We start from the raw sequence: 42870 nt of genomic DNA on the forward strand, positions 1-42870 counted from the left end.
AGCCGTCAGGCATTTCCCATCTGCTTCATCCGCGCGGCTTGGGTGAAGTCCAGCATCCGCTGCAACGGCCTGACCGCATGAGGAATCACCGCCGGGTCGACGAAGATCTCGTTGGTCCCCTCTCGCAAACACTGCAAGGTACGCTCAAGGGTATTCATCGCCATCCACGGGCAATGCGCGCAACTGCGGCAGGCCGCACCATTACCGGCAGTTGGGGCTTCGATGAAAATCTTGTCCGGGCACAGCTGCTGCATCTTGTAGAAAATGCCGCGATCGGTGGCCACGATGAACATCTTATTTGGCAGCGTCTGTGCGGCCTTGATCATCTGGCTGGTCGAGCCGACCGCATCGGCCAGGTCGATCACTGACTCCGGCGACTCAGGGTGGACCAGAATCGCCGCCTCCGGATACAGCGCCTTCATGTCTTCGAGTTGCTTGGACTTGAACTCCTCGTGGACGATACAAGCGCCGTCCCAGAGCAGCATGTCCGCACCGGTTTCGCGCTGGATATAACGACCCAGATGCTTGTCAGGTGCCCAGATGATTTTCTCGCCGTTGTCCATCAGGCTTTCAACGACCTCCAGCGCACATCCGGACGTCACAACCCAGTCCGCACGGGCTTTGACCGCTGCCGAGGTATTGGCGTAAACCACCACCGTACGCTCCGGGTGCTGATCACAGAACGCCGTGAACTCATCCACCGGACACCCCAGATCCAGCGAGCAGGTCGCCTCAAGGGTCGGCATCAGCACGCGTTTTTCAGGATTGAGGATCTTGGCGGTTTCGCCCATGAAGCGCACGCCAGCGACAAGAACGGTCTTCGCCGAATGGTTATTGCTGAAACGAGCCATTTCCAGCGAGTCGGATACGCAGCCGCCGGTTTCTTCCGCCAGCGCCTGAATGACAGGATCGCAGTAATAATGCGCCACCAGCACAGCGTCCTGGGCCTTGAGTTCGGCCGCAATCGCAGCGCGGTAATGAGCCTGCTCTTCAATGCTCAGCTCTTTGGGCTGTTTGGCATCGAGATGGGCCTGGACCAACAGGCGTTCGGAAATTTGCGTCATGTTCGCTGGACCTGAAAGCGCTCTGATAGCGCACAAGGCGAGTTTACACCCGAAAAGCAGACACAAAAAAAGCTGGAGATCCTCATTTTCACGGGCCTTCCAGCTTTATAAGTATGTCGACCAGGGGTCGTGGTTCGGTCCTGAGGCCAATCGGTCACGTCCGATTGGCTCAAGCCGCAGAAGGCGCGCGGATTTTAGCCAGCCCCCTACAGATTTACCATCTGTTTCAGCGGCCTGCGGCGCCTGATCATTTCCTGGCAATTGACCACATGATTGCGTAGCGTTTATTCCGGTAATGCACAGCCTTTCTGTTTGAGGCTATTAATCACCCAACGCCTATCGCTATTACCTTCGGCGATATCCAGAAGTTGCTGAGTTTCAGCCGCATGTTTTGCGCTGGCTTTGTTCAGTACACTGTCAGCTTCATCAAAAGGAATACTTAACAGGCCGTCATCGTCGCCAATAATCATGTCGCCTGGTTCGATGACCATGCCGTTGATTGCAATCGGAACATTAATCTCGCCAGGACCATCTTTGTAAGGACCACGGTGAGTAATACCCGCGGCAAATACCGGGAAGTCACCTGCCGCAATACTGGCCGCATCACGAATAGCACCATTGATGACAATACCGCCCAAGCGCTTCTTGATGGCGTAAGCGACCATCAATTCGCCGATAATTGCATTGGTCAGGTCACCTCCGGCATCCACCACAATCACATCGCCCGGCTGAGCAATGTCCAGGGCGTAATGCACCATCAGGTTATCGCCGGGGCGGGTTTTCACCGTCAACGCGGGACCGGCAAGAACACCCGAACGGTGCATGGGCCGCAAGGTTGCGCCCCCGGCGGTCATGCGGTTCATGGAATCGCTGACATTGGCCACAGGCACCTGACGATAACCTTCAACCTGTTCAGCGCTGACCTGACGGGTACGCTTCAAGACTCTGAATCCACTGGACATAATGCAGCCTCGCAATAGCTGACGAGCAAAACCAACCGCCCTGCTCTGTCATGAGTTAAATAAACATTCAAAATCAAACAACAAAAAAACTGCATGAAGCTTTCTTCAGGGCGAACGAAACCGCACCCCGTATACCGGACATTCAAAAATTCCAACTAACAGCCTTCGCTGTTAACGTGCCGTAAACACTAATCAGCAATCGTCAAGTTATAGGTACTAGCGGCTGTCTGACTAAACAAAAAGCGCCTCTCTTCAGTCGTGAAGTTGGCCGTTATCTTTTTGAAGGCATTCCACATGACGCCATAGGAATACATTCCCTTATCAACCGGAAAGTTGCTTTCAAACATGCAACGCTCGACACCAAAAGCATCAATGCAATGCAGGATGTACGGCCGCCACAACGTCGCGAGCATGTCCGAATCAGGGGGCAATTCATAAGTGTGCAGATCAAAGCCACCGACGTTCATGCCCAACCCACCCAGCTTGATCCGTACGTTCGGGCAATTCGCCAGCTGGCAGATCAGCCGCGACCACTCAGCGAAAACTTCATCCCGACGGCCAGCATAAAGTCCCACGCCAATGGGCCCACCGACGTGATCCAGCACGATGATCTGATCAGGGAAGGACCTGGCCAGATCCAGCACCTCTTCAAGCTGGGTGTGATAACCCCAGACATCCAGGGTCAGCTCGTAGTCTTTGAGGCGGCTCACGCCCTCGCGGAAACGGGGGTCCATGAGGATGCCTGACGGTGGCGGTTTGGGATTGGAGGTCACCCGAGGATCAGCATGCCAGGCCGTTACATTACGAATCCCCTGCAACCTTGGGCCGGCCCGCTCAAGCATCTCTTCCAGTACTGGCACCACAGCCTGCCCCAGACGCAAATCCGCACCGGCCACAATAGCGCCACAAATCCGCGCCGGGCCGTAAAGCCCGCTGGCACTGAGTGCCGCGATACCGTTGGCGAATTCCACTTCGCCCACACACTGGAAAGGCTCGGGCCGATCCGTGTTGAACATCGAGCGACATTGCATATACACCGACGCCACGATCCGGTGTCCACTATCGATGTCGTCCAGATAGTCATCCAGCAGGTAATGGTTTTCCGGACGATCCCACAGATGGTGATGTGCATCGACAATCGCCAACTGCGGATCGATCGCCGGTTCATCCACCCGCGCCAGCCAGTCCTTGCGAACGGGCAGGTGCGGCGATGCAAGCGGTTTCATCAGTGGGCCCGAATATCAGAGATGAACTTGGCCGCACGCGGGTGTTTCGGTGCGGTAAAGAAGTCTTCCGGTGCAGCGCGCTCCAATACCTGGCCCGCGTCCATGAACCAGATACGGTCAGCCACTTCCCGGGCAAAGCCCATTTCATGGGTGACGCAAATCATGGTCATGCCTTCGGACGCGAGGTCTTTCATGACCTGCAGAACCTCACCGACCATTTCCGGGTCCAGCGCACTGGTCGGCTCATCGAACAACATGACTGGCGGCTCCATGGCCAAGGCCCGGGCAATTGCCACCCGTTGTTGCTGACCACCGGACAATTGCAGCGGCATGGCATCGGCCTTGTGCGCCAGACCAACCTTTGCCAGCAGATCGCGGGCGGTTTTCGCGGCGTCGGTCTTGTTACGGTTAAGCACCGTGATTGGTCCGATCATCACGTTATCCAGCACGCTCATGTGCGGGAACAGGTTGAAGTTCTGGAAGACGAAGCCCACCCGGCTGCGCAACGCATTGAGGTTCTTTTTCGACGCGTGCACATCTTCACCGGAAATCAGGATGCTGCCGTCCTGAATCTCTTCCAGACGGTTCACCGTACGAATCAACGTGGATTTACCCGACCCCGACGGCCCGCACACGACAACCACCTCACCGGCCGATACTTGCTCGGTGATATCGCTCAGTGCGCGATATTCGCCGTACCACTTGTTCACGTTCTTGAATTCGATCATTTCGGTTGCCCCACCAGAACTGGATTTTCTTCGACGCTTTCATCTTGGACGCGGGCAGAACCCAGGCGCTTGCGGTTGATGGTGTCTTCCAGCCATTTGGCGAGACGACTCAGCGTGAAGCACAACACAAAGTAGAAACCGGCCAGCAGCGCATAGACCTCGAACGGCTGGGTCAACAACTGGTTGTTGATCTGATAGGCCGCGAAGGTGACTTCCTGCGTACCGATCAGGTAAGCCAGCGAGGTGTTTTTGGTGATCATGATGAATTGGTTGAGGATGCTAGGCAGCATGTTGAACAGTGCCTGCGGCAGCACGATCTTGCGCATGCACTGACCGTAACTCATGCCAATCGCCCGGGCAGCTTCAACCTGGCCTTTAGGCACCGCGTTGATTCCCGCCCGCACCACTTCGCCCAGATACGCGCCTTCGTACACCACCAGCGCCACCAGCATGGTGACGAAGCCGGAGATGTTGATTCCGGTGATCAAAGGCACCGCGAAGTAGCACCAGAAGATCAGCAACAACAAAGGGATAGCCCGCACGACATAGGTGTACCCCATGGCCACGTTGCGAATCGGTGCAATGGATGACGTACGCGCCAGGCCCATCATGACCGCCAGCGGGAACGAAATAATCAGCGCAAGCAACGCGATGATGACAGTCAGCGCCAGACCGCCCAGCGGACCCTGTGGATACTGGCCGATCAGGAGCAGAATCCCGTAATCGTGAAGAATCTCGAGCATGGTTACCTCGCCATCCGCAGGTCGATGCGTCGCTGCCAGACGGCACCCAGAATCATGATCGTCCAAGAACCGATCAGGTAGAACAGACTCGCCACAGCAAAGGTCTGGAAGGTCATGTAGGTTTCACCTTCGATCTGCCGCGTGATGTACATCATTTCTGCGGTGCCAATGGCCATGGCCAGCGCGGTAGTCTTGAACAGCGAAAGTGCCTGATTGACCAACGACGGAGCCGATGCGCGCATGGCCTGTGGAATAAGAATCTTGCGCAGGGTCTGCACGTAATTGATGCCCAGTGCACGTGCGGCTTCGGTCTGGCCGTTGGGCAATGAACGGAAGCCACTGCGCAAGTCTTCGGACACATAAGCAGCGCTGTTCAGGGTCAGGGCGATGATGGCGAAAATCACTTCACCGCCGTGGCCGTTGATCCAGTCCTGAGCAGCCATCGGCAGCAGTTGCGGGATACCGAAGTACCACACAAACAACTGCACAAGGCTGGGCACGTTGCGGTGGTACTCAACGAAGACTGCCACCACGAAATCGCCGATCCGACCGGGGATCAACCGGATGCCCATCAACAGGCAAGCCAGCACGAACGCCAGCACCGCCGAAATGAAGAACAACTGCAGCGTTACCCCTGCACCGCCCAGAAACGCCTGCAGGTAATCCCCCTGGAGCAGGGAACCGAAGCCATTGAAAATTGACACAAGCACCTCGATCGGGCCGCGTGAAGCGGCCCGCTTTCAATCACTGGAAATCAGATAGCGCGGTGAGTTTCTTCTCACGTACCAGCTTGTATTCGGTCTGGTCGCCGTACCAGTGATCCCACAGTGCTTGCAGCTCGCCGCTGGCTTCCATGTCCACCAGTGCCTGATTGATGGCGTTGGTCAGTGCGGTTTCGCCTTTTTTGACACCTACGCAGTTAGGCTCGAAGTGCAGCGCCTGATCGAGAAAGCGCATGTTCTGGCTTCGGGTATGAAAGCGAATCGACGCAGGCTCGGTCATGGCCATGCCTTGCACCTTGCCTTGTTGCAGGGCGAGAAACGCTGATGGTGCGTCTTCAAAACCTACAACCTTGGCGTCGGTGATCTGCTGGCGCGCATACAGTTCAGGCGTGGAACTCTTGATAGCGCTGACGCGCTTGTCGGCCAGGTCAGCGAAGGTTTTGATCCCGCTGTCGCCTTTGACCAGCACCTTGATCGGCACCTGATAGTAAGCCGAGGAGAAATCGATCTGCTCGGCACGCTCTTTGGTGTAACCCAAGGCTGCCGCCACTACGTCGGCGCGACCGGAAATCAACGTTGGAATCCGCGCACTGACGGCAACGCCTTGCAGCTCGGCCTTTACGCCCAAATGCTTGGCCAGGGATTTACACAGGTCAACGTCCAGCCCGACGATCTCCCGGGTGGTCGGGTCCTGGTAGCCCAGAGGCACGCTGTCAGTCAGTGTCGCGCAACGTAGCGTGCCACGATCTTTGACGTCCTGTAAGCCGTCAGCCATTACCGTGGTCGCTGCCATCAACCCCATCAAAGTAAGCAAAACCTTTTTCATCATGGTCGGTATCTCTTCAAGAATGAGGGCAGAAATAAAAACGGATCTTTTTTAGTTTTATAGAAAGCAGTTGTTAGTCACGACCACAATTAATTCAATGCCTGACAGGCCTCTTTCATTCGCCGGCACCCTTCAGTAATGATTTCGGTGGACGTGGCGAACGACAGACGCAGATAAGGCGAAAGCCCATAAGCCGCGCCATCCAGAACCGCCACGTTGGCGCTTTCGAGCAAATAGTTGCGTACATCCAGATCCGATTGCAGCACCACGCCGTCTGGCGTGCGCTTGCCAATCAGGCCGCCGCAGTTAGGGTACGCATAAAACGCGCCTTCGATATCCAGGCACTTGAGGCCCGGCACATCATTCAAAAGCCCGATGATCAGATTGCGTCGCTCACCAAAGACTCGCGCCGCCTCTTCGACGAAACTACCACCCTCTTCCAGCGCTGCCACTGCGGCAGCCTGACTCACCGCCGACGCGCCGCCGATGCTTTGCGACATCAGCTTGTCCATGGCCTTGATCAGCGGCAGCGGACCGCCCGCATAACCAATGCGCCAGCCGGTCATGGCGTAGGCCTTGGACACGCCGTTAATAACCAGGGTGCGCTCTTTGAGCTCAGGAGCCTGTACAGCCGGAGCGGGCAACGCAGCACCGGCGTAATTGAAATACTCGTAAATTTCGTCGGTCATCAACCACACGTGGGGATGGCGCACCAGCACATCGGCGATGGCCTGCATTTCGGCTTCGCTGTAAATCGCGCCGCTGGGATTATTCGGTGAGTTGAGCACCAGCCATTTGGTCTTCGGCGTGATTGCCGCTTCAAGTTGCTCAGGCTTGAGCTTGAAGCCTTGGGAGTCCGGGCATTCGAGAATGACCGGCACGCCGCCATTGAGCTTGACGATGTCCGGGTAGCTGACCCAGTAAGGCGCAGGGATGATCACTTCGTCGCCGTCATCCACCGTGCACGTGAACGCGGTGTAGATCAGTTGTTTGGCGCCCGAACCTACGACGATTTCAGCCAGCGAATAATCCAGACCGTTGTCTTGCTTGAACTTGCGCTGCACGGCGGTCTTCAACTGCTGTGTGCCGGTGGTCGCGGTGTAGCGAGTCTGCCCTGCCAGAGCAGCCGTGCGTGCCGCCTCAATAATCGAGGTCGGAGTGACGAAGTCCGGCTCGCCGACGCAGAAATCAAGAATCTTCTTGCCAGCAGCTTCCAGCTCCATGACCCGCGCCTTCGCGGCAACACTGGCGGACGATGCAAAACGATTCAGTTTGTTCGAAAGCGGGTACGACATGGTGAATGACCTGTGGGTTTAGGCTCGGTTGCCTTGAAGACTACTGATTGCCAAAACGAACAAAAAGCGATTTTTTGTTGGCTTTATTCATCACTTAAAGGCATCTTTCGATCAACGAATCAGGACTTGAAGATGATCACCATCAAGCAGATTGAAGCGATTTTCTGGGTCGCCCGGCTGGGCAGTTTCGACTCGGCGGCCGATCACCTGAACACCACGCAGTCAGCCATTTCAAAGCGCATTCATGATCTTGAAACGCGCTACGGGCAACCGCTTTTCGACCGTTCCCGGCGCAGTGCGCAACTTACGCCCATGGGGGAAGAACTGGTGGCGCTGGCCTCAAGCCTGCTGAATCAGCGAGATGCCATGCTGCAGCGTCTGGAGAGCCCGGAGAACCTGCAACGCAAACTGCGGCTGGGCGTCACGGAACTGACCGCGCTGACCTGGTTGCCGGATCTGGTCAGCGGCATCCGCACTGCTTATCCACTGGTGGAAATCATTCCAGAAGTGGACCTGAGCCCCGTGCTTTACGAGCGTCTGGCGAGTAACTCCATCGACCTGATCATTGTTCCGGACATCTTTCAGGACAATCGCTTCTCCGCAGAGATTCTCGATTCAGTGGAAAACGCCTGGATGTGTACACCGGCTCTGGCGGGTGAGCAGACGAGCATGACGCTGGAAGAACTGGCATCGCGCACGTTGATCATTCAGGGCGCGCTGTCAGGGATGGGCATGGCGTATGGGCAGTGGTTCAAGATGAAAGGCATCGACATCGTCAAGTCCATTACCTGCAATAACCTGCTGGCGCAGATCGGCCTGGCGGTGTCCGGACTGGCAACCGCTTGCCTGCCACTACACTGTCTGGGTCACGTGCTGGATCGCAAACAGTTACAGCGGCTGGATGTCACGCCAGCGTTGCCGCAGATCACCTACAAAGCGATGCACCGCAGCACTGAAGATGACAGGTTCATGGCCGACATTCTGGGCATCACGCGCAACGCATGCGACTTCACCAAGTTCATTATTCACTGACATGCGTGCCCGAGCAGCAAGCCCCGCCATCTGGTAACTTGTCGCGGCTCCCAAAGGACTTTTATCAATGCTTGTAGATGCACCCACCACGCCAGACCTTCCGCTCAGTAAACGCCTTAAAGCAGGGAGCGCCCGCGACCACGATAGCGTCGACACGCTGGTCATGCAGTCCCGGCCATTCGCAGACAATCAGCGCTATGGTTGTTTTCTGCGCCTTCAGCATCGGTTTCATGGCGCGATCCATGAGCTGTATCACGATGCCGAGCTGAATCAGTTGCTGCCTGGCCTGAGTGAGTTGCCGCGTTTTGATGCCGTTCGTGCCGACATGAATGATATAGGCCTGCCAACACCGATCGCGCCCGCTGCGGTAAAACCGCACTCGATCCATGCCGCTCTGGGCTGGCTGTATTGCGCTGAGGGTTCAAATCTGGGGGCGGCCTTCCTCTTCAAGGAAACCCAGCAAATGGGCTTTGGCGCCCAACACGGCGCACGCCACCTTGCTGCCCACCCCGATGGTCGCGCCCTGCACTGGCGCGAGTTCGTGACGTTACTTGACGGGCTGAAACTGGATGAGGCGCAGAAAGCCGAGGCTATCCAGGGGGCAATTGACGCTTTCGATTTCTATCGAAGCGCTCTGCGAGAGTGCTTCCATAGCTAGACGTCGATAAGCCGATCAAGCTCATTCAGATCTACTTTCGGGATGACATCAGCAGGGATTCTCGATGCGTCAGAGAGGTTGAACACCTGAAAGCGTTCGCCGACGACCTTTTCGGAAACCACCGAGAACGACGGCAAAATCCTCGTATGAAAATGCTGATCCAATCCGCAAGGAGAGCGCTTGCAGCCTGCCGTCTCATAAAAACGCCGGGCTGACTGATTCAGGTCCACCCCTACCATCACCGCAGTCTTGAAACCGCAATGGTAAGCAATTTGCAGAGCAAGGTATGCGACGGTGCGCGCGTCGAAAAAACCTCGCTTGAGGTTTTTACTGAAACCGATTCGACGCTTACGGCGGCGGCTCAGCAAGCTTCCGCTTCGCACCAGCTCATCTTCCGCACCCACCAGCTCAGCCCATGAGAGCTTGGGCGCTTTGCGCAAGAGAAATGCTTTCCCTCCAGGCACTATGGAATGTCCCTCAAGGGTCTCTTCCCAAAGCGCAACCCGCTCGCTCAGCGCCATCGCCTGAGAAAATAATGCGGGTTGCTGACTGGCGAAATCTTTATCAGTGCATGCGTAAAAAAACGGTCTGACCCCGGCATCGATGAATTTGGAGATAGCACCGTTCATGGTGATCATCGGTATGTGCGCGAAGTCCTCAAGATGAAAATCCTTGGCAGACGGACCTGACGCAACAATAAAAACCGTGCCTTGACGAATATCTCGACATTCATCCCAGTCACGAACATCCGGACTAACATTCATTTCACGACATCCAACATCAAATTCTGAATCGCCCCCTAAAACCACACGTCACGCGAGGGTTCTGGAGGGACAGTACGCCCAATGTACCAAATCGCGCGCCCTAAGGTTTCAAAAGGTCTGATGATTGCCCCCCCTTCATGGCCGCTCCGACAAGGAGGATACCCTTTGGGGCCTGTCTTCATCATGACCTGATGCGAGCCTTACCAAGGCAGCACCTGAGTTTATCGTCCGTAGGAAGGCGTATTCAACAGTACTGGCTGCGGGTTGGCGATGACCCAGCATACGGCCAGTTCACAGAGGCGATCGGTGTGCCCGGCGGGATCGTTACCGTTTTTCAGTGCGGCAGCGAGCGTGCGGGCTTCGGCCAGTTCCAGACCACTTAAAGGCACGGCACTGCCTAAATGCCCCACGAGCGCATCAAGCATTTTTTTGAAGTCGGCGTCCCAGTTGGCCGAGCCATTGTCGTTGATCTCTATCGAGATACGACCACTGATGCGGATGGCCTCACCTTGCACGGTCGTTGCTGCTCCAGAGGATGGCACCAGCATTTCCCACAATTGCTGATGCCGGGCAGGCCAGTCATCGGCTGTCACGACTATCGCAGCCTGACCGTCATGGATGTTGCGCGCGGCAACTGGAGTGACATTGAAAAGACGATAGAGAGTGGCAAGGGCTGCATCGGTTGCCGCCAGGTAATCAGGGTTGAAGTCGGCCCGGTGAAATTCGAATTGACGACCGATACGCTCAACTTCGGATCGCATAGCGTCCTCGACTTGCGAACCTGCCTCCAACAGGATCTCAGCGATTTTGGCAGTAGCTCGAATGTCGCCATTGGACGTCGTGAGCAGTGCGAGGTGCAACAGGCTGTATCCCTGTCGCCGGGTCCTCACCTCCGTATTGGCGCCTCGACGAATCAGAGCAGCGATTGAGTCGGCCTTGTGACTCTCTACCGCCACCTGCAGCGGTGTATGGCCTTTAGAGTCCTGAGCCTCGATATCAGCCCCCAGGTCCAGCAGCAGATCGACACCTCCTGTCCGGCTCGAACTACGATGGTGCAAGGCCGTTTGCTGATACACATCACGGGCATCAACGTTTGCGCCCTGCTCCACTAACCACCGGACCAGATCATCCGGGCAATTATAAAAACCAAGCGCCGTGCTTTTACTGTAACCCCCAGTGGCTTCGAGCTCGCACACATCGAACACTGCGATCAACTCGGCAAGCGGAGCATCCTTCAGCAACTGATCGAAATCCTTCGGGAGTGTCTTCCTTTTACGCTTACCCATAGAGCTAGTCATCATCCTGATAAAGAGGTTTTTCATCATCGAACCACGAGTTTTTTGGTAGCAGTTACCTGGACTGGATGTCGGTCAAACAACGAGGTATATCAATCGCGGATAGACTCTTCCAAAGGATCATGCAGCGGCGCACGCTCGAACAATTGCTGAGCCAGCCCCTGAATATGCTCTGACCATGCGACGTTCCTGACCCACTCCTCCGGCATACCCGACACCCCATACAGAGCACCAGCGATTTGTCCGACGGTGGCGGCTACGCTGTCGGCATCATCAGCCAGATTGGCAGCCAACAGAATCGCATCTTTGAAGTTGTCGGTATTCCACACTGCCCACAGTGCTGCTTCCAGTGTGTCAATGACATAGCCTGATGAACGTATCTGGTCCCTGGTTTTTTCTTTGTATTCGCCCGCATTGATGATCAAGGCTCTTGGCCGCAAGGGCCGAATCATGGGAGACAGGGTTTCTTCTTTGTCTGCACCATTGAGGGCCAGGTGCAACTGTGCGCCGAGCAGATGACAACACGCGACGGCCTCCAGCGCCCTATGCGTACAGTAACTTTGGGCCGCACTGTCACGCCACGTAGCCGAGAGCGTATGTCGACGAAATATCGCAGTGGGGGCCAAGCGAATTATCGAGCCGTTACCCGCGGTGGATGGCGCATCATTTCCATGCCATAAGCCACCATTTTTCAGCCTTTCTTCGATCGCAGTTCGAGTGACATTGCCGATATCAAAACACTTACCGTTATGACTGTTTTCGCCGCTTAGATACCAGCGGCCTAGTCGGTCCGCGTAATCAATAAGGTCGAAACTGCCTTTCGCAAGATAAGTGTCTGCCAGGCAGAGAGCCATGCTGGTGTCATCGGTCCACTCTCCCGGATTAAGCCTGAAGGGACCGCCCCCCATCATGTCATGCACGTGGCTACGATCACGAGGCAAAAACTCCAGTGTTGTGCCCACAGCGTCGCCTATGGCCAGTCCAAGCAGGCAGCCTTTTGCACGATCCAGCGCCTCTGCTTCGGTCAAGGTGCACTTGCGCGAGGCAATCCATTCGGGCTTCACCACGGGCAACCTTGGGGCGTCAGACGTCAACAGGTAATCCATGCGCTGAAGCAACTGTGGAGAAGGCAGGGGAAGCAGGGAATCATAGCGCTCAGCGTATTCTTCAAGAACTTCGTCAGGGCTTCTTAAATCAATCACGGAATTTCCCTATAGCATTTCGACCCAAGGATGAGCCGAAAAGGGATATCTTTCCCCTTGGTTCCTCGGGCAGTCAAGCTGAAGCCATACGCACACGATTTTCATGCAGGGAATGGGTGTGATTTTTATTAGAGTTTCAAGGTAGTGAACGCTGTGTATGGCGCAGGCACTCCGCGATGCGAAATCAAGGTAATGCTTTCAAGCTACCTACCAGTTTGTCCCAAAACGCTAGCGCCTCTTCATCGGTTTTGAAGTCACTCCCGACCTCACGTGTGCCCAACCTCAAATCTATAAACGGACGAGTATTCGATTTTAGCTGGCCCTGGTATTCGAGTTGAAACGTGTAAAAACGCTTTCCATCGATTGACGTTGCAACAGCAACCTCCTCTGCTTCGATGTCGCCCACCCTGCGCGTTCTTTTTCTAAGCGTTTTTGTTCTGGTCAACAGGTCGCTCATACCTGAAACAACGCCGCCATTTTCTTCCTCGAAGCGCGTCATTAATGAGTCATCATGCTCAACTATTCGTTGAGTGAGCAGACTGACAAACGTGCCTGGGTGCGTTGAGATTTGTGCGCCCATGTAAATGCCTTCCAGAGATTGAGCGGTACCCAGGGTGGTATAGCCTTCTTCCAAAGCAAAAGCCCCTTGGGGTGGGGCGTCCTGAGGATTCCTGAAAAATATGGATTCACTTATTACACGTGTTTTATTTATGGCGCCCTCTATTCCTTTAGCCGAAATCGATTTCACCAGCATGCTGTACAGTGTGTTCTGTGATGTAAGAAGATAGGCATGAAAGGTATAGAGTTTGTCCAACCTGGAAAGCACCAATACGCTGCCATTACTTAAGGGGATCGTTTTCTCATACTTGCTTGATGTGCCGTATGCGATTCCCTTTTTTAACTCTTCAATTTTCTGATCGACAATAGCACTTAAGTCGGACTTTCCATTCCTGCTAACGAGTTCGACTTTTTCATTGTAGAGTTTGTAGTCGGCGGCATTTTCAGAACCCGCGGGAATATCCAGCTGAAACCTGCCAAAATAATGAGTGATCCATTGTTCATTAATGGCTTTATTTCCATCAGTAGGTAGCGCTAAAGAAAGCTGCGGATAAAAGGCAGAGAATATCATGAGACCCACTAATGCTTTTTTTAATATCAGAAAATTTTTCATGTTTGCCTTTGACATGTATTTTTTTCATAAATTTATTTTGAAACGACCTACGGGTGAGTTTCAGCCTCTAGATAACAACGATTTTATCCTTCGTAAACCCAACGGGCCAATGTCCCTTATAATAAATTTCTACGATTTCCTCCCAATGATCGCCATGACCGTAATAACACTCAGACACATACTGCCGAAAAGCAAAACAAACTCCATTTCTAGCAGCAGCACTAAAATCATGCGACCCACACAAGAACAAGTCTTTCCCCACGTTTCTTGTGGCTGCCATCACAGACTTATTGATGTCCATTCTAAGTCCAGTCAACTCTTTGGGCGGCTTAGGTAGCTTATAAAACGGATCATCTTGAGATGGAGAGGTAGGGAGCCACTCAACTTCCTCGTAGCACCCTTGAAATTCGAGCTCAGAGGGTTCAACAAATACCTTGCGCACGCTCTCGATACAGATAATACGTCCCTCTTCAGAGAGCGCAACGCCCATATTGGAAAAAAACCGACACTTTCCTATCCTTTCAAATTCCGCATCAATGTTCATCATTATAATTTCATATCAGTGATTATAGACTTCCTGAACCTCATACCGGGCTGTCCTACGCCCCCAATGCCGCATTTCAGCCAAGCAGCACGCCTCAACAACTGTAAAGACAAAACGCAGATTGTGCATCCTGTATACGCTGTAATGGACCGACCTATTGATGCTGCGCTCTCACCTGCCCGATGGTTCACGCGACGTAGACGCCATGCAAACCCATCTGCAGCAGTGACCAGGTCACAGGACAGCTTATTGAATTGGCTCAGCGGACAACCGAGCCATGAACTGGACAGATTTGGGTATGCTTGCCCGAGAGAACCATCAAGATGAGTATGTGCTGAAAAAAGCCAAATGTTGAGCCTAAACACTTATGAATTATTACCACGTAGAGCCCGAAGTCGCCGGTAGCCTGGGAGACCGAACGGTAATGGACACCGGAAGTTGGCCGCCAAAGGTCAGTCAACTGGAGTATCAATTTGAAGGCTGGCTGGGTGACGAGCTACTGGAGACGTTCCCGTGTTTTATTTGCACCTGCCCTTTAGCGGATGCCCTGTCAGTCGGCAAAGTTTCGGGCGTGTCATTTGAGTCTGTCGTCATTTCAAAATCAGAAAACTTTCTGGAGCTTTACCCCGATAAAACCTTACCTGATTTTTATTGGTTACAGGTAAATGGGGTCGCTGGAGTCGACGACTTTGGCATGACCGAAAAAAATGGATTAGTGGTTTCGGAGACTGCGATGACTATTCTGAAGAATTTCAACATCAACTATGCTGACATCGATGCTTTTCATAGCTCATGCTGAAGCCCGAGATCCTTGCGCATCGTTCAATACGGAATGCCGCCCACCCGACACAAGGCTCAAATGAAAAAAGAACACGAAGCGCTCATCACAGAACTCCTGACTGAAGTTGAAAATTCGCCCAAGGGTGAGCTAGCACGTCCGCGGCGAACTCGTCTCTGGTCGATAATCAAGGAAAACAGGAATACTCACGACCAAAAACGGTTACTGACAAAGCTGAATATCGCCTGCGTGCAACACGGTATTGAATTCTGGACAAAGAAGTTTGGCGATGCTCAACGCATCGAACACATTCTGGCCGTCGCGCTGCAAGCTGCCCTTGGCGCTTTTGATGAAGCAGACGCAATTGCCGTACGGGACGATTTTTATGTGTCTGTGGTCGAGAATGAAGAGTATGAACCCGATGAGTACCCTGCAATGTTTGTCGGGCACGCGGCTGCCAACACAATCGTAACGGCAGTCACTGACGTTCAATTCGACAATGACCACGACCTACGCGATCAAGATCTGGATCCTGAAGCGTTTGAGCCTGATTATTTAGTCGCATCGGCGTTTGCGGGAGGGTTGGGGTTGGCGAGCAGCCTGTCCGACGATGGCGACCCGGAATTGCGGCGTGCTTTTTGGAAGTGGTATCTGACTATAGCCGTGGCGCAGGTGATCTCTGACTTGCCCTAGGCTCTGTACACACAGTGGCTGCGCTCGGTGATGCTGCGCCGAAGCAAAGCCATGCTTCGCGTTAGGCAGCTGCTTGTATGAGCGCCTGGACACCTTGAAAAAGCTACACCCTCAGCAAGGCAAATCGTACAGGCAAAAAAAAACCTGAAAATCCTCACTTGCGTGGGCCTTCCAGGTTTTCAAACTGCTAAAAAATGGTGGGTCGTGTGGGATTCGAACCTACGACCAATTGGTTAAAAGCCAACTGCTCTACCAACTGAGCTAACGACCCTCTGTTGCGTGGCGCGTATATTACTGATTTATATGAGTAATTCAACACCTAATTTCAATTATTTTAAAAATATCGTGTCGGGTCGCTGATTCCGGCGGCTGCGAAGCCTTCTGCACGCAAACGACAGCTGTCACATTTGCGGCATGCACGGCCTTGATCGTCAGCCTGATAGCAGGAAACAGTCAGGCCATAATCAACGCCTAGACGCACGCCAGCCTTGACGATATCGGCCTTGCTCAGATTCTGCAGCGGCGCCTGAATGGTGAACCCCTGCCCTTCCACACCCGCCTTGGTGGCGAGGTTGGCCATGCGCTCGAACGACTCGATGAACTCAGGTCGGCAATCCGGGTAACCCGAGTAGTCCACGGCGTTGACGCCTATGAAGATGTCACGCGCGCCGAGCACTTCCGCCCAGCCCAGCGCCAATGACAGAAACACAGTGTTGCGGGCAGGGACATAAGTCACCGGAATGCCTTCGCCCGGCGTTTCAGGAACGGCGATGGAATCGTCGGTGAGTGCCGAGCCACCAATGCCATTGAGATTCAGGCCGATGACCTTGTGCTCGACCACGCCCAGATCGCGTGCAACACGCGCTGCCGCATCGAGTTCGGCGCGATGACGCTGACCGTAATCAAAACTCATGGTGTAGCAGATGTAGCCCTGCTCACGCGCCATCGCGACGACAGTGGCCGAGTCGAGGCCGCCAGACAGGAGGATTACCGCTCTTTTTTCAGTCATGGTTGATTCACTCATTTCAGCGCCCTGGCTCATCGTTCCAGAGAAATTTATGCAGCTGCATTTGCAGGCGTACAGGCAGGTTGTCGGCGACGATCCAGTCTGCGAGGTCGCGGGCGTTCAGTTGGTGATGGCTGGGCGAGAACAATACTTCGCCCGCTCGACGCTCCAGGCCGTACTGAATGAGCTTGGAGACGGCCCAGTCGTAGTCCTCACGAGAGCAAAGCACGAACTTGACCTGATCGTTGGGCGTCAACAGCTCGATGTTTTCGTAGCGGTTGCGAGTGACTTCCATGGAGCCTGGGGTTTTCAGGTCCACGACGCGGCTGACACGCGGGTCAACCTCGGAAATATCCAGCGCCCCGCTGGTCTCCAGAGAGACTTCGTAGCCAGCATCACAGAGACGCTTCAGCAAGGGGATAGCATTGGGCTGGGCAAGCGGCTCACCGCCGGTCACACAGACATAGCGGGGACGATAATCAGCCACCTGACCGAGGATGTCATCCAGCGTCTGAATGGTGCCGCCACTGAACGCATAGGCGCTGTCGCAGTATTGGCAACGAAGCGGGCAGCCTGTAAGCCGCACAAAAACAGTGGGCAAGCCGGCGGTACGAGTCTCACCCTGCAGAGAGTAAAAGACTTCGGTGATACGTAACGTTTCTTGCATATAGGCCACGGGCGTAACAGCTAAACAGGCCGTCCGCCTCCGTCAGGCACTTCAAAGCACCCTGCAATGGCAGAATCCAGAGAAGCGTATTTAAAAGTACCGAAAATTCGGGTGCCGAATTCTAACGAAAAAAGCCGCGACAAGCGCGGCTTTCTTGAATTACGGGTCAGAACCTTAAAGTCGCTGAAGATCCCGCTGTGCCAGCTGAGCGGCGGATGTACCCGGATACTGAGCTACAACCTGCTGCAAAATGCCTTTGACCTTATCGGTATTACCGAGACGACGCTCGACATCAGCAAGCTTGTACAGCGAATCAGGCACCTTGGCATGCTTCGGGTAAAGCTGGCTGACTTTGGCAAACGCCTGACCTGCACCTTGCAGATCACCTTTGGCCAGGTTCACTTCACCCAGCCAGTACTGAGCATTGCCAGCGTATGAGCTGTTTGGATATTTGCGAAGGAAAGCGCCGAAAGCCTGACTGGCCTTGTCGAAATCCTTGGCTTTGATCAGATCGAAGGCCGCTTCGTAATAAAGCTTTTCCTTCGCTGGATCAGGTGGTTCAGTGCCCGCCGACGGCGCTTGCGCAGCCGGAGCAGCAGGCGTACCGCTGGCGTTGATATCAGCGCCAGCCGGTTGAGAATTATTGGAAGCACCTGCGGCTGCGCCGCCTGCTCCTATGCGTGAATCCAGATCCTGATACCGCTCAAGCGCTTCTTGTTTCATGCGCTGGATATCGTTCTGCTGAACCTCGACCATACCGCGCAAGCGCGCGATTTCGTCCTGCATCTGTTGCAGCTGCATGAAAAGCTGACCTTGTGCCGAGGGCTGGGCCGTAACCCCTCCCCCGGCATAGGCGCCAGACGTGCCATAACCAGCTGGCGGATAACTGCTGCTGCCAGAGCCAGAATTGTTATCGACCACAGGAACCGCACCCCACGCAGCAAGTGGAAGGGTGAGGGCCAAAACGGTTAGAGCACGTCGGCACGTTCGCATGTCAAATTACTTACGCAGTTCGACGCGACGGTTTTGAGCCCAGGACTGCTCGTCGTTGCCGGTAGCAACTGGACGCTCTTCGCCGTAGGAAACCAGTTCCAGCTGAGCTGGGGAAACACCTTGCAGAACCAGGTAGCGTTGAACGGCTTTCGCACGACGCTCGCCCAGTGCCATGTTGTACTCGCGAGTACCACGTTCGTCGGTGTTGCCTTCCAGAACTACGCGAGCGCCATTGCCTTTCAGGTCTTTGGCGTGAACGTCCAGAGCGCGCATGGCTTCTGGCTTCAGGTCCGAACTGTCGTATTCGAAGTAGAAAGTGGTGATTGCGCGCAGAGCAGCTTCTTCGCTCAGGCTGCCATCAACGGCACCAGTGTTTGCGCCGTAACCAGCGTTAGGATCAACAGCAGCGCCTTCGCCAGCGTTGTCGCCGCCTTTGGAAGAGCAACCTACAGCTACAGCCATGGCCAGAGCCAGCGCAGCAAATTTACCAAACTTCAGCATTTCCATCGTGAAACTCCTAATGAACCCCAGTGTGTTAAGCAAATCTTTTTGTGTAGCGCCGCGTCAGTTCAGGTAAGGGGACCAGGAAGGTTCTCTGACTTCGCCTTGAGCGGTAGGAAGCGGGAGCCTTACGCGTCCATTAATGGACACGAGCATCAAGACTCCCCGGCCCTGCTGGCGGGTGGCGTAGATTACCATGGTGCCGTTGGGCGCAACAGTAGGCGACTCATCAAGGTTGCTATCTGTGAGGATTTTTACGCTTCCGCGGGCCAAATCCTGCACTGCTACCTTGAAATTAGTGAAGCCGTCCTGCCGGTGAATCATTACCAGCGTCTTCTCATCAGCTGACAATTTCGGGTTGGCGTTGTAGTTGCCGACGAAAGTGACTCGTTCAGCACCGCCACCATTAATATTTGTCTTGTAGATCTGCGGCTTGCCGCCACGGTCCGACGTGAAGTACAGCGTCGAGCCGTCTTTGCCGAAGAACGGTTCTGTGTCGATGGACGAATCGTTAGTCACGCGGCTCAGCTGACGCGAGGCCAGATTCATCACGTAAATTTCCGGGTTACCGTCCTTCGACAATACGAATGCCAGTTTCGTGCCATCAGGCGACCATGCAGGCGCGCCATTAAGGCCTTCGAAGTTGGTGATCTGCTCACGGCGACCGGTATCGATGTGTTGAACGAAGATGCGCGGACGCTTCTGTTCGAACGATACATAGGCGATGCGCTTGCCATCCGGAGCAAAGCGCGGCGACAGGATCGGCTCACGGGATTGCAGCAGGGTCACTGCGCGGGCACCGTCGTAATCCGAACGCTGCAAAGTGAAGCGCGTATTGTTTTCGGAGAAGCGTTCGGCAGTCACGTACAGCATGCGGGTAGAAAAAGCCCCCTTGATGCCGGTCAGTTTCTCGAACGACTGGTCCGCAATGTAGTGCGACATGTCGCGCAACTGGTCAGTCGTGCCGGACACATTACCGGTCAGCACCTGCTGCTCGGTTGCCACGTTGAACAGCGCATATTGCACCTGCAGACGACCGCCTGCTGGCACGATATTGCCAACCATCACGTACTGCGCACCTAGTGCTTTCCAGTCACGGAAAATGACTTCGCTGGCCTGGCTTGGCTGGCTGATCATGTTCTGACGCGGAATTGGCGCGTAGTAACCCGAATTGCGCAGGTCGTTGCCGATGATTTCCGACATGTCCTCTGGCAGTACGTTGCCGCCCTGCCAGCCAAAAGGCACAACCGCGATAGGCGTGGCACGGTCACTGCCGCTGGTGACCAGAATGTTCTTCTCTTCTGCGCCAACCATACCGGCCGCACAACAGAGAACGACTACTAGCAGTCCTCGAAAAAGCTTGATCACAAGGCTAGATCTCCAGGTGTAAATGTCATCTTGAATGAACGATAGGGAGCGAAGTCCGCGGCCTTCATACCCTGCATTTCTGTCAAACGGCCAATATTCTTGACTGCTGCGACTGCTGAACTGTCAAACGGCCCGTCTCCACTGGACTTGGCAACCGATACCGAGGCAATGGTGCCATCCGGCAACATACCAATCTGCAGTGTTACGGACATGTTGTTACGTGCTGACGGTGGTCGACTCCAGCCCTCGGACGCTCGAACACGAATCAGATCGTCGAAACTACCCGCGACCTCATCACCTTGCTCATCCGCCAATGCCTGTTGCCGTTCCGGTTTATCGGACAGCAAGTCAGCCAAGGCCTGAGCCTTTTTGTCTTCAGCAGATTTACGGGCTGCTTCCTGCGCCTTTTTGGCAGCATCGGCAGTGGCTTTTTTCTTAGCGTCGTCAGCTGCTTTCTTTTTAGCGTCTTCGGCAGCCTTTTTCTTGGCATCCTCAGCCGCTTTTTTCTTCGCATCGTCGGCGGCCTGTTTTTTGGCTTCCTCGGCTGCAGCTTTCTTGGCGTCTTCCTCGGCCTTTTTCTTGGCGTCGTCTTCAGCTTTTTTCTTGGCGATGTCGGCCAGCTGCTTTTCTTCAGCTTTTTTGGCATCAGCCTTCTTGGCTTCATCAGCTTTCTTCGCTTCGTCGGCTTTTTTCGCTTCCGCCGCTTTCTGCGCTGCTTCTTCAGCCTTCTGTTCTTCCGCTTTTTGAGCAGCCTCTTCTTTCTTTTGTTCCGCAGCTTTTACAGCTTCCTGCTTTTCCTGCTCGACTTTCTTCTGTTCCAGTTGCTCGACTTCAGTCTGTCGTGCAGCGGTCTTTTTCGCCTCGCCGGCAATTTTCTGGTTGGTCTGGGTCGTCGCCTGACTCTTGGACTTGAGCTGGTACAGGGTCGCCTGCACGATAGGCTTGGCTTCCGGCAATTCCGGAGTCATGGCAAAGCTGACAAACAGCAAGCCAAAAATCAGGACGTGCAACGCCACGGCCCAGACACTAGGCCAGAAATAATTCTCCGAGGCGGACGGCTCTCGAATTGGCTGCATCAGGGGGCCTCAGTAATCAAGCCGACATTCCCGACCCCTGCCTTCTGCAGCCCACCCATGGTGCCCATGACCGAACCGTAATCCACGGTTTTGTCGCCACGAATGAAAACCTGCGTCTGCTTGCCGGCATCACGCCCGGCGGCAACGATTTTGGTAACGGCCGACGTCAGCTGCGGCAAGGTCATCGCCTTGTCCATCTGCTTATCGGTGTCGACTTCGCTGCCAAGGTTCCAGTAATAGGTCTTGTCAGCCTTGATCGAAATGGTCAGGACCTGATTGTTGTTGTCTTGCGGCAAAGCCTCACTGGAGACTTTGGGCAAATCGACTTTCACGCCCTGATTGATCATGGGAGCGGTGACCATGAAGATGACCAGCAGCACTAACATCACGTCGATGTATGGCACTACGTTCATTTCGGCGACCGGCTTGCGTTTTCTGCGGCGATCTCGAGCGATTAAAGCCATTGGGAATTACCTGCTCACTCTTCGCTGGTGTGCACTTTACGGTGCAGGATGGCCTGGAATTCATCGGCGAAGGTGTAGTAACGACTAATCAAGGTTTCGCTGCGAGCGGCAAAACGGTTGTAGGCGATTACTGCAGGGATCGCCGCGAACAGGCCAATGGCTGTTGCGATCAGTGCTTCGGCAATGCCGGGTGCAACGGTGGCGAGTGTCGCCTGTTGCGCCGTGGCCAGACCGCGGAAGGAGTTCATGATCCCCCAGACGGTACCGAACAAGCCGATGTAAGGGCTGACGGAGCCAACGGTGGCCAGATAAGGCAGACCCGCTTCGAGTTTCTCTTCCTCACGCGAGATGGCAACACGCATGGCACGAGCCACGCCTTCCATCACGGCCTCTGGATCGACACCTGCCTGCTGACGCAGACGCGAGAACTCTTTGAAGCCGGCACGGAAGATCTGCTCCACACCCGAATCCGGGTCTGGATTGCTGCCCGCCTGACGGTACAGTTTGGACAGATCGATACCGGACCAGAAACGCTCCTCGAAGCTGTCCAATGCCCGACGCCCAGCACGCAGCATGTTGCTGCGCTGAAAAATCATGATCCATGAAGTGACTGAAGCAGCCACCAGGATCAGCATAACTAACTGAACGACAATGCTGGCATTACTGACCAAACTCCACATGGAGGAATGGTCGACGACGTTAGCTTCCACGCTTGCTCTCCTGCTCTGTATGTGTGCCCGCGCCGCCCTGGCCGGCAAAGGCCGTACGCAGAGCTTCGGGAATGGCCCGGGGTTTCAAACTATCGGCGTTTACACACGCCACCAAAAACTGCCCCTCACAGAGCAGCGTTGCATCCGCAGCCCGCCTGACTTCCTGTTTGAAGCGCAGACTGACACGGTTCAATTCGATTACTTCAGCGCTGACCAGCAATTCGTCATCCAATCGCGCCGGCTTGTGATACCGAGCCTCGCTGGAATGCACAACGAACAACAAGCCTTCCTTCGCCATTGAGGATTGGGCAAAACCCAACTCCCGCAGCCGTTCGGTACGAGCCCGTTCCATGAATTTCAGATAATTGACGTAATAGACAATGCCGCCAGCATCGGTGTCCTCGTAATAAACGCGACAGCGATGTGCGAACGACTGAACCCCGTTTTGCGCGCGCATACTCTAGTGCTTACTCCTCAGGTTGCCAATCCGCCACGGCAACTGTTTTTCAACGTTTCACCGGTTATTTCCTGTCAGCCTGACGCAGTTGCCAGTCTGACCGCGCAAACCCTGAATAAATCAGTGTTTTACGCTTTTTTAAATGTCTTCATCTGCAACAAATTGTTCAGCCCCCGGCATCTCCCCCATTCGGGACGGAATATTCAACCCGAAGTGCAGATACGCATGCCGGGTCACGACCCGCCCACGCGGTGTGCGCATGATATAGCCTTGCTGGATCAAATAGGGTTCCAACACATCTTCAATGGTATGGCGCTCTTCGCTGATGGCCGCAGCGAGGCTGTCGACACCCACCGGGCCGCCATCAAATTTTTCGATCATGGTCAGCAGCAAACGCCGGTCCTGATGATCGAAACCGCGTTCGTCGACGTCCAGCAGATTGAGAGCAAGGTCGGCGATAGGCTTGGTTATCTCGCCCTTGCCGCGCACTTCGGCGAAATCCCGCACCCGACGCAGTAGACGGTTGGCAATCCGCGGCGTGCCACGAGCCCGACGAGCGATCTCGAATGCGCCCTCCGGCTCAATCGGCAAACCGAGAATCCCCGCAGAACGCGAGACGATGGTTGCCAGATCCGCGATGCTGTAAAACTCCAGACGCTGCACGATACCAAAACGGTCACGCAACGGATTGGTCAGCATGCCCGCCCGGGTGGTAGCCCCTACCAACGTGAACGGTGGCAAGTCGAGCTTGATCGAGCGAGCCGCGGGCCCTTCACCGATCATGATGTCGAGCTGAAAGTCTTCCATCGCGGGGTACAGCACTTCCTCGACGATAGGCGAAAGCCGGTGAATCTCGTCGATAAACAGCACATCGTTGGGCTCAAGATTGGTCAGGATCGCGGCAAGGTCGCCCGGACGCTCCAGCACGGGACCGGACGTACTTTTGATCGACACCGACATTTCCTGGGCAATGATATTGGCCAGTGTGGTCTTGCCCAGACCGGGCGGACCGAAGATCAGGGTGTGATCCAGCGCTTCGTTACGTCCGCGAGCGGCCTGGATGAAAAGCTCCATCTGCTCGCGCACCGTTGGCTGACCAATATAGTCGGCAAGGCTCAGCGGCCGAATGGCGCGATCAATCTGTTCATCACGATCACGCCCGCCAGTGGCGGTTATCAGGCGGTCAGCATCAATCACTTAAGCCATTCCCTTCAAGGCACGTCGAATCAAATCAGCACTGCTCAAATCTTTTTCCTTGATTGCGGAAACAGCTTTGCTGGCTTCCTGAGGCTTGTAGCCCAGAGAAATAAGCGCACTGACCGCATCGTTTTCGGCGGTCGCCACCGGCTCCGGCGCATTCGGACCACTGGATACCAGCGTAAAGGTCCCAGGCAGGGTTTCCCATGCCTTGAAACGATCCTTGAGTTCAACCAGCAAACGTTCGGCGGTCTTTTTCCCAACGCCTGGAATGCGAGTCAGCGCTGAGGTGTCCTGAGCCTGAACGCAACGCACCAGTTCATCAACCTCCAGACCCGACATCAAGGCCAGCGCCAGTTTCGGGCCAACGCCATTAAGGCGTATCAATTCACGAAACAGCTCACGCTCGCGCTTTTCATAAAAGCCGTACAGCAGGTGCGCATCTTCACGGACGACCAGATGCGTATGCAGCGTCACCGGCTCGCCGACGTGCGGCAAGCGATAAAGCGTGGTCATCGGGACCTCGATCTCATAGCCAACGCCATTTACATCAAGCACCAGGTGCGGCGGCTGTTTCTCAGCCAAAAAGCCGCGTAAGCGTCCAATCACGTATCAGATCCTTTCGTATTGCCGGTCAGACCGCGTGACCGGCGCGAAATAATGGTCGCAATCATTGCAGGCGTGACAAGATCCGCCAGCAGAAATGTTCAAGCAGATGATGCTACCAGAGACACAGCACCACTATTGCACGCATTAGAGGCGCAGCCGACCGCCGCGGCTGCGCGCCGTATTCAAGCCATGAGGAATCAGGCTTGAACGCGTATGCGCGTGACACAGGGCGATGGCCAGCGCATCAGAGGCATCGATTTGCGGCTTTTGGGTCAACTTGAGCAAATGCATGACCATCATCATGACCTGCTCTTTATTTGCGCCCCCGGTTCCTGCAACCGCCTGCTTGACCTGAGTCGCCGAATATTCGGCAATCTCCAGCCCCTCCTCTGCCCCCGCAACAATCGCGGCACCCCGTGCCTGGCCCAACTTGAGAGCCGAGTCGGCATTGCGCGCCATAAAGACCTTTTCAATGCCCATGGTCACAGGGCCATAGGTTTGGATGACTTCCCGCACCCCACGAAACACGATCTGCAAACGTTCATGCAGCTCGCCACTGCCTGTTCGAATACAGCCTGACGCCACATAAACACAGCCACGCCCGGTATCTCGTACCACGCCGTAACCAGTGATTCGTGAACCGGGGTCAATACCAAGAATAAGAGTCATAACGCCTGCAGCTTGAGAAGTGTTGCCAGCAAAGGTCGCAGCATAAAGGCAGAAGCCGGGGGCTGATAGCAATGTTGGCAACATTGCTATCGGCCCCCGGCTTCGCGTTCAGGACCGGAAGCGCCCTGTCAGCCCAGCTGTTCCATGACCTCGTCCGGAATTTCCGCATTGGAATAAACGTTCTGCACGTCATCCAGGTCTTCGAGCATGTCGATCAGCTTGAGCACCTTTTCTGCTGTTTCCAGATCAAGTACCGCGCTGGTCGTCGGCAACATGACGATTTCAGCGTCCGTAGCGGTGAAACCTGCAGCCTCAAGGGCGTTGCGCACCGCGTAAAAACCCGCGAATGAAGTAAATACGTCAATGCTGCCGTCTTCATTGGTAACGACATCATCGGCGTCCGCCTCCATGGCAGCCTCGATCAAGGCATCTTCATCAACACCTGCAGCAAAGGATATCTGGCCTTTGCGATCAAACAGATAAGCGACGGAACCATCAGTGCCAAGGTTGCCCCCACACTTGGTGAAGGCATGGCGTACAGCCGCTGCCGTGCGATTACGGTTGTCAGTCATGGTTTCAACCATGATCGCCACGCCGCCCGGGCCGTAGCCTTCGTAGCCCAGCTCTTCAACGTCATCACCATCTGCTGCACCGGTGCCACGGGCCACTGCGCGATCGATGGTGTCACGGGTCATGTTCGCACCAAGCGCCTTGTCCAGCGCCAGGCGCAGACGAGGGTTGGAGCCGGGATCACCACCACCCTGACGGGCAGCGACGGTCAGCTCACGGATCCACTTGGTGAAAATCTTGCCTTTCTTGGCATCCTGACGCTCTTTGCGGTGCTTGATGTTCGCCCACTTAGAATGACCTGCCATATCTCGCTCCAGATTCTTTTTTCAAACACCTTCGCCTTTCGCCCAACGATAAACAGGCAAAAGGGTTTACTTGACCGGGGGTGTAACCATGCAAGGGCGCGCTCACGTCAAACGACGGAACGCGCCTCAGCGGGCGTTACTCAGCCTTTGGCTGTTCACGCAAACGGATGTGCAGCTCACGCAGTGCCTTGGCATCTACAACACCTGGAGCCTGGGTCATGACGTCAGCAGCGCTCTGGGTTTTCGGGAACGCGATCACTTCACGGATCGACTGCGCGCCGGTCATGAGCATGACCAGACGATCCAGACCGAATGCCAGACCACCGTGTGGTGGTGCGCCGTACTTCAGGGCGTCGAGCAGGAAGCCGAACTTCTCCTGCTGCTCGTCTTCGGCGATGCCCAGCAAGCGGAAGACCGCCTGTTGCATTTCCTTGCGATGGATACGGATCGAACCGCCACCCAGCTCGGTGCCGTTGAGTACCATGTCGTAGGCACGGGACAGAGCGGTTGCCGGGTTGGCTTCCAGTTCTTCCGGGGTGCACTTGGGCGCGGTGAACGGGTGGTGCAATGCAGTGAAGCTACCGTCTTCGTTCTCTTCGAACATCGGGAAGTCCACGACCCACATAGGAGCCCACTCACAGGTGTGCAGCTTGAAGTCGTTACCCACCTTGATCCGCAACGCGCCAAGGGCTTCGCTGACGATCTTGGCCTTGTCAGCGCCGAAGAACACGATATCGCCATCGACCGCGCCCACACGATCAAGGATCACGTTGAGGTTGGCTTCCGGGATGTTCTTGACGATTGGCGACTGCAGACCTTCAACACCGGCAGCACGCTCATTGACCTTGATGTACGCCAGGCCCTTGGCACCGTAGATGCTGACGAACTTGGTGTAGTCGTCGATCTGCTTGCGCGGAATGCTCGCCCCGCCTGGAACGCGCAGCGCGGCAATACGGCATTTCGGATCATTGGCCGGGCCGCTGAACACCTTGAAATCAACGTCCTTGAGCTGATCGGCAACGTCGACCAGTTCCAGCGGGTTACGCAGGTCCGGTTTGTCGGAGCCATAACGGCGCATGGCTTCTTCGAAAGTCATGTGCGGGAAATCACCGAACTCCAGGTCCAGTACTTCCTTGAACAGCTGACGAATCATCTTCTCGGTCAAACCGATGATGTCTTCTTCATTGAGGAAACTGGTCTCGATGTCGATCTGGGTGAATTCCGGCTGGCGGTCAGCACGCAGGTCTTCATCGCGGAAGCACTTGGCGATCTGGTAGTAGCGGTCAAAGCCGGCAACCATCAGCAACTGTTTGAACAGCTGAGGGGATTGCGGCAAGGCAAAGAAGCTGCCCGGATGTGTGCGGCTAGGCACCAGATAGTCACGAGCCCCTTCCGGAGTAGCGCGAGTCAGGATCGGCGTTTCGACATCCAGGAAGCCGTTGTCATCCAGATAGCGACGGATGCTGGTAGTAATGCGCGAACGCAGACGCAGCTTCTCGGCCATTTCCGGGCGACGCAGGTCGATAAAGCGATAGCGCAGACGGGTCTCTTCGCCGACATCGGAGTATTCGTTGAGCGGGAACGGCGGGGTTTCCGACTCGTTCAGCACTTCCAGCTCATAACCGAGCACCTCGATGGCGCCAGACGCCATGTTGGCATTGACGGCACCGGCCGGGCGAGCACGCACCTTGCCGGTAAGCTTGACGACATACTCGCTGCGAACACGGTCGGCGGCGGCAAAGGTGTCTGCACGGTCAGGGTCAAACACCACCTGAGCCATACCTTCACGATCGCGGATGTCGAGGAAAATCACACCCCCGTGGTCACGACGGCGGTGGACCCATCCGCAAAGGGTAATTTCCTGACCTTCCAGGCTCTCGTTCAATTGGCCGCAATAATGGCTGCGCATCATGATGGTCTGTTCACTTCTCGTAATTCGAAATTCGGTGGAGCTTTCGCTCTTGGCTTGCGCTCAATAGTGCAAGAGCCCAGGCACGCGTTCAAGCAATCAGCCCGTCGCTGCGCACTACAGGCGCAGACGTGCCCGTTTTTGGCAAGGCCGGGGATTATATAGCGTTAATCAAGAGCGTGCAGCCGCGCGAAGCGAACCGATCAAGATAACTTGCTGCGGATTGCCGCTCAGGTCAGCGCAGCCGCCACAGGCAAGCACTACAAACGCAGGCCCGCCAGGAAAGCGAGCCCGCAAAAATAGGGGGTACGTCAACTGCGTTACGCTTGTGTCAGATCCAGGCTGTCACCCTTCAAAAGATGAGCGACACATACGACTCTGATAAGGCCGCTGAAATTCTTTACGCCGCCATAGCGCAGATGTACTTCTCTGTCGATATAAGAAAGTACCGCATTGACAGAGCAATTATTTGATCTCGCAATCGTGGAGAGAATATTCCAGTACACATTCTCCAGACGCAGACAGGTTGCCAGACCATTCAGCCGCACCGACTTCGAATGCGGTTGAGCCAGCGCCATATTGAAATCTTCGACAAACGGATCATTGCAAATCTTCGCGTGACGTTTCAGGTCTTTTACGTCGCTTTCGACCTCTTGAACCATAGCGGCTTCCTCTAAACAATAAAATCGGGTCCCATGAGAAACATTTAAATATAAATAAATGCCCGTCTATCAGGCCCGATTTACGTTTTGATAACCAGCCGCATTAAGACTTAGAGTGTGTAGGACATGACCACAAAGTACTGAGGAATAAAGACTAAGTAGCGATCACTAAACACTGATCACACCTAGAGGTAATGAATAGTTATGGAGTTACAAGAAAAGTGTCTCAGTTGAGCCGCAATGACACATGAGCCCTGAGCCAAGGGCGAAAGGATTAGCAGCCCGCGGGATTCAAGCAGGCGAGTGCCAGGCACCACTCGCCTGACACTCGCCTGAATGGTTACTTGGTTTCCAGCATCGAGCGAAGCATCCACGCGGTTTTTTCGTGGACCTGCATTCTCTGCGTCAGCAAATCTGCAGTCGGCTCGTCGCTAACCTTATCCAGAAGAGGAAAGAGACTACGCGCAGTGCGCACTACAGCCTCTTGTCCCTGAACCAGACTTCTGATCATATCTTCGGCACCCGGCACACCCTCTTCTTCTTTGATAGAAGAAAGACGCGCGTACGTTGTATAAGTGCCCGGAGCCGGGAAGCCCAGTGCACGAATACGTTCAGCAATGGAATCAACCGCCAGAGCCAGTTCGTTGTACTGCTCTTCAAACATCAGATGCAGGGTACGAAACATCGGGCCACTGACGTTCCAGTGGAAGTTATGAGTCTTCAAGTAAAGCACGTAGGTATCTGCGAGCAAATGAGAAAGACCATCGACGATTGACTTGCGATTCTCTTCGCTGATACCGATATCGATTGCCATGTATTTCCCCTTTCAATTGATGGTTTTAATCCAGCAGGTACAGGGGTCACTGTATCAAGACGCAGAGCAGGACGCAGCCCTGCATTGCAAATACCTGCCCCTTGCGACAGCCAGAACGCAGAATCCCTGATCGTGGACAGCGGACACCGCCCGTCGCTTTGTCACGTCCGGGGCTGCAACTGTGCGATGTAACGCAAGCTGTTGATTTGAGTAGCTCTGAGCTTTGCTGTTAAATACACCGCGTGTCGCGACAGCTGATTGATCAGGCTACCGCGCATAGGCTGAAAGATCACGCGTGCCTCACGCCTCAACTTTTCAAGAAGCGTACCGGGTGCCTTCAGCTATTTCCTTGCGATCCATCTTAATGTGAGTCATCAACATGTTGAAAATAGTCCACCTGCTAACGGGAGCCGCAGCCCTGCTGCTTTCCTTTATCCCCAGCCTGCGCAGTGAAGCCTTGTCTTCGTTGCTGCAACCCGATGCGCTTTATCTGGCATTCTTCGGTCTGCTCAATCTTGTATTGGCACCCGTGATCCCCTACTGGAACAGAGGCCCACGTCACCATCTGCAAAATCTGGTCAGTGCATTACTCGTTCTCGCTGTTGTTCTTCAAATCCTGACCTTGCTTGTCCCCCTCGAAACCATCGCTGGTCAACCGGCAATCATCGCAGCGCTGACCGCAGCACTGATCGCAGTCGCCTTGCATCTGGCCGTCAGCTTTTATCGGTCATCTCCTTCACCTGTTGCACAAAGCCACGACATGACCAACCGCGATACGGGCACCGTGAAGTGGTTCAACACGTCCAAGGGCTTCGGCTTCATTTCCCGCGACTCCGGCGACGATATTTTCGTGCACTTCCGGGCCATTCGCGGTGAAGGTCACCGGGTACTGGTTGAAGGTCAACGCGTAGAGTTTTCGGTGATGAATCGCGACAAGGGCTTGCAGGCAGAGGATGTGATTGCCGCTTTGCCACGCCGCTGATTATTTCTGCAGCAATACAAAAACGGCCCTCTATATATAGAAGGCCGTTTTTTTGTGTTGAGCAAAAGCTCAATAATGAGGCGGCGGCTCATCCTCGCCGAAAATCTCGAACTGACTTCCCATTTCCTCCTGGCGCTTGAGCATTGCCGCGAATTGCTGCTGCAGGCGATCCAGGGCTCGCTGCTGAGCAACCAGTACGTCGTTCAACGCCTGAATCGTATCGTCCTGAAAAGCCAGTCGGCTCTCCAGATCGGTCACGCGCGCTTCAAGACTCATACCGACTCCTGCACAAAGATGAAGTCCTTGACCAGAATCGTTCGTAGCTGATCCTTGATCAGCGAGAACTCCTGCGCCGTGTAAGGCTTGGCCGGATGCTTGCCCCAGACAGGCGCTGGCCAGGCGATGTCGCTTCTCCGCCGCACGATCACATGCATGTGCAACTGACTGACGACGTTACCCAAAGCTGCCACATTAAGTTTGTCAGCGTTGAACAAGCCCTTCAGTTGCTCTGAAAGCACAGTCGTTTCCTGCCACAACTGCAATTGATCGCGCGCATCCAGCTGGAACACTTCGGAGATATCCGGACGCCGAGGCACCAGAATGAACCAGGGATAATTCGAATCATTGGACAGCAGCAGTCGGCACAGAGGGAAATCGCCGATCAGTAAAGTATCTTCTTGCAAACGTGAATCCAGAGCGAACACGAGTAACTCCTGATTTACAGGTTAGATTTGCGCCGATCTGTAGTTTAGATATCGCCGCACAGTAACCGGGAGGATACGCGGGAAAAACCTCAACTTCACCGCTTACCTGATTCCCGGCCAGCTTTTGCCCCATGCCTGGATTCCGGGTCTGGCCCGATCTGCTCGACAGCCCGTGGCTATACGCACCAGCAAACGCCCTGCCACGCAACAAATGCCCCTTTTTGGCACACGCGTGTGAACGCGCTCGTTACAACAGCTGTTACGTATCGCTACAGCTCTAGTGGTCGAAACCGTGGCGACCGAAGCTGAAAAACGGATTGCGTCAGGAAAATGAAACGCGTTGGGCCAATTCAGGAATGACGCGCGAGAGCAGGGACCCACATTAATGCATCAAACGCAGTCACCGCACCAAAACAACCCACCTTCTATCCACGGATTGCCTGATCATGAGGAATCCCCCCGTTCCAGGAGCATCAAGGTAACGCTGCCGACGGCCAGACCTGCTATTCCAGCGATGAAACTCAATACCCCATCAAAAAAAATGAGATATTTTTTCTTTTTATTTCATAGCCTTAACGAGAAAAACGAAAGTAAATACTAGTTTTTTCACGTTTTTTTCTCATTCTGCTTAGCTTTGTGCACGGTTGTTGCTATGTTACTGGACAAGGTTGAACGATCCTCTGGCGGAAAACAGAGAGCGATCAATCACGAAAGGTGGAGAAAATCATCCACCATTGGATACGCAGGCAGGGCGCAGGCTCGATGTTTCGATAGCCAGATCATTGAAGTCAGGCACCATCGAAGGCTTTGTGTTTGCGACATGGACCGTAATTATTTGCGACAGCGCTGTAAAGATTCTGCAAGGTTAGGTCTGTAACTATAGCCACCATTGTCAGCGAGATATAAGTTTCGCCGACACAAAAAAAGAAAGAGCCGTCCAGATAAAAAAACAGGTGGGCGGCAGTACTCTTCTCTTAAAAACCAAAGGAGCAAGTCACAATGAGAGTGATGAAGTGGAGCGCAATCGCACTGGCCGTTACTGCTGCCAGCACCCAATTGGCAACGGCTGCACCGTTTGTCAGCGACCAGGCTGATGCCAAGGGTTTCATTGACGGCAGCACACTGGACGTCAAGGCTCGCAACTACTATTTCAACCGTGATGGCAAAAATGGTGGCGGTGATCAGCGTGACTGGACTCAAGGTTTCTGGGGCAACTTCAGCACTGGCTACACTCAGGGCACTGTCGGCGTCGGCCTTGAAGCATTCGGCTACTGGGGTCTGAAGCTGGATGGTCAGAACCAATATGCCGGCTCGGGCAACCTGAGCCTCGATGGCAATGGCGATAACCGCGATGAACAGGGCAAGGCCGGCGGCGCTGTTAAATTCCGCGTTTCGAAGACTGAACTGAAAATCGGCGACATGCAGCCTACCAGCCCTGTATTCGCAGTGGGCGGCTCCCGCCTCTTGCCTCAGACCGCCAGCGGTCTCAGCCTGCAAAGCAGCGAGATCGCAGGTCTGGATGTTGAAGCAGGTCACTTCTACTCCGGCACCAGCCAGAACGACAACAGCCACGATGGCAATATCTTCGCCACCTACGCGTCAGTGGGCACGCCCATTACAGCAAGTAGCGCAGACTTCGCAGGCGGCAAATACGCCATCACCGACGGCCTTGGCGTTGCTTTCTACGCCGCGAAACTGGAAGACATCTGGAACCAGTACTACGCCAACGTGAACTACGCGCTGCCATTGACTGACGATCAGTCCCTTGCTTTCGATGCCAACATCTATCGCACCACCGATACTGGCAGCTCGAAAGCAGGTGACATCAGCAACACCGCCTTCTCCGGCTCGGTTGCTTACTCGTTCGCCGCAGCACACACCGTGACTCTGGCCTTCCAGAAAATCAACGGTGACACCCCATTCGACTACATCGGTATCGGTGACAACAACAAGGGTGGCGACTCGATTTTCCTGAATAACTCCATTCAGTACTCTGACTTCAACGGCCCTGGCGAAAAATCCTGGCAGGCTCGCTACGACCTGAACATGACACCGTATGGCGTGCCCGGTCTGAGCTTCATGACCCGTTACGTGACCGGTGATGACATCGACGGCACTAAAATGGCAGCCGATAGCCCCTACAGAGCTTATGGCTACCTCGCTGACGGCAAGCACCACGAAACCAACCTTGAAGCCAAGTATGTGGTTCAGAATGGCCCCGTCAAAGACATGTCGTTCCGCATCCGTCAGGCATGGCACCGTGGCAACACTGACCAGGCTGAAGGCGACGTTAACGAGTTCCGTCTGATCGTCGACTACCCGATCTCGATCCTGTAATCGCAACTCAGCTTCTCGTTTAAAGAAAAGCCCGGCTCATGCCGGGCTTTTTCATACATGGGCGAATCTGATTTCACTGCAATCCTGAAGCGGTCGCGGCCTGTACGAGACTAGACACTGCCCGTACAATGCCCAGTCATTTCCAGTCTCAGCAACCGACAACGGCCAACCATGCGCACCAGTCAATTTTTGCTCGCCACACAGAAAGAAACCCCTTCCGATGCGGTCGTGATCAGCCACCAGCTCATGCTGCGTGCGGGCATGATTCGCAAACTTGCTTCCGGCCTGTACACCTGGCTGCCCATGGGCTTGCGTGTGTTGCGCAAGGTCGAAGCCATCGTTCGTGAAGAAATGGACGCTGCTGGCGCACTGGAAGTACTGATGCCTGGTATTCAGCCCGCCGAGCTGTGGCAAGAGTCCGGCCGCTGGGAACAGTACGGCCCTGAACTGATGCGCCTTACTGACCGGCACAACCGTGAATTCTGCCTGGGTCCGACCCACGAAGAAGTCATCACCGATCTGGCCCGCAACGAGCTTAATAGCTATAAGCAGCTGCCAATCAATCTGTACCAGATCCAGACTAAATTCCGTGACGAGATCCGCCCACGCTTCGGTTTGATGCGTGGCCGCGAGTTCGTCATGAAAGACGCCTACTCGTTCCATGCTGATCATGCTTCCCTGCAGGTCACCTACGATCGCATGCACCTGGCGTACTGCAACGTGTTCTCGCGTCTGGGCCTGAAATTCCGCCCGGTTGAAGCCGATAACGGCTCGATCGGTGGCGCAGGCTCGCACGAGTTCCACGTACTGGCCGAATCTGGCGAAGACGATATCGTGTTCAGCGATGCTTCCGATTACGCGGCGAACATTGAAAAAGCCGAAGCCGTACCTCGGGAAACCAGCCGTGGCGCTGCAACTGAAGAACTGCGCCTGATCGACACCCCTGATGCCAAGACCATTGCGCAACTGGTGGAAGGCTTCAATCTGCCGATCGAAAAGACCATCAAGACTCTGGTGGTGCACGCTGCAGAAGAAGGCAAGCTGATTGCCCTGATCATTCGTGGCGACCACGAGCTCAACGAAATCAAAGCCGCCAAACTTGAGCAGGTTGCCAGCCCGCTGGTCATGGCATCCGAAGCCGAACTGCGCGCTGCAATCGGTGCCGGTGCAGGCTCGCTGGGCCCACTCAATCTGCCACTGCCTTGCATTATTGACCGATCGGTTGAGCTGATGAGCGACTTCGCTATTGGTGCGAACATCGATGACAAGCACTATTTCGGCGTCAACTGGGAACGTGATCTGCCTGTACCGGCCGTTGCCGATCTGCGCAACGTAGTCGCAGGTGATCCGAGCCCGGACGGCAAAGGCACACTCGAGATCAAACGCGGTATCGAAGTTGGCCACATCTTCCAGCTCGGGACCAAATACAGCGAAGCCATGAAGTGCCAGGTGCTTGGCGAGAACGGCAAACCGGTCAACCTGTCCATGGGCTGCTACGGCATCGGCGTTTCCCGCGTAGTTGCTGCTGCAATCGAGCAGAACAGCGACGACAATGGCATCATCTGGAATGACACCCTGGCGCCCTTCCAGATCGCCCTGGTGCCACTGCGTTACGAAACGGATGCAGTCCGCGAGGCGACCGACAAGCTGTACGCCGAACTGACCGCCGCAGGTTTCGAAGTACTGCTTGATGATCGCGACAAGAAAACCAGCCCTGGCAACAAGTTTGCCGACATGGAGCTGATTGGCATTCCGCATCGTATCGTCGTCAGTGATCGCGGTCTTGCCGAAGGGAACCTGGAATACAAGAGTCGGACCGAGTCCGAAGCCCAGGCCCTTCCGGTTGCCGAGGTACTGTCCTTCATCCAGGGCCGCGTCAGCCGCTGAGTCCCGAAAGCGCCCATCGAAAGGTGGGCGCTTTCGTTTCAGCAATGACGCGCCTTAATCCGCAAGAGATCTCATGTTCAAGCGATCCCCCTTTAGCCTGGGTTGCGTGCTGGTTTGCGCCACCCTGGTCAGCGGCTGCGCCAATCAACTGTCGCAACGTAGCGAGCACGAAGAACGCATCGAACGCAAATTGCTCTCGCATAGCGTTCAGATCGACCTCGGTGAACCCAAAACACTTGAGCTCCCGCAACGACGTGTGCGTATTCACGAACAACGGACCTTCGAGGTCACTGAATTTGAAGTAACGCGTCATTACGACCGATACACGCCCTACCAGCCCTGGCGAGAAATCTACGAGATTCCCCTCGGCGCAGTGGCGGTTGTCGCGGGCGTCGGTGCCAACGTCGCGAACGTCTTTGCGCTGGGCCGCCTGCCGGACAGCATGACCAAGGACTGGATCAACTACGGTGTCGCCGGGCTCAACCCGTTCATGAATGCGCCCTCCCACGGTCGCGCTCAGCAAAACCTGGCGGGTGTCAACGAGGTACAGCAGGACAAAAGAATCGAGAACACCACCCTGCCGTGGAGTGAGCGCCCGGTCATGGTCAAGGCCGGACCCCAGACGCACGAATTGATGACCGACCGAAATGGCGTCTTGCGCCTGAGCCTGCTGGACAGCCCGTTTGCTGAGCAGGATTTGAGTCATGTCACTCGCCTGTATCTGAGCGTCGAGGACGACCAGGACAACACCCATGCCAATGCAGATCTGGTGGTCAGCCGTGACTTGCGCGGAAAATTGATCGAAGCCCACGGCCTGATTTATGACGACCTGGAAGATGACGAGGTCAGCCAGTGGGTTTACCGGGTCAAGCGCCTTTCTGATCTGGGCCTTGAAGAAGAAGCCAGCGACCTTGAACAAAGCCTGATCGAACTGACCCGGGACGATCCGCAGTTGCAGCGCGAATTTCTGAAATCCCTGGCCAAGGATGCGGGCCGACTGGTGGCCGATCCCGGCGCGGAAAAGTGACCTGAAACGCCCTGTTTTCCGTAGGACTGGCTTTAGCCGGGAGAGGGCCAGTGCAGTCGCAGCATATTTGTCGTCAGCACCGATGCCCTCCCGGCTAAAGCCGGTCCTACGGTAGACACGAAACAGCGTCAATTCGAACGCGCAAACAGTTCCAACTGCTCATGTGCTTTTCGCAAATCATGCAAACGCACACCAATCCCCAGCAAACGGACTGGCTTGCCGCCCCGGGCAAATGCCTGGGTGAGCAAATGCTCGAAACTGCCCAGATCCCGTCCTATCCCTGCTTGCTCAAGTGTCGTCTGAGTGAAATCGTGAAACTTTACTTTCACGAACGGCTTGCCGGGCCGGTATTGCCCCTCCATCCGCTCTACCCGCCCGTTGAGGGTTTCCAGCAATTCTGGAAGCTTTTTCAGGCAACTGGCCAGATCAGGAAGATCGGTGTCGTAAGTATTTTCCACGCTTACAGACTGACGCCTGCTGTCATTTTGTACCGGTCGCTCATCAATACCACGAGCCAGTCCCCACAGACGCTCGCCGAACGAACCAAACTCTCGCACCAGCGCCAGCTTTTTCCAGTCCCGCAGATCAGTACAACTGACAATGCCCAGCTTTCCCAACTTGTCGGCAGTGACCTTACCAACACCGTGAAGCTTGTTGACGGGTAATTGCGCAACGAAATCTTCGACTTGATCGGGGGTTATCACAAACAGGCCATTGGGCTTCTTCCAGTCGCTGGCAATTTTGGCAAGAAACTTGTTAGGCGCAACGCCAGCCGACACCGTGATATGGAGCTGTCTGGACACCCGGCGTCTAATGTCCTGGGCAATACGCGTCGCGCTGCCTGAAAAATGGCTGGCGTCAGACACATCAAGGTACGCCTCATCCAGCGACAACGGCTCAATGAGGTCGGTGTAGTCACGGAAGATGGCCTGGATTTCTTTGGACGCCTCTTTATAGGCATCCATTCTCGGCTTGACGATGGTGAGGTCAGGACAAAGCTTCAATGCGTGCCGCGATGACATGGCCGAGCGCACACCGTAAGCGCGTGCCTCGTAATTGCAGGTCGCAATGACACCTCGCCTATCCGCAGAGCCACCCACCGCCAGCGGTTTGTCCGCCAGTCGAGGGTCATCGCGCATTTCGATGGCTGCATAAAAGCAATCACAGTCAACATGGATGATTTTTCGCTGCGTCATGTAGGCATTATGCGGGAGACGTGGCTGGTCAGTATCTCACTCGTATCGACATGTGACATCTCATGATGCGCACACCCGAGAAAAATTGATGCGTTTGAATCGCTATTCAATTCCCTGAACATTGCATGACAGGCCCACACAGCGGGGCTTACAGCCTGTCCAGGCGGTCAATAAACAGCGCTAACCGATTGAAGGAAAAGCAATTTCCGAAAATTAGCCATTGACAGCCCGGCGTTCCTCTGTAGAATGCCGCCACACAGACGCGGGATGGAGCAGTCTGGTAGCTCGTCGGGCTCATAACCCGAAGGTCGTCGGTTCAAATCCGGCTCCCGCAACCAAACATCAAAAAAGGCTACTCGAAAGAGTGGCCTTTTTTGTGCCTGTCGTTTGAGGAGGATGCGTGAGCTCCTGCAGAAAAGGGTCAACCCGAAAGGCAGTGACCTCCCGTGACCTGATGAGCAAAAATCTTTACCCGACCGGGACTTAAATCTCCAACCACCTGAATCAGACTAATTTGCCGACTTCCCTCATTAAAGGTTGACACTTCGTCGTTCGGCTGTAGAATGCCGCCACACAGACGCGGGATGGAGCAGTCTGGTAGCTCGTCGGGCTCATAACCCGAAGGTCGTCGGTTCAAATCCGGCTCCCGCAACCAAACATCAAAGAAGGCTACTCGAAAGAGTGGCCTTTTTTGTGCGTGTCTGAAAAGCGACGCAAGGTCTTGTCTGGACAGACCTTTTCCCTTCCTCTCTGCGCAGCACCTCCCCGCCTTGTAACGTAACATTACAAAACCCGACAGTTTTGCAGCACTCTGCCGATAGCTGTTTAGCAGCTGAACTGTTGCTGAACAGCTCCATGAACGAACAGGCTCCATTCGCTCGTTAGACGATGACGCGCTAACATCTCGAAATATTTTTTGCGTAGGGATTGGTAAGTTGGCTGTATACCTCCATTCTGTCGCGCACGATCCAAGGAGTGATTGATGCGCGCCAACCCGTCAGAACCGAACGAAGCAGTTACGGCGAATCAACCCATCCAACCTGCCCGCCTCCAGTGGCTGGAGTTGTTGAGTAAATATCGCCAGCCCATAGGGCTGGGCGTTACGTTGCTGCTATTTGCCGTGGCCTTGATTGCTTGCCGACACATGTTGAGCGAGCTTGACCTCTATGCGCTGCAGGATTCATTACTGAGCGTACCGACTCCGTCTCTGGCAGGTGCTTTGCTGGCCACGGTGATCGGCTTCATTATTCTGCTGGGCTATGAATGGTCTGCCAGTCGTTACGCCGGGGTTGATCTGCCCAACAAAACCCTCGCCATGGGCGGTTTCACAGCCTTCGCCATTGGTAACGCCGTGGGCTTGTCGATGCTGTCAGGCGGCTCGGTGCGCTATCGCCTGTATTCACGAAAAGGCATTGGCGCAGTCGAAGTAGCCCGCATGACGCTGTTCGCCAGCCTGTCGCTGGGCTGCGCCCTGCCACCGCTGGCAGCACTGGCAACGCTTAGCAATCTGTCCGGGGCATCGCTGGCTCTACATACTCCGGTAGACGTGCTGGCGGGCATCGCTATTGGCGTACTCGTGCTGACAGCCGTGCTGGCCGTTGCGGTCTATCGCCGCAGACTGCCTGAGCAGACCATCCCGCATACCCTGCTGGTGCGTGCAGGACGCCGGACTCTGCGCCTGCCCGGCGTTCGCCTGACGCTAATGCAACTGGTGATTACAGCACTGGACGTTGCAGCAGCTGCGACTGTTCTCTATCTCCTGCTGCCACAATCACCACCCTTTGGCGCATTTGTGTTGGTGTATCTGCTGGCCCTCGCCGCAGGCGTGCTAAGCCATGTGCCCGGTGGCGTGGGGGTTTTCGAGGCCATCCTGCTTGCCGCGTTCGCCAACGAGCTGGGCGCAGCGCCGCTCGCCGCAGCGTTGCTGCTGTATCGGATGATCTACGTCGTCCTGCCACTGTTACTGGCCTGTCTGGTGCTGCTGTTCACTGAAGGTCAGCGCCTGCTGCCAACCAAACAGGCGATGCGCGTCGCGTCGGGCCTGGCGGCACCGATTCTGGCGTTGCTGGTGTTCCTTTCCGGTGTCGTGCTGCTGTTCTCTGGGGCGACTCCTGAAATCGATACCCGCCTGGAAGACCTGGGATTTCTCATCCCTCATCGTCTGATCAACCTTTCGCACTTTGGCGCCAGCCTGATTGGCGTCCTGTGTCTGCTGTTAGCCCAAGGGCTGCGCCGTCGCCTGTCGGCCGCATGGATGCTGACGGTCATTCTGCTACTGGCAGGTGCCGCGCTGTCGATGCTCAAAGGCTTCGACTATGAAGAAGCCACGTTGCTGATCCTGACCGCAGCGCTGCTGGCTATCTTCCGCCGCTCTTTCTACCGCCCCAGCCGTCTGCTGGAACTGCCCTTCTCGCCGCTGTATCTGGTAGCGACCTTGTGCGTATTGGGCGCATCGTTCTGGCTGCTGCTGTTCGCCTATCAGGACGTGCCTTACAGCCACCAGCTGTGGTGGCAGTTCACGCTGGACGCGGATGCTCCTCGTGGCTTGCGTTCCGCATTGGGCAGCGCCGTATTGCTGATCATTATTTCCCTCACCTGGTTACTGCGCACCGCACGCCCGGTTATCAAGTTGCCGGATGCTTCGGAGCTCGCCAAAGCCGCCGAGATCGTCAACGCGTCGTCACAGCCTGACGGCGGACTGGTGCTGACCGGTGACAAAGCTGTTCTGTTGCACCCGCAAGGCAATGCTTTTCTGATGTACGCCCATCGGGGCCGCAGCCTGGTTGCCCTCTACGACCCAATAGGCCCAACGCAACAACGCGCCGAGCTGATCTGGCAATTCCGTGATCTGTGTGACGTGCACCACGCCCGGCCAGTGTTCTATCAGGTGCGCGCAGAAAATCTGCCGTTCTATATGGACATCGGCCTGACTGCGATCAAGCTGGGTGAGGAAGCACGTGTCAACTTGCTGCGCTTTGATATCGAAGCCAAGGGCAAGGAAATGAAAGACCTGCGCTACACCTGGAATCGCGGTGGGCGTGATGGCTTGTCGCTGGAAATCTATGAAGCAGGTCAGGCACCGCTGGACGAGCTGAAAATTATCTCGGACGCATGGCTCACCGGCAAGAACGTCCGTGAAAAAGGCTTCTCACTGGGTCGTTTCAGCCCTGAGTACCTCAAGCATTTCCGTATCGCAATCATCCACTTCGAAGGTAAGCCGGTGGCGTTTGCCAACCTGCTGGAGACTTCACGTCGCGACCTCGCCAGCCTGGATCTGATGCGCGCTCACCCTGATGCACCGAAGCTGACCATGGAGTTCATGATGGTCGGGCTGATTCTGTATTACAAAGAGCACGGCTACGAACGCTTCAGCCTCGGTATGGTGCCCCTGTCGGGCCTGCAGCCACGGCGTGGCGCGCCCTTGACTCAGCGCCTGGGCTCGATGGTGTTCCGTCGTGGCGAGCAGCTCTACAACTTCCAGGGCCTGCGTCGCTTCAAAGACAAATTCCAGCCTGACTGGGAACCCCGCTATATGGCCGTGCCCGCCGGACTCGATCCGCTGGTGGCACTGGCTGACACCGCTGCCCTGATTGCGGGCGGCCTGACTGGATTGGTGAAACGCTGATGATTCAACGCTACCGGCGCATTTTGCTCGCAGCACTGCTGATTGTTTTGGTTCTGATTCTCGGGGTGTGGCTGTGGAGCCGCCCTGCCCCACCGGCAACACTGGACCGTTCGACATTGACCGACGGTTCAGCCCTGACCAGCGTTACGCCGGGCACCCGGGCCAAGGTTCGTGTCGCACTGGCAGTCACCGCAGACGACTTGCTGTCAGACAAGCAATTACAGGCGCTGAGCCAGGATGCTTCTGCCCGAATTATCCAGGTTGTACTGCCCAAGGACGACTGCACCCTGCAGCAGAAGACCTTTAATGAAGCGCTTGGCAAACTCGATGAAGCACCGACCGTGGTTGCCGGTATTGGCCCAGGGGCAACGCTGGCGTGGCGCTGGCTCGCTGGGCAGAACAACGACAAGGCTGAAGCGATTTCAGTAGGCTTTTATCTGGAACAACCTTCTCAACCGGTCAAGCCGCTCGAGCCAGACGAAACGCCACCCGTGATCTGTGACGTGCCGCTGCCCAAAACCGCGCCACACGGTCACTGGATGGTGGCGTGGAACGATGCACCGGACGATGAACCTGCCGCGTTCGTGCGCGATCAGGCTAACGCCGATACCAGCATCAGCGATTACGACATCAAGCTGCCGCAAGTCCTCAACAGCGAGCTGCGCCGCAAGCTGGTCGGCGAAGACGACAAAGGTGGCGGTCTTGGTATCCCTGTCGTAGAAGTGCCTGCTGCGCAACCATCGGATACCGTGACGCTGTTCCTGTCCGGTGACGGTGGCTGGCGTGATCTGGACAAAGTTGTTGCTGGAGATATGGCCGGGATGGGCTATCCAGTCGTAGGCATCGACGTGCTGCGCTACTACTGGGAGCACAAATCCCCTGAACAGACCGCAGCCGACCTGACCGAGCTGATGCAGCACTACCGGCAAAAATGGGGTGCCAAGCGCTTCATTCTGGCGGGTTACTCATTTGGTGCCGATGTCCTGCCCGCCGTTTACAACCGATTGGCGCAAGAGGATCAGGACCGCGTCGACGGCATGATCCTGCTGGCCTTCGCACGCACTGGCAGTTTCGAGATTCGCGTCGATGGCTGGCTGGGTGCAGCGGGCAAGGATCTGCAGACAGGTCCGGAAATGGCGAAACTACCGGGTGACAAAGTGCTCTGCGTCTATGGCGTGGAAGAGACCAAGGAAAGTGGCTGCACCGACACCACCGCTGTCGGCGAGAAGTTGCAATTGCCTGGGGGTCACCACTTCGATGAAAACTACCCGGCGCTGGCCAAGCGTTTGATTGCGTTCATCAACAAGCGTCAGGGTAAGACTCAGGCCCAGTAATACAGGTTCTGGCAGCACAAAAAATCCCCGTCAGCTGTGAGGCTGCGGGGATTTTTTTTGTTGTGGAGTTTGTCCGTGTAGACCCGCATCCCTGTTGG

General features: G+C 55.3%; 42 protein-coding genes and 3 tRNA genes. 12 read left to right on the forward strand and 33 right to left on the reverse strand.

Translation table 11 applies throughout. The features are described from left to right. Positions 1-5 precede the first annotated feature (5 nt). The 8 genes from nadA to H8S59_RS10600 all read right to left on the reverse strand — a co-directional run bounded on the left by nadA (position 6) and on the right by H8S59_RS10600 (position 7566). Complete coding sequence (gene nadA, locus H8S59_RS10565) at positions 6-1064, reverse strand: quinolinate synthase NadA (RefSeq protein WP_087274332.1); 1059 nt, start codon at positions 1062-1064, stop codon at positions 6-8. 284 nt (positions 1065-1348) lie between these two features. Next, complete coding sequence (locus tag H8S59_RS10570) at positions 1349-2026, reverse strand: RraA family protein (RefSeq protein ID WP_187521383.1); 678 nt, start codon at positions 2024-2026, stop codon at positions 1349-1351. Positions 2027-2214: 188 nt separating this feature from the next. Further along, positions 2215-3252 (reverse strand): amidohydrolase family protein, encoded by a 1038-nt coding sequence (locus H8S59_RS10575; protein WP_187521384.1) that lies wholly within the window; start codon positions 3250-3252, stop codon positions 2215-2217. Then, positions 3252-3980: an amino acid ABC transporter ATP-binding protein gene (locus H8S59_RS10580; RefSeq protein ID WP_095093525.1), complete on the reverse strand. Its 729-nt coding sequence runs from the start codon at positions 3978-3980 to the stop codon at positions 3252-3254. The genes H8S59_RS10575 and H8S59_RS10580 overlap by 1 nt, the downstream gene beginning before the upstream one ends. Continuing rightward, on the reverse strand, positions 3977-4723 hold the full coding sequence (locus H8S59_RS10585) for an amino acid ABC transporter permease (RefSeq protein WP_187521385.1): 747 nt from the start codon (positions 4721-4723) through the stop codon (positions 3977-3979). Before H8S59_RS10585 ends, H8S59_RS10580 begins: the two co-directional genes overlap by 4 nt. 2 nt (positions 4724-4725) lie before the next feature. Beyond that, entirely contained in the window at positions 4726-5427 is a 702-nt protein-coding gene (locus H8S59_RS10590; protein ID WP_206197296.1) for an amino acid ABC transporter permease, read from the reverse strand. Between the two features lie 40 nt (positions 5428-5467). Beyond that, the gene (locus H8S59_RS10595; RefSeq protein WP_202973086.1) at positions 5468-6274 is read right to left on the reverse strand and encodes an ABC transporter substrate-binding protein; all 807 of its coding nucleotides are present in this window, start codon (positions 6272-6274) and stop codon (positions 5468-5470) included. An 86-nt stretch (positions 6275-6360) separates the two neighbouring features. Further along, positions 6361-7566 (reverse strand): aminotransferase class I/II-fold pyridoxal phosphate-dependent enzyme, encoded by a 1206-nt coding sequence (locus tag H8S59_RS10600; RefSeq protein WP_187521386.1) that lies wholly within the window; start codon positions 7564-7566, stop codon positions 6361-6363. Positions 7567-7698: 132 nt separating this feature from the next. Here H8S59_RS10600 and H8S59_RS10605 point away from each other — a divergent pair, with 132 nt between their 5' ends. Next, the gene (locus H8S59_RS10605; RefSeq protein ID WP_187521387.1) at positions 7699-8598 is read left to right on the forward strand and encodes a LysR family transcriptional regulator; all 900 of its coding nucleotides are present in this window, start codon (positions 7699-7701) and stop codon (positions 8596-8598) included. Between the two features lie 67 nt (positions 8599-8665). Next, complete coding sequence (locus H8S59_RS10610; protein ID WP_187521388.1) at positions 8666-9256, forward strand: biliverdin-producing heme oxygenase; 591 nt, start codon at positions 8666-8668, stop codon at positions 9254-9256. Here H8S59_RS10610 and H8S59_RS10615 read toward each other — a convergent pair. The 5 genes from H8S59_RS10615 to H8S59_RS10635 all read right to left on the reverse strand — a co-directional run bounded on the left by H8S59_RS10615 (position 9253) and on the right by H8S59_RS10635 (position 14235). Continuing rightward, positions 9253-10020, reverse strand: coding sequence for a lipopolysaccharide biosynthesis protein (locus tag H8S59_RS10615; RefSeq protein ID WP_095093530.1), 768 nt, complete (start codon positions 10018-10020; stop codon positions 9253-9255). The genes H8S59_RS10610 and H8S59_RS10615 overlap by 4 nt on opposite strands. A 221-nt stretch (positions 10021-10241) precedes the next feature. After that, the gene (locus tag H8S59_RS10620; RefSeq protein ID WP_246475220.1) at positions 10242-11345 is read right to left on the reverse strand and encodes an ankyrin repeat domain-containing protein; all 1104 of its coding nucleotides are present in this window, start codon (positions 11343-11345) and stop codon (positions 10242-10244) included. 62 nt (positions 11346-11407) lie between these two features. Continuing rightward, positions 11408-12517 (reverse strand): ADP-ribosylarginine hydrolase Tri1, encoded by a 1110-nt coding sequence (tri1, locus tag H8S59_RS10625; RefSeq protein WP_187521389.1) that lies wholly within the window; start codon positions 12515-12517, stop codon positions 11408-11410. 184 nt (positions 12518-12701) lie between these two features. After that, positions 12702-13703: a T6SS immunity protein Tli4 family protein gene (locus tag H8S59_RS10630; protein WP_246475222.1), complete on the reverse strand. Its 1002-nt coding sequence runs from the start codon at positions 13701-13703 to the stop codon at positions 12702-12704. Between the two features lie 52 nt (positions 13704-13755). Further along, positions 13756-14235, reverse strand: coding sequence for a hypothetical protein (locus H8S59_RS10635; RefSeq protein ID WP_246475224.1), 480 nt, complete (start codon positions 14233-14235; stop codon positions 13756-13758). Positions 14236-14599: 364 nt separating this feature from the next. On the opposite strand from H8S59_RS10635, the gene H8S59_RS10640 reads away from it, so the two are divergent. Together H8S59_RS10640 and H8S59_RS10645 are read left to right on the forward strand one after the other, a co-directional pair. Continuing rightward, a complete protein-coding gene (locus H8S59_RS10640; protein WP_187521390.1) occupies positions 14600-15031 on the forward strand; it encodes a hypothetical protein in 432 nt (143 codons plus the stop codon). Between the two features lie 60 nt (positions 15032-15091). After that, positions 15092-15703 carry an Imm5 family immunity protein gene (locus tag H8S59_RS10645; protein WP_187521391.1) on the forward strand — a complete coding sequence of 204 codons (612 nt, stop codon included), beginning with the start codon at positions 15092-15094 and terminating at the stop codon, positions 15701-15703. A 195-nt stretch (positions 15704-15898) separates the two neighbouring features. Here H8S59_RS10645 and H8S59_RS10650 read toward each other — a convergent pair. From H8S59_RS10650 to H8S59_RS10730, 17 genes are all read right to left on the reverse strand, one after another. After that, a tRNA-Lys gene (locus H8S59_RS10650) sits at positions 15899-15974 on the reverse strand. 63 nt (positions 15975-16037) lie between these two features. Further along, the gene (queC, locus tag H8S59_RS10655; RefSeq protein WP_187521392.1) at positions 16038-16712 is read right to left on the reverse strand and encodes a 7-cyano-7-deazaguanine synthase QueC; all 675 of its coding nucleotides are present in this window, start codon (positions 16710-16712) and stop codon (positions 16038-16040) included. Positions 16713-16728: 16 nt separating this feature from the next. Then, positions 16729-17376, reverse strand: a complete 648-nt coding sequence (gene queE, locus H8S59_RS10660; protein WP_187521393.1) for a 7-carboxy-7-deazaguanine synthase QueE — start codon at positions 17374-17376, stop codon at positions 16729-16731. 174 nt (positions 17377-17550) lie between these two features. Beyond that, complete coding sequence (ybgF, locus tag H8S59_RS10665) at positions 17551-18369, reverse strand: tol-pal system protein YbgF (protein ID WP_095093544.1); 819 nt, start codon at positions 18367-18369, stop codon at positions 17551-17553. Positions 18370-18375: 6 nt separating this feature from the next. Next, entirely contained in the window at positions 18376-18876 is a 501-nt protein-coding gene (gene pal / locus H8S59_RS10670; RefSeq protein WP_027899119.1) for a peptidoglycan-associated lipoprotein Pal, read from the reverse strand. Between the two features lie 57 nt (positions 18877-18933). Further along, positions 18934-20184 carry a Tol-Pal system beta propeller repeat protein TolB gene (tolB, locus tag H8S59_RS10675; RefSeq protein WP_231665751.1) on the reverse strand — a complete coding sequence of 417 codons (1251 nt, stop codon included), beginning with the start codon at positions 20182-20184 and terminating at the stop codon, positions 18934-18936. Between the two features lie 50 nt (positions 20185-20234). Further along, entirely contained in the window at positions 20235-21314 is a 1080-nt protein-coding gene (gene tolA, locus H8S59_RS10680) for a cell envelope integrity protein TolA (RefSeq protein ID WP_087274352.1), read from the reverse strand. Then, entirely contained in the window at positions 21314-21778 is a 465-nt protein-coding gene (gene tolR, locus H8S59_RS10685; protein WP_027898230.1) for a protein TolR, read from the reverse strand. The genes tolA and tolR overlap by 1 nt, the downstream gene beginning before the upstream one ends. 14 nt (positions 21779-21792) lie before the next feature. Then, positions 21793-22488 carry a protein TolQ gene (gene tolQ / locus H8S59_RS10690; RefSeq protein WP_095093546.1) on the reverse strand — a complete coding sequence of 232 codons (696 nt, stop codon included), beginning with the start codon at positions 22486-22488 and terminating at the stop codon, positions 21793-21795. Then, on the reverse strand, positions 22478-22945 hold the full coding sequence (gene ybgC, locus H8S59_RS10695; RefSeq protein WP_027898228.1) for a tol-pal system-associated acyl-CoA thioesterase: 468 nt from the start codon (positions 22943-22945) through the stop codon (positions 22478-22480). Before ybgC ends, tolQ begins: the two co-directional genes overlap by 11 nt. A 138-nt stretch (positions 22946-23083) precedes the next feature. Continuing rightward, positions 23084-24142: a Holliday junction branch migration DNA helicase RuvB gene (ruvB, locus tag H8S59_RS10700; protein WP_095093547.1), complete on the reverse strand. Its 1059-nt coding sequence runs from the start codon at positions 24140-24142 to the stop codon at positions 23084-23086. After that, positions 24143-24751 (reverse strand): Holliday junction branch migration protein RuvA, encoded by a 609-nt coding sequence (gene ruvA / locus H8S59_RS10705; protein WP_095093548.1) that lies wholly within the window; start codon positions 24749-24751, stop codon positions 24143-24145. 144 nt (positions 24752-24895) lie between these two features. Next, entirely contained in the window at positions 24896-25420 is a 525-nt protein-coding gene (ruvC, locus tag H8S59_RS10710) for a crossover junction endodeoxyribonuclease RuvC (RefSeq protein WP_027898225.1), read from the reverse strand. Positions 25421-25548: 128 nt separating this feature from the next. Next, entirely contained in the window at positions 25549-26295 is a 747-nt protein-coding gene (locus tag H8S59_RS10715; RefSeq protein ID WP_095093549.1) for a YebC/PmpR family DNA-binding transcriptional regulator, read from the reverse strand. Between the two features lie 136 nt (positions 26296-26431). Beyond that, positions 26432-28207, reverse strand: a complete 1776-nt coding sequence (gene aspS / locus H8S59_RS10720) for an aspartate--tRNA ligase (RefSeq protein ID WP_095093550.1) — start codon at positions 28205-28207, stop codon at positions 26432-26434. Between the two features lie 317 nt (positions 28208-28524). Continuing rightward, on the reverse strand, positions 28525-28866 hold the full coding sequence (locus H8S59_RS10725) for a ribbon-helix-helix domain-containing protein (protein WP_176469798.1): 342 nt from the start codon (positions 28864-28866) through the stop codon (positions 28525-28527). A 340-nt stretch (positions 28867-29206) separates the two neighbouring features. Beyond that, positions 29207-29680 (reverse strand): Dps family protein, encoded by a 474-nt coding sequence (locus H8S59_RS10730; protein ID WP_027898221.1) that lies wholly within the window; start codon positions 29678-29680, stop codon positions 29207-29209. Positions 29681-30059: 379 nt separating this feature from the next. Here H8S59_RS10730 and H8S59_RS27065 point away from each other — a divergent pair, with 379 nt between their 5' ends. Further along, a complete protein-coding gene (locus H8S59_RS27065; RefSeq protein ID WP_162874446.1) occupies positions 30060-30662 on the forward strand; it encodes a cold-shock protein in 603 nt (200 codons plus the stop codon). Between the two features lie 69 nt (positions 30663-30731). Here H8S59_RS27065 and H8S59_RS10740 read toward each other — a convergent pair whose 3' ends face one another. Together H8S59_RS10740 and H8S59_RS10745 are read right to left on the reverse strand one after the other, a co-directional pair. Further along, positions 30732-30938, reverse strand: a complete 207-nt coding sequence (locus tag H8S59_RS10740; RefSeq protein WP_095093551.1) for a SlyX family protein — start codon at positions 30936-30938, stop codon at positions 30732-30734. Then, positions 30935-31366 carry an HIT domain-containing protein gene (locus tag H8S59_RS10745; RefSeq protein ID WP_187521394.1) on the reverse strand — a complete coding sequence of 144 codons (432 nt, stop codon included), beginning with the start codon at positions 31364-31366 and terminating at the stop codon, positions 30935-30937. Before H8S59_RS10745 ends, H8S59_RS10740 begins: the two co-directional genes overlap by 4 nt. Positions 31367-32365: 999 nt before the next feature. Here H8S59_RS10745 and H8S59_RS10750 point away from each other — a divergent pair. From H8S59_RS10750 to H8S59_RS10760, 3 genes are all read left to right on the forward strand, one after another. Continuing rightward, positions 32366-33703: an OprD family porin gene (locus H8S59_RS10750; protein WP_187521395.1), complete on the forward strand. Its 1338-nt coding sequence runs from the start codon at positions 32366-32368 to the stop codon at positions 33701-33703. Positions 33704-33874: 171 nt separating this feature from the next. After that, positions 33875-35590, forward strand: coding sequence for a proline--tRNA ligase (locus tag H8S59_RS10755; RefSeq protein WP_095093554.1), 1716 nt, complete (start codon positions 33875-33877; stop codon positions 35588-35590). Positions 35591-35663: 73 nt separating this feature from the next. Further along, positions 35664-36617: a hypothetical protein gene (locus H8S59_RS10760; protein WP_187521396.1), complete on the forward strand. Its 954-nt coding sequence runs from the start codon at positions 35664-35666 to the stop codon at positions 36615-36617. Positions 36618-36745: 128 nt separating this feature from the next. Here the strand turns inward: H8S59_RS10760 and dinB are convergent, their stop codons facing one another. Beyond that, a complete protein-coding gene (gene dinB / locus H8S59_RS10765) occupies positions 36746-37813 on the reverse strand; it encodes a DNA polymerase IV (RefSeq protein ID WP_187521397.1) in 1068 nt (355 codons plus the stop codon). Between the two features lie 261 nt (positions 37814-38074). On the opposite strand from dinB, the gene H8S59_RS10770 reads away from it, so the two are divergent. The 4 genes from H8S59_RS10770 (at position 38075) to H8S59_RS10785 (ending at position 42772) form a co-directional block, all read left to right on the forward strand. Continuing rightward, a tRNA-Met gene (locus tag H8S59_RS10770) sits at positions 38075-38151 on the forward strand. A gap of 240 nt (positions 38152-38391) precedes the next feature. Beyond that, a tRNA-Met gene (locus H8S59_RS10775) sits at positions 38392-38468 on the forward strand. A gap of 327 nt (positions 38469-38795) precedes the next feature. Further along, complete coding sequence (mprF, locus tag H8S59_RS10780; RefSeq protein WP_187521398.1) at positions 38796-41438, forward strand: bifunctional lysylphosphatidylglycerol flippase/synthetase MprF; 2643 nt, start codon at positions 38796-38798, stop codon at positions 41436-41438. Then, on the forward strand, positions 41438-42772 hold the full coding sequence (locus H8S59_RS10785; RefSeq protein WP_187521399.1) for a virulence factor family protein: 1335 nt from the start codon (positions 41438-41440) through the stop codon (positions 42770-42772). Before mprF ends, H8S59_RS10785 begins: the two co-directional genes overlap by 1 nt. The last annotated feature ends 98 nt before the right edge of the window (positions 42773-42870 follow it).

The sequence above is a fragment of the Pseudomonas folii genome (genome assembly GCF_014357575.1).
Lineage (GTDB): Bacteria > Pseudomonadota > Gammaproteobacteria > Pseudomonadales > Pseudomonadaceae > Aquipseudomonas > Aquipseudomonas folii.

What these genes read in the sequence shown, in the direction of transcription:
- nadA (WP_087274332.1), bottom strand. Translation starts at nt 1,064, where the DNA reads ATGACGCAAATTTCCGAACGCCTGTTGGTCCAGGCCCATCTCGATGCC.
- H8S59_RS10570 (WP_187521383.1), bottom strand. Translation starts at nt 2,026, where the DNA reads ATGTCCAGTGGATTCAGAGTCTTGAAGCGTACCCGTCAGGTCAGCGCT.
- H8S59_RS10575 (WP_187521384.1), bottom strand. Translation starts at nt 3,252, where the DNA reads ATGAAACCGCTTGCATCGCCGCACCTGCCCGTTCGCAAGGACTGGCTG.
- H8S59_RS10580 (WP_095093525.1), bottom strand. Translation starts at nt 3,980, where the DNA reads ATGATCGAATTCAAGAACGTGAACAAGTGGTACGGCGAATATCGCGCA.
- H8S59_RS10585 (WP_187521385.1), bottom strand. Translation starts at nt 4,723, where the DNA reads ATGCTCGAGATTCTTCACGATTACGGGATTCTGCTCCTGATCGGCCAG.
- H8S59_RS10595 (WP_202973086.1), bottom strand. Translation starts at nt 6,274, where the DNA reads ATGATGAAAAAGGTTTTGCTTACTTTGATGGGGTTGATGGCAGCGACC.
- H8S59_RS10600 (WP_187521386.1), bottom strand. Translation starts at nt 7,566, where the DNA reads ATGTCGTACCCGCTTTCGAACAAACTGAATCGTTTTGCATCGTCCGCC.
- H8S59_RS10605 (WP_187521387.1), top strand. Translation starts at nt 7,699, where the DNA reads ATGATCACCATCAAGCAGATTGAAGCGATTTTCTGGGTCGCCCGGCTG.
- H8S59_RS10610 (WP_187521388.1), top strand. Translation starts at nt 8,666, where the DNA reads ATGCTTGTAGATGCACCCACCACGCCAGACCTTCCGCTCAGTAAACGC.
- H8S59_RS10615 (WP_095093530.1), bottom strand. Translation starts at nt 10,020, where the DNA reads ATGAATGTTAGTCCGGATGTTCGTGACTGGGATGAATGTCGAGATATT.
- H8S59_RS10620 (WP_246475220.1), bottom strand. Translation starts at nt 11,345, where the DNA reads ATGATGAAAAACCTCTTTATCAGGATGATGACTAGCTCTATGGGTAAG.
- H8S59_RS10630 (WP_246475222.1), bottom strand. Translation starts at nt 13,703, where the DNA reads ATGTCAAAGGCAAACATGAAAAATTTTCTGATATTAAAAAAAGCATTA.
- H8S59_RS10635 (WP_246475224.1), bottom strand. Translation starts at nt 14,235, where the DNA reads ATGATGAACATTGATGCGGAATTTGAAAGGATAGGAAAGTGTCGGTTT.
- H8S59_RS10640 (WP_187521390.1), top strand. Translation starts at nt 14,600, where the DNA reads ATGAATTATTACCACGTAGAGCCCGAAGTCGCCGGTAGCCTGGGAGAC.
- H8S59_RS10645 (WP_187521391.1), top strand. Translation starts at nt 15,092, where the DNA reads ATGAAAAAAGAACACGAAGCGCTCATCACAGAACTCCTGACTGAAGTT.
- queC (WP_187521392.1), bottom strand. Translation starts at nt 16,712, where the DNA reads ATGACTGAAAAAAGAGCGGTAATCCTCCTGTCTGGCGGCCTCGACTCG.
- queE (WP_187521393.1), bottom strand. Translation starts at nt 17,376, where the DNA reads ATGCAAGAAACGTTACGTATCACCGAAGTCTTTTACTCTCTGCAGGGT.
- ybgF (WP_095093544.1), bottom strand. Translation starts at nt 18,369, where the DNA reads ATGCGAACGTGCCGACGTGCTCTAACCGTTTTGGCCCTCACCCTTCCA.
- pal (WP_027899119.1), bottom strand. Translation starts at nt 18,876, where the DNA reads ATGGAAATGCTGAAGTTTGGTAAATTTGCTGCGCTGGCTCTGGCCATG.
- tolB (WP_231665751.1), bottom strand. Translation starts at nt 20,184, where the DNA reads ATGGTTGGCGCAGAAGAGAAGAACATTCTGGTCACCAGCGGCAGTGAC.
- tolA (WP_087274352.1), bottom strand. Translation starts at nt 21,314, where the DNA reads ATGCAGCCAATTCGAGAGCCGTCCGCCTCGGAGAATTATTTCTGGCCT.
- tolR (WP_027898230.1), bottom strand. Translation starts at nt 21,778, where the DNA reads ATGGCTTTAATCGCTCGAGATCGCCGCAGAAAACGCAAGCCGGTCGCC.
- ybgC (WP_027898228.1), bottom strand. Translation starts at nt 22,945, where the DNA reads ATGCGCGCGCAAAACGGGGTTCAGTCGTTCGCACATCGCTGTCGCGTT.
- ruvC (WP_027898225.1), bottom strand. Translation starts at nt 25,420, where the DNA reads ATGACTCTTATTCTTGGTATTGACCCCGGTTCACGAATCACTGGTTAC.
- H8S59_RS10715 (WP_095093549.1), bottom strand. Translation starts at nt 26,295, where the DNA reads ATGGCAGGTCATTCTAAGTGGGCGAACATCAAGCACCGCAAAGAGCGT.
- aspS (WP_095093550.1), bottom strand. Translation starts at nt 28,207, where the DNA reads ATGATGCGCAGCCATTATTGCGGCCAATTGAACGAGAGCCTGGAAGGT.
- H8S59_RS10725 (WP_176469798.1), bottom strand. Translation starts at nt 28,866, where the DNA reads ATGGTTCAAGAGGTCGAAAGCGACGTAAAAGACCTGAAACGTCACGCG.
- H8S59_RS10730 (WP_027898221.1), bottom strand. Translation starts at nt 29,680, where the DNA reads ATGGCAATCGATATCGGTATCAGCGAAGAGAATCGCAAGTCAATCGTC.
- H8S59_RS27065 (WP_162874446.1), top strand. Translation starts at nt 30,060, where the DNA reads ATGTTGAAAATAGTCCACCTGCTAACGGGAGCCGCAGCCCTGCTGCTT.
- H8S59_RS10740 (WP_095093551.1), bottom strand. Translation starts at nt 30,938, where the DNA reads ATGAGTCTTGAAGCGCGCGTGACCGATCTGGAGAGCCGACTGGCTTTT.
- H8S59_RS10750 (WP_187521395.1), top strand. Translation starts at nt 32,366, where the DNA reads ATGAGAGTGATGAAGTGGAGCGCAATCGCACTGGCCGTTACTGCTGCC.
- H8S59_RS10755 (WP_095093554.1), top strand. Translation starts at nt 33,875, where the DNA reads ATGCGCACCAGTCAATTTTTGCTCGCCACACAGAAAGAAACCCCTTCC.
- H8S59_RS10760 (WP_187521396.1), top strand. Translation starts at nt 35,664, where the DNA reads ATGTTCAAGCGATCCCCCTTTAGCCTGGGTTGCGTGCTGGTTTGCGCC.
- dinB (WP_187521397.1), bottom strand. Translation starts at nt 37,813, where the DNA reads ATGACGCAGCGAAAAATCATCCATGTTGACTGTGATTGCTTTTATGCA.
- mprF (WP_187521398.1), top strand. Translation starts at nt 38,796, where the DNA reads ATGCGCGCCAACCCGTCAGAACCGAACGAAGCAGTTACGGCGAATCAA.
- H8S59_RS10785 (WP_187521399.1), top strand. Translation starts at nt 41,438, where the DNA reads ATGATTCAACGCTACCGGCGCATTTTGCTCGCAGCACTGCTGATTGTT.